The 40,755-nt window shown below is 71.0% G+C and carries 39 protein-coding genes (2 of these 39 cut by a window edge); 24 read left to right on the forward strand and 15 right to left on the reverse strand.

Going from position 1 to position 40,755, the window contains the following annotated elements; genetic code table 11:
* Positions 1-820, reverse strand: the 5' portion of a protein-coding gene (locus C8250_RS24385) for a beta-eliminating lyase-related protein (protein ID WP_138354112.1). 317 nt of this gene lie to the left of the window's left edge; only the first 820 of its 1,137 coding nucleotides appear in the window; the start codon lies at positions 818-820; the stop codon falls past the left edge of the window.
* A gap of 186 nt (positions 821-1,006) precedes the next feature.
* Between C8250_RS24385 and C8250_RS24390 the strand changes: the two genes are divergently transcribed.
* The 10 genes from C8250_RS24390 (at position 1,007) to C8250_RS24435 (ending at position 8,793) form a co-directional block, all read left to right on the forward strand.
* On the forward strand, positions 1,007-1,906 hold the full coding sequence (locus C8250_RS24390; protein ID WP_138354113.1) for a DUF2520 domain-containing protein: 900 nt from the start codon (positions 1,007-1,009) through the stop codon (positions 1,904-1,906).
* Complete coding sequence (panC, locus tag C8250_RS24395) at positions 1,903-2,766, forward strand: pantoate--beta-alanine ligase (RefSeq protein ID WP_138354114.1); 864 nt, start codon at positions 1,903-1,905, stop codon at positions 2,764-2,766. Before C8250_RS24390 ends, panC begins: the two co-directional genes overlap by 4 nt.
* On the forward strand, positions 2,763-4,526 hold the full coding sequence (locus C8250_RS24400) for an L-aspartate oxidase (protein ID WP_138354115.1): 1,764 nt from the start codon (positions 2,763-2,765) through the stop codon (positions 4,524-4,526). The genes panC and C8250_RS24400 overlap by 4 nt, the downstream gene beginning before the upstream one ends.
* A complete protein-coding gene (nadC, locus tag C8250_RS24405; protein WP_138354116.1) occupies positions 4,523-5,560 on the forward strand; it encodes a carboxylating nicotinate-nucleotide diphosphorylase in 1,038 nt (345 codons plus the stop codon). The genes C8250_RS24400 and nadC overlap by 4 nt, the downstream gene beginning before the upstream one ends.
* A 7-nt stretch (positions 5,561-5,567) precedes the next feature.
* A complete protein-coding gene (locus C8250_RS24410) occupies positions 5,568-6,365 on the forward strand; it encodes a type III pantothenate kinase (protein ID WP_138354117.1) in 798 nt (265 codons plus the stop codon).
* A gap of 78 nt (positions 6,366-6,443) precedes the next feature.
* The gene (locus C8250_RS24415) at positions 6,444-7,175 is read left to right on the forward strand and encodes a hypothetical protein (RefSeq protein WP_232485412.1); all 732 of its coding nucleotides are present in this window, start codon (positions 6,444-6,446) and stop codon (positions 7,173-7,175) included.
* 14 nt (positions 7,176-7,189) lie between these two features.
* The gene (locus C8250_RS24420; RefSeq protein ID WP_138354118.1) at positions 7,190-7,369 is read left to right on the forward strand and encodes a hypothetical protein; all 180 of its coding nucleotides are present in this window, start codon (positions 7,190-7,192) and stop codon (positions 7,367-7,369) included.
* Positions 7,370-7,408: 39 nt separating this feature from the next.
* Positions 7,409-7,804: a BlaI/MecI/CopY family transcriptional regulator gene (locus tag C8250_RS24425; protein WP_138354119.1), complete on the forward strand. Its 396-nt coding sequence runs from the start codon at positions 7,409-7,411 to the stop codon at positions 7,802-7,804.
* A 9-nt stretch (positions 7,805-7,813) separates the two neighbouring features.
* A complete protein-coding gene (locus tag C8250_RS24430; RefSeq protein ID WP_138354120.1) occupies positions 7,814-8,332 on the forward strand; it encodes an amino-acid N-acetyltransferase in 519 nt (172 codons plus the stop codon).
* 122 nt (positions 8,333-8,454) lie between these two features.
* Positions 8,455-8,793, forward strand: a complete 339-nt coding sequence (locus tag C8250_RS24435) for an Lsr2 family protein (RefSeq protein ID WP_138354121.1) — start codon at positions 8,455-8,457, stop codon at positions 8,791-8,793.
* Here the strand turns inward: C8250_RS24435 and C8250_RS24440 are convergent.
* Positions 8,724-9,305 (reverse strand): SCO3374 family protein, encoded by a 582-nt coding sequence (locus tag C8250_RS24440; RefSeq protein ID WP_187144969.1) that lies wholly within the window; start codon positions 9,303-9,305, stop codon positions 8,724-8,726. The two genes, C8250_RS24435 and C8250_RS24440, sit on opposite strands and share 70 nt — an antisense overlap.
* Before the next feature lie 429 nt (positions 9,306-9,734).
* Between C8250_RS24440 and C8250_RS24445 the strand changes: the two genes are divergently transcribed.
* The gene (locus C8250_RS24445) at positions 9,735-12,269 is read left to right on the forward strand and encodes an ATP-dependent Clp protease ATP-binding subunit (RefSeq protein ID WP_138354122.1); all 2,535 of its coding nucleotides are present in this window, start codon (positions 9,735-9,737) and stop codon (positions 12,267-12,269) included.
* Positions 12,270-12,355: 86 nt separating this feature from the next.
* Here the strand turns inward: C8250_RS24445 and C8250_RS24450 are convergent, their stop codons facing one another.
* Both C8250_RS24450 and C8250_RS24455 read right to left on the reverse strand, forming a co-directional pair.
* Entirely contained in the window at positions 12,356-15,628 is a 3,273-nt protein-coding gene (locus C8250_RS24450) for an NACHT domain-containing protein (RefSeq protein WP_244809337.1), read from the reverse strand.
* Between the two features lie 5 nt (positions 15,629-15,633).
* Positions 15,634-15,978 (reverse strand): trypco2 family protein, encoded by a 345-nt coding sequence (locus tag C8250_RS24455; protein ID WP_138354123.1) that lies wholly within the window; start codon positions 15,976-15,978, stop codon positions 15,634-15,636.
* Between the two features lie 480 nt (positions 15,979-16,458).
* On the opposite strand from C8250_RS24455, the gene C8250_RS24460 reads away from it, so the two are divergent.
* Positions 16,459-17,163, forward strand: coding sequence for a M23 family metallopeptidase (locus C8250_RS24460; RefSeq protein ID WP_138354124.1), 705 nt, complete (start codon positions 16,459-16,461; stop codon positions 17,161-17,163).
* A 39-nt stretch (positions 17,164-17,202) separates the two neighbouring features.
* On the opposite strand, the gene C8250_RS24465 is transcribed toward C8250_RS24460, so the two are convergent.
* Positions 17,203-17,778 carry a TetR/AcrR family transcriptional regulator gene (locus tag C8250_RS24465; RefSeq protein ID WP_138354125.1) on the reverse strand — a complete coding sequence of 192 codons (576 nt, stop codon included), beginning with the start codon at positions 17,776-17,778 and terminating at the stop codon, positions 17,203-17,205.
* A gap of 178 nt (positions 17,779-17,956) precedes the next feature.
* Here C8250_RS24465 and C8250_RS24470 point away from each other — a divergent pair, with 178 nt between their 5' ends.
* Positions 17,957-19,543 (forward strand): MDR family MFS transporter, encoded by a 1,587-nt coding sequence (locus C8250_RS24470; RefSeq protein ID WP_187144970.1) that lies wholly within the window; start codon positions 17,957-17,959, stop codon positions 19,541-19,543.
* Between the two features lie 74 nt (positions 19,544-19,617).
* On the opposite strand, the gene C8250_RS24475 is transcribed toward C8250_RS24470, so the two are convergent.
* The 5 genes from C8250_RS24475 to C8250_RS24495 form a co-directional block, all read right to left on the reverse strand.
* Positions 19,618-20,856 carry a HAMP domain-containing sensor histidine kinase gene (locus C8250_RS24475; protein WP_138354126.1) on the reverse strand — a complete coding sequence of 413 codons (1,239 nt, stop codon included), beginning with the start codon at positions 20,854-20,856 and terminating at the stop codon, positions 19,618-19,620.
* 6 nt (positions 20,857-20,862) lie between these two features.
* Positions 20,863-21,546: a two-component system response regulator CseB gene (cseB, locus tag C8250_RS24480; protein ID WP_138354127.1), complete on the reverse strand. Its 684-nt coding sequence runs from the start codon at positions 21,544-21,546 to the stop codon at positions 20,863-20,865.
* Complete coding sequence (locus C8250_RS24485) at positions 21,539-22,147, reverse strand: hypothetical protein (protein WP_244809340.1); 609 nt, start codon at positions 22,145-22,147, stop codon at positions 21,539-21,541. Before C8250_RS24485 ends, cseB begins: the two co-directional genes overlap by 8 nt.
* Entirely contained in the window at positions 22,135-22,665 is a 531-nt protein-coding gene (locus C8250_RS24490; protein WP_138354128.1) for a SigE family RNA polymerase sigma factor, read from the reverse strand. Before C8250_RS24490 ends, C8250_RS24485 begins: the two co-directional genes overlap by 13 nt.
* Positions 22,666-22,843: 178 nt before the next feature.
* On the reverse strand, positions 22,844-23,740 hold the full coding sequence (locus C8250_RS24495) for an A/G-specific adenine glycosylase (RefSeq protein WP_138354129.1): 897 nt from the start codon (positions 23,738-23,740) through the stop codon (positions 22,844-22,846).
* Between the two features lie 131 nt (positions 23,741-23,871).
* Between C8250_RS24495 and C8250_RS24500 the strand changes: the two genes are divergently transcribed.
* The gene (locus C8250_RS24500) at positions 23,872-24,693 is read left to right on the forward strand and encodes a hypothetical protein (RefSeq protein WP_138354130.1); all 822 of its coding nucleotides are present in this window, start codon (positions 23,872-23,874) and stop codon (positions 24,691-24,693) included.
* Positions 24,694-24,907: 214 nt separating this feature from the next.
* On the opposite strand, the gene disA is transcribed toward C8250_RS24500, so the two are convergent.
* Positions 24,908-26,032 carry a DNA integrity scanning diadenylate cyclase DisA gene (disA, locus tag C8250_RS24505; protein WP_138354131.1) on the reverse strand — a complete coding sequence of 375 codons (1,125 nt, stop codon included), beginning with the start codon at positions 26,030-26,032 and terminating at the stop codon, positions 24,908-24,910.
* A gap of 101 nt (positions 26,033-26,133) precedes the next feature.
* Positions 26,134-27,519 carry a DNA repair protein RadA gene (gene radA / locus C8250_RS24510; protein ID WP_138354132.1) on the reverse strand — a complete coding sequence of 462 codons (1,386 nt, stop codon included), beginning with the start codon at positions 27,517-27,519 and terminating at the stop codon, positions 26,134-26,136.
* Positions 27,520-27,711: 192 nt separating this feature from the next.
* Between radA and C8250_RS24515 the strand changes: the two genes are divergently transcribed.
* Positions 27,712-29,343: a sigma-70 family RNA polymerase sigma factor gene (locus C8250_RS24515; protein ID WP_138354133.1), complete on the forward strand. Its 1,632-nt coding sequence runs from the start codon at positions 27,712-27,714 to the stop codon at positions 29,341-29,343.
* Between the two features lie 198 nt (positions 29,344-29,541).
* Here the strand turns inward: C8250_RS24515 and C8250_RS24520 are convergent, their stop codons facing one another.
* A complete protein-coding gene (locus C8250_RS24520; RefSeq protein WP_138354156.1) occupies positions 29,542-30,351 on the reverse strand; it encodes a hypothetical protein in 810 nt (269 codons plus the stop codon).
* Between the two features lie 122 nt (positions 30,352-30,473).
* Here C8250_RS24520 and C8250_RS24525 point away from each other — a divergent pair, with 122 nt between their 5' ends.
* The 6 genes from C8250_RS24525 (at position 30,474) to C8250_RS24550 (ending at position 36,644) form a co-directional block, all read left to right on the forward strand.
* Complete coding sequence (locus C8250_RS24525; protein ID WP_138354134.1) at positions 30,474-31,442, forward strand: Ppx/GppA phosphatase family protein; 969 nt, start codon at positions 30,474-30,476, stop codon at positions 31,440-31,442.
* Between the two features lie 109 nt (positions 31,443-31,551).
* Positions 31,552-32,364, forward strand: coding sequence for a sugar phosphate isomerase/epimerase (locus tag C8250_RS24530; protein ID WP_138354157.1), 813 nt, complete (start codon positions 31,552-31,554; stop codon positions 32,362-32,364).
* Positions 32,361-33,050 carry a TetR family transcriptional regulator gene (locus tag C8250_RS24535; protein ID WP_138354135.1) on the forward strand — a complete coding sequence of 230 codons (690 nt, stop codon included), beginning with the start codon at positions 32,361-32,363 and terminating at the stop codon, positions 33,048-33,050. The genes C8250_RS24530 and C8250_RS24535 overlap by 4 nt, the downstream gene beginning before the upstream one ends.
* Before the next feature lie 227 nt (positions 33,051-33,277).
* Entirely contained in the window at positions 33,278-35,119 is a 1,842-nt protein-coding gene (gene ilvD / locus C8250_RS24540; protein ID WP_138354136.1) for a dihydroxy-acid dehydratase, read from the forward strand.
* Positions 35,120-35,269: 150 nt separating this feature from the next.
* Positions 35,270-35,818, forward strand: a complete 549-nt coding sequence (locus tag C8250_RS24545; protein ID WP_138354137.1) for a hypothetical protein — start codon at positions 35,270-35,272, stop codon at positions 35,816-35,818.
* Positions 35,819-35,885: 67 nt separating this feature from the next.
* Complete coding sequence (locus C8250_RS24550; RefSeq protein WP_138354138.1) at positions 35,886-36,644, forward strand: class I SAM-dependent methyltransferase; 759 nt, start codon at positions 35,886-35,888, stop codon at positions 36,642-36,644.
* Positions 36,645-36,717: 73 nt separating this feature from the next.
* On the opposite strand, the gene C8250_RS24555 is transcribed toward C8250_RS24550, so the two are convergent.
* Positions 36,718-37,179 carry a hypothetical protein gene (locus C8250_RS24555; RefSeq protein ID WP_138354139.1) on the reverse strand — a complete coding sequence of 154 codons (462 nt, stop codon included), beginning with the start codon at positions 37,177-37,179 and terminating at the stop codon, positions 36,718-36,720.
* A 174-nt stretch (positions 37,180-37,353) separates the two neighbouring features.
* Here C8250_RS24555 and C8250_RS24560 point away from each other — a divergent pair, with 174 nt between their 5' ends.
* The 3 genes from C8250_RS24560 to proC all read left to right on the forward strand — a co-directional run bounded on the left by C8250_RS24560 (position 37,354) and on the right by proC (position 39,974).
* Positions 37,354-38,154, forward strand: coding sequence for an ABC transporter ATP-binding protein (locus C8250_RS24560; RefSeq protein ID WP_138354140.1), 801 nt, complete (start codon positions 37,354-37,356; stop codon positions 38,152-38,154).
* Positions 38,151-38,990, forward strand: coding sequence for an ABC transporter permease (locus C8250_RS24565; protein ID WP_138354141.1), 840 nt, complete (start codon positions 38,151-38,153; stop codon positions 38,988-38,990). The genes C8250_RS24560 and C8250_RS24565 overlap by 4 nt, the downstream gene beginning before the upstream one ends.
* A 174-nt stretch (positions 38,991-39,164) precedes the next feature.
* On the forward strand, positions 39,165-39,974 hold the full coding sequence (gene proC, locus C8250_RS24570) for a pyrroline-5-carboxylate reductase (protein WP_138354142.1): 810 nt from the start codon (positions 39,165-39,167) through the stop codon (positions 39,972-39,974).
* A gap of 57 nt (positions 39,975-40,031) precedes the next feature.
* On the opposite strand, the gene trpS is transcribed toward proC, so the two are convergent.
* Positions 40,032-40,755 carry the 3' portion of a tryptophan--tRNA ligase gene (trpS, locus tag C8250_RS24575; RefSeq protein WP_138354143.1) on the reverse strand. The gene runs 266 nt beyond the window's last position, so 724 of the gene's 990 nt are visible here — the last part of the coding sequence; its start codon lies off the right edge, out of view; its stop codon occupies positions 40,032-40,034.

The raw sequence follows: 40,755 nt of genomic DNA on the forward strand, positions 1-40,755 counted from the left end.
CGTACGAGGGCAGGCGCGGCAGTTCGGTGTCCAGCCCTGCCAGCGCGGCGAGCACCGTCGGGAACTGCTGGAAGGGCAGCCCGCCGTACCGGTGGCGCCAGGCCTTCGCCTCCGCGATCAGTTCGGCCGGGCCGGCGAGCACCGCGCCCGCGATGCCGTCGAGCGACTTGTAGAACGACACATAGACGCTGTCCGCGAGGTCCGCGATCTCCGCCAGGGAGTGCCCGAAGTGCGGCGGGCACTCCCACAGCCGGGCGCCGTCGAAGTGCACCACGGCGTCCCGGTCGCGGGCGGCGGCCACCGTCGCGGTCAGCTCCTCCCAGGTGGGCAGCTGGAAGCCGGCGTCGCGCAGCGGCAGCTCCAGCATCAGCGTGCCGAACGGTTCGTCGAGGTTCCGGATCTCCTCCGCGGTCGGCATCCGGGGCGCGGTCGTCGGATGGACGGTGCGCAGCCCGCTCACCACCGAGAGGGCGTCGCGCTCATGCACCTCGGGATGGGCCAGCGGGTGCAGGGCGACCGCCGGGTTGCCCGTCCGGCCCGCCCAGCAGCGCAGGGCCACCTGCTGCGCCATCGTGCCGGTCGGGAAGAACGCCGCGGCCGCCATGCCCAGCAGCTCCGCCACCCGCTGCTCCAGCGTGGCGACGACGCCGTCGCCGTACATGTCCAGCGGAAGGTCCAGGTCGTACGCGGCCGCGCTCTCGGCCACCAGACGCTCCAGCCGTTCGCGCATCAGCGGCCGCTTGCCGCCGGACAGCACCCGGTCGCACGCCCGTACAGCCGCCAGTCGCGCTGCCTTCTCGTCGTCGATCGCATTGCCCATGGCACCGATCCTGCCCCACGGGCCCCCCTTCTGCCGAGGGGGATTTCCCGGCTGCCCGGTGTCCGTCCGGTGGACCCCCGGGGAGGCCGGGAAGCATTCGCGTAGCATTGACGAGAACGTCCGGTACCGCTCAGGACTGGAACGGAAGGCCAGCGCAGCGTGAACGCATCGCATACCCCGGGCCCCATGCCCTCCGAAGCGGAGGCGCGCCCCGCCCGTCTCACCGTCGGCGTCGTCGGCGCGGGCCGGGTCGGACCGGCGCTCGCCGCCGCCCTCAAGCTCGCGGGTCACCGGCCGGTGGCCGCGTCAGGGGTCTCCGACCTCTCACGGCGCCGCGCGGCGACCCTGCTGCCCGACGTGCCGCTGGTCGAGCCCAAAGAGGTGCTCGCCCGCGCGGACCTCGTCCTGCTGACGGTCCCCGACGACGCGCTGCCCGGCCTGGTGGCCGGCCTCGCCGAGACCTGCGCCGTACGCCCCGGCCAGCTGATCGTGCACACCTCGGGCCGGTACGGCACGGGCGTCCTCGAACCGGCGCTGCGGGCCGGCGCCCTACCGCTCGCGCTGCACCCCGCGATGACCTTCACCGGGACCGCGGTGGACGTGCAGCGGCTGGCCGGCTGCTCCTTCGGCGTCACCGCCCCCGAGCAGCTGCGGATGGCCGCCGAGGCCCTCGTCATCGAGATGGGCGGCGAGCCCGAGTGGATCGACGAGGCGGCCCGCCCGCTCTACCACGCGGGTCTCGCGATCGGTGCGAACCACCTGGTCACCCTGGTCGCCCAGTCCATGGAGCTGCTGCGCGCGGCGGGCGTCGAGGAGCCGGGCCGGATGCTCGGCCCGCTGCTCGGCGCCGCACTCGACAACGCCCTGCGCGCCGGCGACGGCGCCCTCACCGGCCCGGTCGCGCGCGGCGACGCGGGCACGGTCACCGCCCACCTGGCGGAGCTGCGCAAGCACTCCCCGCAGGCCGTCGCCTCCTATCTGGCGATGGCGCGGGCCACCGCGGACCGCGCGATCGCCAACGGAATGCTCAAGCCGGAATTCGCCGAGGCACTGCTCGAAGTCCTCGCGGACGGGGGACCCCGATGACCACGCACCTGCTGGAGACGGCCGCGGAACTGCGCGCGGCCGCCCGGGACGGCCGCACGCGCGCCGTGGTGATGACGATGGGCGCGCTGCACGAGGGGCACGCGACGCTCGTCCGTACCGTGCGGGAGCACGTGGGGGCGGACGGCGAGGTCGTCGTCACCGTCTTCGTCAATCCGCTGCAGTTCGGCCCCGGCGAGGACCTGGACCGCTATCCGCGCACCCTGGACGCCGATGTGAAGATCGCGGCCGAGGCCGGCGCGGACATCGTCTTCGCGCCCGCGGCCGATGAGGTCTACCCGGGCGGCGCACCGCAGGTGCGGATCACGGCCGGTCCGATGGGGGAGCGCTACGAGGGCGCCTCCCGCCCCGGCCACTTCGACGGCATGCTCACCGTCGTCGCGAAGCTGCTCCACCTCACCGCCCCGGCCGTCGCGTTCTTCGGGCAGAAGGACGCCCAGCAGCTCGCGCTCATCCGCCGGATGGCGACGGACCTCAACTTCCCGGCGGAGATCGTCGGCGTCCCCACGGTCCGCGAGAGCGACGGGCTGGCGCTGTCCAGCCGCAACCGCTACCTCTCGGACGCCGACCGCCCGGCGGCCCTCGCCCTGTCGCGCGCGCTGTTCGCCGGCCGGGACGCGGTCCAGGCGGGCCCCGACGCCGTACGAGCGGCGGCGCGCACCGTACTGGAGCAGACGGGGGACGGCGGCCCGGCCGTCGACTACCTGGCCCTCGTCGACCCCTCGGACTTCACCGAGGCGCCGCCCGGCCACACCGGACCGGCGATCCTCGCCGTCGCCGCGAAGGTCGGCACGACCCGTCTGATCGACAACATCCCCCTGGAATTCGGAGCCGCCCGATGAACGGAACCGGCATACGGTTGCACGCCCCCGCCCCCGGCTGGGCGATCGCCGCCGACGTGATCGTCGTCGGGTCCGGCGTCGCCGGCCTGACGACCGCGCTGCGCTGCGCCGCCGCCGGGGCGAAGGTCGTCGTCGTGACGAAGGCGCAGATGGACAACGGCTCCACGCGCTGGGCCCAGGGCGGCATCGCGGCCGCGCTCGGTGAGGGCGACACCCCGGAACAGCACCTGGACGACACCCTGGTCGCGGGCGCCGGGCTGTGCGACGAGCCCGCCGTGCGGGCGCTGGTCACCGAGGGCCCGGACGCGGTGCGCCGGCTCATCTCCACCGGCGCGCAGTTCGACACGTCCGACGAGACCGGCGAGATCCTGCTGACCCGCGAGGGCGGCCACCACCGCCGCCGGATCGCGCACGCGGGCGGCGACGCGACGGGCGCGGAGATCTCCCGCGCCCTCGTGGAGGCGGTCCGCGACGCCGGTATCGAGACCGTGGAGAACGCGCTCGTCCTGGACCTGCTCACCGACGAGGCGGGCCGCACCGCCGGTGTCACGCTGCACGTCATGGGCGAGGGCCAGCGCGACGGCGTCGGCGCGGTGCACGCCAAGGCCGTGGTGCTCGCGACCGGCGGCATGGGCCAGGTGTTCTCCGCGACGACCAACCCGGCCGTCTCGACCGGCGACGGCGTGGCGCTCGCGCTGCGGGCCGGCGCCGAGGTCAGCGACCTGGAGTTCGTGCAGTTCCACCCGACCGTGCTGTGGCTGGGCCCGGACGCCGAGGGCCAGCAGCCGCTGGTGTCCGAGGCGGTCCGCGGCGAGGGCGCGTACCTGGTCGACGCCGAGGGCATCCGGTTCATGACCGGCCAGCACGAGCTGGCCGAGCTGGCGCCGCGCGACATCGTCGCCAAGGGCATCACGCGGCGGATGCAGGAGACCGGCGCCGAGCACATGTTCCTGGACGCCCGGCACTTCGGCGCGAAGATGTGGGCCGAGCGCTTCCCGACCATCCTCGCCGCCTGCCGTTCGCACGGCATCGACCCCGTCACCGAGCCGATCCCGGTCGCTCCTGCGGCCCACTACGCGAGCGGCGGCGTCCGGACGGACCTGCTGGGCCGGACGACCGTGCCGGGCCTGTACGCGTGCGGTGAGGTCGCCTGCACGGGTGTGCACGGCGCCAACCGGCTCGCCTCCAACTCGCTGCTGGAGGGCCTGGTCTTCTCCGAGCGCATCGCGGCCGACATCATCGCCGACCCGACCGTGCCGGGCGCCCCCGTAGTCCCCGCACCGGCCCGCACCCCGCTGCTCGCCTCCGAGGCCCGCTACGAGATCCAGCGGATCATGACGGCGGGCGCGGGCGTGCTGCGCAGCGCCGCCAGTCTGGCGGGCGCGGCCACCGCGCTGGAGCGGCTCCACACCGCCTCGGTCGAGGATCTGGAGCGCGACGGCAAGACCGCGGAGCCGTGCGTCGAGACGTGGGAGGCGTCCAACCTGAGCCTGGTGGCCCGGGTCCTGGTCGCGGCCGCCCGCCGCCGGGAGGAGACTCGTGGCTGCCACTGGCGCGAGGACCGGCCGGACCGGGACGATGCCCAGTGGCGCCGGCACCTCGTCGTCCGCCTGACGCCGAACGGGACGCTGGCCGTCCACACCACCGACACGGCGGACTTCCCGCCGGTGCGCAATGCAGAGGCACCGCTCGACAGCCTGCCGGTGACCGCAGAAACCCCGCGGGGGACGACCCGCGCAGCCCTCAAGGAGCCCTCGTGAGTACCCCGGACCGTCCTCAGCCCGTCCTTCTTCCGCTGCCGCAGTTCGGCCTGCCCGTCGGCCTGCCCGACGAGGGCTCGGGCGGCTGCGGTGACGCGTGCGGCTGCGGCGGCGAGGAGGAGCTGTACGAGCACGACCCGCTGCAGTGCGGTCTGGACGCCGATCTGGCGCAGCTGCTGGTCGACGCGGGCCTGGACCCCGTCCAGGTCGAGGACATCGCGCACATCGCGATCGAGGAGGACCTCGACCAGGGCGTCGACGTCACCACCGTCGCGACCGTCCCCGAGGACGCCTTCGCCACCGGTGACTTCACCGCCCGCGAGGCCGGCACCGTCGCGGGACTGCGGATCGCCGAGGCGGTCCTGTCGGTCGTCTGCACCGACGAGTTCGAGGTCGAGCGGCACGTCGAGGACGGCGACCGCGTCGAGCCCGGCCAGGTGGTGCTGACGGTCCGCACCCGCACCCGTGACCTGCTGACGGGCGAGCGCAGCGCGCTCAACCTGCTGTGCCGGCTGTCCGGTATCGCGACCGCGACCCGCGCCTGGTCGGACGTGCTGGAGGGCACCAAGGCGGAGGTCCGCGACACCCGCAAGACGACGCCGGGGCTGCGCGCCCTGGAGAAGTACGCGGTGCGCTGCGGCGGCGGCGTCAACCACCGGATGTCGCTGTCGGACGCGGCGCTGGTCAAGGACAACCACGTGATCGCGGCCGGCGGCGTCGCGCAGGCGTTCAAGCTGGTCCGCGACGAGTTCCCCGACCTGGCCATCGAGGTCGAGGTCGACACCATGGACCAGGTGCGCGAGGTCCTCGCGGCGGGCGCCGACCTGATCCTGCTCGACAACTTCACCCCCGAGCAGACCGCCGAGGCCGTCACGCACGTCGCCGGCCGCGCCGTCCTGGAGTCCTCGGGCCGGCTCTCCCTCGACACCGCCCGCGCCTACGCGGAGACCGGCGTCGACTACCTGGCGGTGGGCGCGCTGACGCACTCCTCGCCGATCCTGGACATCGGCCTCGACCTTCGCCCGGGAGTCTGAGACCCGCATGCTCCTCACCATCGACGTCGGCAACACGCACACCGTCCTGGGCCTCTTCGACGCGGAGGAGATCGTCGAGCACTGGCGGATCTCCACCGACTCGCGCCGTACCGCCGACGAGTGGGCGGTCCTGCTGCAGGGCCTGATGGGCATGCACCCGCTGCTGGGCATGGAGCTGGGTGACGGCATCGACGGCATCGCGATCTGCTCGACGGTGCCGGCGGTCCTGCACGAGCTGCGGGAGGTCACCCGGCGTTACTACGGGGACGTCCCGTCGGTCCTCGTCGAGCCGGGCATCAAGACGGGTGTGCCGATCCTGGTGGACCACCCGAAGGAGGTCGGCTCCGACCGGATCGTCAACTCCCTCGCGGCCATGCACCTGTACAACGGCCCGTGCATCGTCGTGGACTTCGGTACGGCGACGACCTTCGACGCGGTCTCCGTGCGCGGTGAGTACATGGGCGGCGCCATCGCCCCGGGCATCGAGATCTCGGTGGACGCCCTCGGGGTGCGCGGCGCGCAGCTGCGCAAGATCGAGCTGGCGCGCCCGCGCAGCGTCATCGGCAAGAACACCATCGAGGCGATGCAGTCCGGCATCCTGTACGGCTTCGCCGGCCAGGTCGACGGTGTCGCGGAGCGGATGGCCCGGGAACTCGCCGACGACCCGGACGACGTCACGGTGATCGCCACCGGCGGTCTCGCGCCGCTCGTCCTCGGCGAGGCGTCGATCATCGATGTGCACGAGCCGTGGCTGACGCTGATCGGGCTGCGCCTGGTCTACGAGCGGAACGTCTCGACGAGTTAGTCCCCCGGTTGGTCGGTGTCCCCAGATCCAGCCATGTCGTTACGGGAATTTTGTCCGTTTAGCACTTAAAGTCGTCTCATGCCCACGCCACACGGGTCCCGGGGCGGCATGGCGTTCAGCGCGGACGAACTGCGTGTGTTCCGGCGCGCCCTCGCAGCGGCCCTCCGACCCGCCACCACGACATCCGTCCCCGACGACCTCCAGGAGTACCTCCGGCTCGCCGAGGCCCTGGACGAAGCGGTCAGCGAGGGCGGGCGGCTCCGGACGTTCCTCCTCGCCGAGCTGGCCCGCTACCGCGAGGCCCTCCCGGGCAGCGCCGCCGGCTATCTCGCACGGCTGCGGGACGCCCTCGACACCGGCTACCTGCCGGGGCCCGACGACCTCGCGGCGCTGCGGCGGCTGCGCAGTCACCCCTGTGGCACGGTCGAGCACCGCCGCCGCACCGTGTTGCTGCGGCGCTGCGAGGACCTGGCCGAAAACGATCTACGAGCCCGCCTGGAGGCCCATATGCCCACGTCGCGCCGACGCTCCACGATCGCCGACCGCGGACGGCTGCTCTCGCTGCCCGGCGGCCGCACGGAATCGCCCGTGCCGGCTCTCCTGTTCGGCTCCGCGGCCGACCGGCCGGACACGTCGGGCAAGCCCGGGGAGAAGCCCGCACGGCCCTCCCAGGTGCCCGCTCCGGCCCCGGCGCCGTCCAGGGGCCCCGCGGCCCCCGACCCGGGCCGCCGGGTCCCCACGCCGGCCGAGGTGTTCCCGCCGGGACACCACCGCGCCACGCCCCCGGACGAGGAAGCCCGCTCGGCCTGACTACGCTGGACGGCATGGACTACGTATCCGCGCTCGTGCCGCCGTTCGTGATGGCGGTCTTCTTCATCGGCCTCGTCGTGACGATCATCAAGAACCAGGGCGGGGCCAACAAGGCCAAGGAGGACGCGGCGGTCGACGCCGCGTTCGCCAAGGCCGAGGCGGTCCAGCAGGCCGGAACCGACGAGGTTCGCTAAATAAGCGGCATTTCCGGCAAATGTCACTAGTATTCGAGAGTGCCCCGTCCATTGGGAGACCTCGAAGACGCAGTGATGACCAGGGTGTGGCAGTGGAATCGCCCGGTCACCGTTCGCGAAGTGCTCGAAGACCTGCAGCAGGACCGTTCCATCGCGTACACGACGGTCATGACCGTAATGGACAACCTGCACCAGAAGGGCTGGCTGCGCCGCGAGGCGGAAGGCCGCGCCTATCTCTATGAGGCGGTATCCACAAGAGCTGCTTACTCGGCCGCACTGATGAACGAGGCATGGGCGGCGAGCGACAACCCGGCCGCGGCCCTCGTGCACTTCTTCGGCATGATGTCGCCGGAACAGCGGGAAGCTCTCAGGGACGCAATGCGCGTAGTCCAGTCCGTGGACCCCTCTGCCCCTCCCGAGCCCGACGAACGATAGCGTCCGGCCATGCCCCTCGTATCAAATGACGTCACCATCCGCCGGGCCAGGACCAGTGATGTGCCGGCTGTCCGCAGCCTGCTGGACTCATATGTCCGTGACCGCATCCTGCTGGACAAGCCCACGGTGACTCTTTATGAGGACATCCAGGAGTTCTGGGTCGCCGAACGCGACGAGGACGCCGCCGTCGTGGCCTGCGGCGCACTTCATGTGATGTGGGAGGACCTGGCAGAGGTCCGCACGCTGGCGGTTCATCCGGGACAGCGTGGGAAGGGCGTCGGACATCAAGTCCTGGCCAAGCTCTTGCAGACCGCGCGCTGGCTCGGAGTCCGCAGGATTTTCTGTCTCACCTTCGAAGTCGACTTCTTCGCGAAGCACGGCTTCGTCGAGATCGGCGAGACGCCGGTGGACGGTGATGTCTTCGGCGAGCTGCTGCGTTCCAATGACGAGGGAGTGGCCGAGTTCCTCGACCTCGAGCGAGTGAAACCGAACACCTTGGGCAACAGCCGCATGCTGCTGCAACTCTGAGGGTCCCGGTATGTCCGGTACGCGCACGGGCATCTTGCTCAGCTTCGCGCAAGGGGTTTGTGTTTTTCCGTAAAAGGCGCTTTGCTTTTACCGTTAATCCGTTTTCGATGAAAGGGAAGCCGGTGGCACAGAAGGTTCAGGTCCTTCTTGTTGACGACCTCGACGGCGGCGAGGCGGATGAGACCGTCACGTTCGCACTCGATGGAGTGACGTACGAGATCGACCTCACCACTGCCAATGCGGACAAGCTGCGCGGGCTGCTCACCCCGTACCTGGACAGCGGTCGCAGGACCGGTGGACGGGTCGGCCGTGGCCGCGGTCCCAAGGTTGTGCGCGGCGGTTCGGCGAGCCAGGACACCGCGAAGATTCGTGCGTGGGCCAAGGACAAGGGCTATGAGGTCAATGACCGCGGCCGTGTTCCCGCGTCCATTCGCGAGGCGTACGAGAAGGAACACGGCTGATTCTCCAGCAGCCGGACCCGGTGGCAGGCCGTCGCGAGAGCGGAGACCAGCGCCACCAGGCCGATGGGTCCCCCCACACCATCGGTACCGGAGCGGCCCGTGAAGCACATCGCGGGCAACGTAGGTTCCACCTCGCAGCCCGGTTGGGGAGGCCGCAGCCAGACCGGCGCCGTCCGGTCGTAGGCGGCCTCCCGGCGTCCCCATTCGGGATGAGCCGGCGCCCGCATCAGATCGCCCGCACCCAGGGCGGTCAGATCGAGCGGGATTCCGCCCCATTCCAGCCATTCCAGCAGCCCGGGCAGTTCCTCCGCCGTACCCGCCGCCACCAGCAGCAGGACCCGCCGTCCGTCCAGCGCGACGGGCCCCAGTTCACCGGGCCGCGGGAAGCGTGTCAGTGCGGCGAAGCCCACCTTGGCGGGAACCTCCAGCGCGTCGAAGCGCGCACCGGTGACCAGGTGCGGAGGCGTCGTACCGGCGATCGGCCAACCCAGCTCGTGCTCGTACCAGCCCATGCAGTATGCAACTCCCGCGGAGCACAAGGGTTACGAGCGGTGGCGCTCCGGATACGCTCCGTGCCCGCCGAAGGTGCCAGGTGTGCGGCCGATGAGCGCAAGGTTGTTCGCCCGTAGCGCACCCGTTGGCCCCGCGCGGCATGGAATGTCGGTGCCGGCGGGTAAGAAAGTCCTAGTGGGACGGGACGACGGCCGCCGCGGATGGGCGCGCGTTCGCCATCGGCGTACTCGATAAAGGTCTATTCACCTGGCCTGCGGGAACATCGTCTCGCACCATCAGGTTGGAGCTGTTGTCGGCTGCGTGGGACTAAAGGGCCCAGGTGGGTGTCTACGGTTGAAGTGAGCTGCCCCGCTGTCGGGACTAGCATGCGGAAGGACAGGGAGGGGACCGCCCCCTAACTGCCCGACCGCTCTGAGGAGCGATTAACGATGTTCGAGAGGTTCACCGACCGCGCGCGGCGGGTTGTCGTCCTGGCTCAGGAAGAAGCCCGGATGCTCAACCACAACTACATCGGCACCGAGCACATCCTCCTGGGCCTGATCCACGAGGGTGAGGGTGTCGCCGCTAAGGCCCTGGAGAGCCTCGGGATTTCGCTCGAGGCGGTCCGCCAGCAGGTGGAGGAGATCATCGGTCAGGGCCAGCAGGCCCCGTCCGGGCACATCCCCTTCACCCCCCGTGCCAAGAAGGTCCTGGAGCTGTCGCTCCGCGAGGCCCTTCAGCTCGGACACAACTACATCGGGACCGAGCACATCCTGCTCGGCCTCATCCGCGAGGGCGAGGGCGTCGCCGCCCAGGTCCTCGTGAAGCTCGGCGCCGACCTGAACCGGGTCCGGCAGCAGGTCATCCAGCTGCTGTCCGGCTACTCCGGCGGCGGCAAGGAGTCGGCGGGCGCCGGCGGCCCGGCCGAGGGCACGCCCTCGACCTCGCTGGTCCTGGACCAGTTCGGCCGCAACCTGACGCAGGCCGCTCGGGAAACCAAGCTCGACCCGGTCATCGGGCGCGAGAAGGAGATCGAGCGGGTCATGCAGGTGCTGTCCCGCCGCACCAAGAACAACCCCGTCCTCATCGGCGAGCCCGGCGTCGGCAAGACCGCCGTCGTCGAGGGCCTCGCCCAGGCGATCGTCAAGGGTGAAGTTCCCGAGACGCTCAAGGACAAGCAGCTCTACACCCTGGACCTCGGCGCCCTCGTCGCCGGTTCCCGGTACCGCGGTGACTTCGAGGAGCGCCTGAAGAAGGTCCTCAAGGAGATCCGCACCCGCGGCGACATCATCCTGTTCATCGACGAGCTCCACACCCTGGTGGGTGCGGGTGCCGCCGAGGGCGCGATCGACGCCGCGAGCATCCTCAAGCCCATGCTGGCGCGAGGTGAGCTGCAGACCATCGGTGCCACGACGCTCGACGAGTACCGCAAGCACCTGGAGAAGGACGCGGCCCTTGAGCGCCGCTTCCAGCCCATCCAGGTCGCCGAGCCGTCGCTGCCCCACACCATCGAGATCCTCAAGGGTCTGCGCGACCGGTACGAGGCACACCACCGTGTGTCGATCACCGACGCCGCCCTGGTCGCCGCCGCCACCCTGGCCGACCGCTACATCTCGGACCGCTTCCTCCCGGACAAGGCGATCGACCTGATCGACGAAGCCGGCTCCCGGATGCGCATTCGCCGGATGACCGCACCGCCGGACCTCCGCGAATTCGACGAGAAGATCGCCGATGTGCGCCGTGAGAAGGAGTCCGCGATCGATTCGCAGGACTTCGAGAAGGCCGCCTCGCTCCGCGACAAGGAGAAGCAGCTCCTCGCCGCCAAGGGCAAGCGCGAGAAGGAGTGGAAGGCCGGCGACATGGACGTCGTCGCCGAGGTGGACGAGGAGCTGATCGCGGAGGTCCTGGCCACGGCCACCGGCATCCCGGTCTTCAAGCTCACCGAGGAGGAGTCCTCGCGCCTGCTGCGCATGGAGGACGAGCTCCACAAGCGCGTCATCGGCCAGAAGGACGCCATCAAGGCGCTCTCCCAGGCGATCCGGCGTACCCGTGCCGGCCTCAAGGACCCGAAGCGTCCCGGTGGCTCGTTCATCTTCGCCGGTCCGTCCGGTGTCGGTAAGACCGAGCTGTCCAAGACGCTCGCCGAGTTCCTCTTCGGCGACGAGGACGCGCTCATCCAGCTCGACATGTCGGAGTTCAGCGAGAAGCACACCGTCTCGCGGCTCTTCGGCTCGCCTCCCGGCTACGTCGGCTACGAAGAGGGCGGCCAGCTCACCGAGAAGGTGCGCCGCAAGCCGTTCTCCGTCGTGCTCTTCGACGAGGTCGAGAAGGCCCACCCCGACATCTTCAACTCCCTGTTGCAGATCCTGGAGGACGGTCGGCTGACCGACTCCCAGGGCCGGGTCGTGGACTTCAAGAACACGGTCATCATCATGACGACCAACCTCGGCACCCGGGACATCTCCAAGGGCTTCAACCTCGGCTTCGCGGCCACGGGTGACGCCAAGACCGGGTACGAGCGGATGAAGGCGAAGGTCGGCGAGGAGCTCAAGCAGCACTTCCGTCCCGAGTTCCTCAACCGTGTCGACGACATCGTGGTCTTCCACCAGCTGACGGAGGAAGACATCATGCAGATCGTCGACCTCATGGTCGCCAAGGTGGACGAGCGCCTCAAGGACCGCGACATGGGCCTGGAGCTCAGCGTCGAGGCCAAGAAGCTGCTCGGCAAGAAGGGCTACGACCCCGTCCTGGGCGCCCGGCCGCTGCGCCGGACGATCCAGCGGGAGATCGAGGACATCCTCTCCGAGAAGATCCTCTTCGGTGAGCTGCGCCCCGGTCACATCGTGGTCGTCGACACCGAGGGCGAGGGTGAGGAGAAGAAGTTCACCTTCCGCGGCGAGGAGAAGGTCACGGTCGCGGACACTCCGCCGATCGAGGCCGCGGGTTCCGGCGGAGCCGCGCCGAACCTGTCCAAGGACGCGTAACGCCTGCTGCTCGGCATTGCACGGCGCCGGCCCCGAAACCTTCTGGTTTCGGGGCCGGCGCCGTTTGCGCGGTCGGCGGGTGCGGATCAGTCACGACGGTGCGGGGTGATGTGCAGCCGGTCCTGCGGGAACAATTCGGCGCCGATGACCCGGGCCGCGTTCTCCACGGTGAGACGGATTCCTTCGACGCCCCGGAGTGCGGTGAGGTCGAGCGTGGTGGTGGCCGGGGCGGTGGCGTAAAGGAACCGCAGATCCACCAGGCCGGGCAGAAGCCGCACCAGAGAGGCCAGATCGACGACGGGTGACGGATCGACGAGCTGGAGCGTCGCGACAGCCGGCATGGTTACCAGAGCCTCGGTGATGTGGTGCCGGACATCCCGGAGCACCAGTTTCCTGAGATCGGGCAGGCCGGCGAGAGCCGATAGACAGGACACCTCGTCGGGACAGTCGATCGACACCCACCCCAAACTGCGCCATTTCTCGATTCCGCGCAGGCTTCGGACGTCTGCGTTCCGAATCAGCCAAAGACGAGTCAGCTGTTCCAGTGCCGGCGCGTCGCGGAAATCGGCCCACTCAACGTGTGTGGCGAGGCCCAGAGAACGCAAGGACTCCAGACTCTCCAGTACCCGGAGATCCAGAGGCCGCGTGAAGTTCCAGAGGTCGAGGTACTCGAGGGAAGTGTTGTCCCTCAGATCCTCGAGGTCGGTGATGCCCGGACAGTTGGCGATACCCAACAGCTCCAGTTCAGGAGCGGCCGAAACCCGGCCGAGGTTGTCCAGAAGCGGATTGTCCTTGATGTTGAGACGTTGTAGGTGGACCGTTCTGGACGGCGGCAATAGCTCTTCAGGAGGCAGCGCTCCCACACACCAGAGGAGCCTGGCGTGGGCCAGCGAAGGCAGGGCCCGGAGTTTGGCCGCGCTGTCGATGGTTACCCATGAGTTGAGAAGCGAGTACTTGAGTACCTGCTCCGCATAGGCGTCGACGGGGAAGTGGTCCCACGCCTCGACAATGCTGAATTGCACCTGCGACCGCTCGTCCTGGGTGAACCTGCTGATGAAGGCCATGGCCGCATCCGTGCCGAGTTTCCCGGCGGTGCGGACCACCGCCGCCGCCTCCTGCACCGAGAGGCCGGCGGGTCCTGGCAGCAGTTCCAGGACGACGGGGCCGACCGCGGCCAGCGCGTCGGCGCCCTCGTCCGAGCGCGGCGGGATGAGGGCCGCCGCCCGCTCCTCCACGGCGGTCCGGACGACCGCGTCCAGTTCCACCGCCTGCTCCAGGCAGGCCATCGCCAGCAGATGGAGCCGTGAGCGGTGGCTTTTGGTGCGGTCGCCCCGGGCGACGAGCTGGTTGAGGAGCCGGGCGCGCTCGTCCGGGCGGGCGTGGGCCACCGCCATCCGCAGGACGTCCTCCCACTGGTCGTCGTGGGCGTTGCGGACGAGGAACGCGAAGTCGCGCTCCTCCACGGCCGCCTTCGCGCCCAGATAGTCCTGGAAGGTGCGGTGGATGAAGTCGACGGTGCCTTCCGCGGGCTCGCGCAGCAGTCCGCTGCGGAGCAGCAGGTGCTGGAAGACCTGCGACGCGTCCCCCATCGCGGCCACCGCGGGCATCGCGGGGAGCGCTGCCGCGATGAGCTCCTCCGCGTCGGTCTGGTCCATCTCGACCTGGCCGTTGCGGATCATCCAGTAGGCCAGCTTCTGGAGGAGCTGGATCTGGGGTTCCTCGGTGAGCCGTACGTCGATGTCGCGTTCCAGGTCGCGGCGGCCCAGCAGCATGGACATCGCGGCGTCGTACAGCTGCTTGCGGCTGTGCGGCAGATAGCCGCGGCGGTCGCGGTGCAGGGCGCAGATCAGTCCGCACATCAGGGGGTTGGTGGCGAGGCGGGCGAGGTCCTGCTGGGTGCGGACGGCGTCGAGCAGGGAGCGCTGGTAGCCGTCGGTCCTGGCGGTCTCCTCGGCGTCGGCGTCCGTCGCGCGGGCGGCGTCGTGCCAGCGGGTGATGAACGCGCCGACGTCGTCACGGCCCATGGGGGAGAGCGCCAGCTCGGCGAAGGCCTCGCCCGCGAGCCACGCGTCCGAGACCGCGGAAGGGCGCGAGGTGACGAGCCACAGGTTGCCGGGGAAGGCGATCAGCAGATCACGCAGCCAGTCGCGGACGCGGTCGCGTTCCCGCTCACCGATCTCGTCCAGCCCGTCGACGAGCAGCAGACCCCGGCCCGCCTGGAGGATCCGCTCGGTCCAGCCGTCCGGCGCGGTCAATGGGACGTTCGCGGAGCGGAGGAAGTCGGCGGGGAGCGGCAGCTCGCCATGGCGGATGAGGGTGCGCAGCGGCAGGACGAACGGGACGCGGTCCCGCAGATGGTGATCCCCGGCGTCCTGGTCCTGCCCGGCGGCGGACACCGCCAGCCACTGCACCAGCGTGGTCTTCCCGGATCCGGCGAGACCGCGCAGCAGGACGCGCTCACGCCCGGCGAAGGTCTGCTCCGCGCGCACCGACCCCCCGCCGCCCGGCAGCGGGCTCCCCGGTGCGCCGCGGTCGGGTTCGGTCACCTCCAGGCTGAGGTAGGCCGCGTCGAGCGGCCAGACGGCCCGGGAGCGGTCGCTGAGGTCGATCCCGAAGATGGTGAGGGTGGAGTGCCGCTTGGCGATGTACGCCGCGTAGCGGGACGTGAACGCCGCGTCCGGGTCGACCGGCCGGGTGATGAACGTGTAGGCGCAGCCGGCGGCATCGAGCGCGCCCATGAAACCCCGGTGTCGCACGAGCTCGGCGACGGGGACGGTGATGAGCCGGCTGTGCGGCCAGCCGCGTGGGTCGCCGCAGACCACGGCCATCAGCAGGGCGCCGCAGAAGACGGCCGCGCCGGACATCCCGGCCCACGCCGACCCGCCGTCCTGTCGTGCGGAGGGCGGGGCGTGGTCGCTGTCCAGGACGTACTGGCGCTTGAGCATCCCGGAGCCGGGTTTGAGGGTGCCGGTCACCTGCTCGCTGTCGAGGGACTTCCCTTCCGGGCCGCCGCGCTGGACGTACGGGAAACCGATCGCCTGGCAGTCACGGATCGGGGAGAGGGAGTCCACCTCGCCCAGCTGGACGAGGCCGGTGGGCGGCACCAGGTCGACGGGGGCCTCGATGAGGGCGACGTCGATCTCGCGCTCGATCTCGTGCGGCTGCCACACGACGCGGCACCGCACGTCGCCCGGGCCGCCGGGTACGGCGATCCGGATGTCCAGGCCGTCACCGATGACGTGGGCGGCGGTCAGCACCAGCCGGGGGCTCAGCAGATAGCCGCTGCCCTGCCGACCGCCCGAGAAGACCGCCGCGATCCGGTTCCGCTGGGGGCCGTCGGCCCCTGGCCCGGCGGCCACGGCGGTCAGCTGCCGGCGTCGGTGAAGTGGCTGCTGTCGCCCTCGTCGTCCATGTGGATGTCGAGATGGCCGCCGGTGGCGGCGTTCTTCGGCTTGAGGGTGAAGGAGACCGTGTGGGTGCGGCCCCGGGAGCGGGTGCCCTCCACCCCGGCGTCCACGACCCAGGCCTTGACGCCGGCCTTGCCGGTCACGTCGCGGCGGATCTCCACGGTGAACTCCATGTGGATGTCGCCGACCTCGAAGCGGACCGCTTTCCCGCTGCCGCGCGCGGCAGCGGTGGCCAGGCCCTCACGGACCGCCTCGACCGCATCCGCCAGCTCGATGTCGTTCAGGTACTCGTCCGCCGCCATCGTGTGCGCCCCCGCCCTGTCGATGGGGCAACGGTAGGGCAGCCGGGGCGGGCGCCGCCATGCTTTCCGGGGAATTGAGTGGCGGGGGTCACAGGACTTTCGGCCCGGGTGAATGACGGAACGTCCCGCGGGAAAGCGATTTGATCTTATTGCGTGGTGACATGGCACACGCGCCATTCCGAGCTTACTAGGCGGAATAGTCGATGCTTCAAGGGCTCGGAAGGCGGTTCCGCACCGGCCGCCGGAACCGCGGGAAAAACACCGTCGGTCCCATGTTCTGGCTGGTCGAGCTAGGTGCGCCGGACTCACTCAGTAGCCGGGGTGAGCTTGGCAAGAGGCGTTTCGTCCTTGCTTTCGCTACGGCCGCAGTTAGTAGCAGCGCGCCTTGTGCGGGCACAGCGAAGCGCGTTACCAATGAATGGCCGGAGCGGCCCACAGTCGCTCCTGCTTCATACCCCCCATTCAGTGAGGTAATCCTGCATGCTTAAGAACTCGACGAAGAACCACGCCCCGAAGTCCGTCATGCGTGGTCGTGCGGCCGTGGTGGCGGGCGGCGTGTGCGTGGCACTCGCGCTGGGCTCTACGGCGGCCATGGCCGCCGACTCGCAGGACGCGGGTCTCTTCGGGACCGCGTCGGCGAACAGCATCGCGGACGTCATGAAGACGCAGGCCGACGTACAGAAGAAGGCCGCCGCGGCGAGCGCGAAGGCCGCTGCCGCGAAGGCCGACGCCAAGAAGCGGGCGGCCGTGAAGTCCGCCGCGGACCGCAGCGCGCGCCAGAACGCCTGGGTGAAGCCCGTGACCAGTTACACGATCGGCGCGTCCTTCGCGCAGGCCGGCTCGCACTGGTCGCACAAGCACTCCGGCCAGGACTTCGTGGTGCCGACCGGCACCCAGGTCAGGGCTGTGCACGGCGGCACCGTCGTCGAGGCCGGCTGGGGCGGCGCCTACGGCAACAACATCGTGATCAAGCACGGGAACGGCACGTACACGCAGTACGGCCACCTGTCGAAGCTCGAGGTCTCGGTCGGCCAGACCGTGAGCACCAGCCAGGAGATCGGCAAGTCCGGCAGCACCGGGAACTCGACCGGCCCGCACCTGCACTTCGAGGCCCGCACCACGCCGGTCTACGGCTCGGGCATGGAGCCGCTGTCGTTCCTGCACCAGCACGGCGTCAACATGTGACGCATGCCGTCAGGTGACCCACAGCGTCATCAGCGGTGATCAGTCCAGGTTCCGGTGAGCCTGGGCGATGAGATCGAGGGCGACCTCGAGGATGGCTTCGCGCTTCTCCTCGGGGTCGCCCTCGATGTTCTGCACGGCGAACATCCCGGCGTGCATCGCGAAGAGCGCGGTGATGCAGCGGACCTGGCTCGCCATCGAGAACTCGGGCTCCTTCAGCAGACCGTTGAGCGCGAGCATCTTGCTCTTGAACTGCTCGCCGATGCTCAGCTCGCGGACCGTGGCCTGGTTCTCCTGGATGAAGCGGAACAGCGCGCTGGCGCCCCACAGGGCGGCGCTGTAGCGGCGCAGCATCTCCTGCTTGTTCTCCAGGGTGCGCGGCTGCGCCTCGGCCCAGGTGATCAGCTCGTCGACCGGCCGGCCGATGTCCTCGACGATGCTGGTGAGGATGTCTTCCTTGGTCTTGAAGTGGTAGTAGAGCGCGGCCTTGGTCACCTCGAGGTGCTCGGCGATCTCGCGCAGCGAGGTCTTCTCGTACCCCTGCTCGGCGAAGAGTTCGAGCGCGACGTCCTGGATGCGGTGGCGGGTGTCACCGCGACGTGCCTGCGAAGTGCCCATGGCTACCGCTCTCCTGCGTCGACCGCCCGAATGGCCGGTATGGCTTTGGTCAAACGTAATCTACTTACTTGACGACCGGCTAGCTGCGGCTTACCTTCGGTATCGTAGCGAACTAGCCGGGCGGCAAGTAAGTACCAAAAGCACAAGCGGGCCGCCCCATCCAGGGGAGGCACCGGTCATGTCCCAGACCGCAGAAACGCCACCCGAAGCGGCTCCTCAGCGCAGTGTGCGTGTGGTTCTGCTCGGGCTCATGATCGCGATGTTGCTCGCGATGCTCGACAACATGATCATCGGTACCGCGATGCCGACGATCGTAGGGGAGCTCGGCGGCCTCAACCACCTCTCCTGGGTGGTCACCGCGTACACGCTCGCGACCGCCGCCTCGACGCCCATCTGGGGAAAGCTCGGCGACATGTACGGTCGCAAGGGCATCTTCATGACGTCGATCGTGCTGTTCCTGGCCGGTTCCGCACTCTCCGGCCTCTCCCAGTCGATGGACCAGCTGATCGCCTTCCGTGCGATCCAGGGCCTCGGCGCCGGCGGTCTGATCGTCGGTGTGATGGCAATCATCGGTGACCTGATACCGCCTCGGGAACGTGGCAAGTACCAGGGCATGATGGCCGGCGTCATGGCGCTCGCGATGATCGGCGGACCGCTCGTCGGCGGCACCATCACCGACAACTGGGGCTGGCGCTGGAGCTTCTACATCAACCTGCCGCTCGGCGCGGTGGCGCTCGCGATGATCTACATCGTGCTGCACCTGCCGAAGAAGCGCGTCCAGGCCCGTATCGACTACCTCGGCGCCGGACTGCTCACCGTCGGCATCACCGCGCTGGTGCTCCTCACGACCTGGGGCGGCACCCAGTACGGCTGGGCCTCGGCGCAGATCATCGGGCTCCTCGTCCTCGGCGTGGTCGCTATCGCGGCCTTCATCTGGGCCGAGACCCGCGCCAAAGAGCCCGTCATGCCGCTGCACATCTTCCGCAACCGCAACTTCTCGCTGATCTCCCTGATCGGCTTCCTGGTCGGTTTCGTGATGTTCGGCGCGATGACGTTCCTGCCGCTCTACCAGCAGACCGTCCAGGGCGCCTCGGCCACCAACTCCGGCCTGCTGCTCCTGCCGATGCTGCTGGCGATGATGGTGGTCTCGCTGATCGCGGGCCGGGTCACCACCCAGAGCGGCCGCTACAAGATCTTCCCGATCATCGGCGGCGCCCTGATCACCGTCGGGCTGTACCTGCTGTCCACCATGGACACCGGGACCACCCGCTTCATGTCCGGCGTCTACATGGCCGTGCTCGGCGCGGGCATGGGCTTCCTGATGCAGATCACCATGCTCGTCGCGCAGAACAGCGTCGAGATGAAGGACATCGGCGTCGGCAGCTCGTCCGCCACGCTCTTCCGCACCATCGGCGGCTCGTTCGGTGTCTCGCTCTTCGGGGCGCTCTTCACCCACCACGTGCAGAACACGATGACGGAGCTCGGCGGCACCGCGGGCAGCAAGGCGATCGGGGCGGGCGCCCAGCTCGACCCCGCGCGCATCGCCCACCTGCCGGCGGAGGTGCGGGACGCCTACCTGCACGCGGTCTCCAACGGCACGCACACCGTCTTCCTGTGGGGCGCGGTGATCAGCATCGTCGGCTTCGTGGCGGCCTGGTTCGTCAAGGAGATCCCGCTGCGCGGTGCTCCGCAGGCCCCCGGCGACGGCGACAAGACCGACAAGGACGAGGCCTCCGAGGCCCTGCACCCGGTCGAGGCGATCTGACCCCCTCGTAGCGCCCGTACGACGACGGCCCCCGGCATCTCCTGCCGGGGGCCGTCGTCGTTGTACGGGCATGTCTACCGGGGCAGCAGCAGCTGCGCGACCGCGCCGCCGCCGTCGGAGGCGGGAGCGTTGCGGAAGGTGAGCCGGGCGCGCAGTACGCGGGCCTGGCCGGTGGCGATGGTGAGGCCGAGGCCGTGGTCGCCGCCGGCCCGGTCGGAGCTGCCGGTGCGGAAGCGGCTGGGGCCCTCGCGCAGCAGATCGTCGGGGAAGCCGGGACCGTGGTCGCGGATCCGCAGGAACGGCCCGTTGATGCTCACCTCGGTCTGCGGCTTGCCGTGCCGGGCGGCGTTGGCCAGCAGATTGCCGAGGATGCGCTCCAGCCGGCGCGGATCGGTGTGCACGACCGCGTCCTCGATCACCGTCACCACGGCATCGGGATCGAGCGCCAGCACCCGCCTGCGGACGAAGTCGCCCAGGGCGACCTCCTGCAGATCGGCCTGCTCCGCGGCCCCGTCCAGCCGCGCCACCTCCAGCACGTCCTCGACCAGGGTGCGCAGCGCCTGCGCCCGGTTCCGCACCAGCTCGGCGGGACGGCCCGGCGGCAGCAGCTCGGCCGCGGTGACCAGCCCGGTCACCGGGGTGCGCAGCTCGTGGGCGATGTCGGCGGTGACCCGGCGCTCGGCCTCCAGCCGGTCCTGCAGGGCGTCGGCCATCGCGTCGACGGCGGCCGCCAGCTCGTCGGTCTCGTCCCGGACCCGGCCGCCGATCGCGTCGCGCACCCGTACCTCGGGGTTGCCGTCCGCCACCTTGCGGGCCGCGACGGCGGCCTTGCGCAGCCGCCGGGACATCTGGCCGCCGATCAGCACTCCGAGCGCGGTGCCGCCCACCACCACCGCGAGCGAGCCGACGACCAAGGCCTGGTCGAGGTCGACGAGGACCGAGTAGCGGTCCTTGAAGGTGGTGCGCAGCGACAGGATGCGGCCGTCGTTGGTCGGTGTCTCGGCCCACACGATCGGCGCGCCGCCACTGTCCTGGACGTACGTCGCCCGTTCGCCCCTGGCCGCGAACTCCTTGAGCGGCTTGGGCAGGGCCGGGTCGTCGAGCTGGGCGGAGAAGACCTTCTTGCCGGTGACCTCGTAGATCCGCAGCGCGGACTGCACCCGCTCGTCCTGTACGTCACGGGAGTTGTCGATCATGCTGACGCGGGCGGCGTTGTGCACCACCAGGCTCAGCGCCACGGCGACGAGCACCGATACGCAGGCGATGGCGGCACTGAGCTTCCAGCGCAGACTGGAGCGGGGGAACAACGGCATGGTCTGTCAGGCCCTGAGCTTGTAACCGAAGCCGCGCACCGTCTCGATCCGGTCCTGGCCGATCTTGACGCGCAGCCGCTGGACGTGGACGTCCACGACCCGGGTGTCGCCACCCCACTCATAGTCCCAGACCCGTTCCAGCAGCCGGTCGCGGGAGAGCACGGCGCCGGGCGCCGCGGAGAACTCCAGCAGCAGCCGCATCTCGGTGGGGGTCAGGGCGAGCCGCTCACCGCCGCGGGTCACCTCGAGGCCCTCGGGGTCGATCTCGATGTCGCCGAAGGACAGCAGGGCAGCCTCCGCCGGTTCGTCACCGGAGGAGGCGTGGCCGAAACGGCGCAGGACCGCCCGGATCCGGGCGACCAGCACCGCCCCGTCGAAGGGCTTCGTCACATAGTCGTCGGCGCCGGCCTCCAGGCCGAGCACGATGTCGATGGAGTCGGCGCGCGCGGACAGCATGATCACCGGCACGGTCGACTCGTCCCGGATCCGCCGGCACAGGCTGACGCCGTCCAGGCCCGGCACCATCACATCGAGCAGCGCGAGATCGGGCTGCTCGGCGCGGAACGCCTCCAGCCCGGCCAGTCCGTCGGCGACCGCCGTCACCTTGAAGCCGTCACGCTCCAGCGCGAGCGTGGTCGCCTCGCGGATGACGTCGTCGTCCTCGACGAACAGGACGTGTGTTTCAGCCATTCGACTTCATTTCCGGCTTGGGGGTGGGGAGCGCGTCCCCGTAGTCGGTGTACGTACGCTCCACCTGGACGAACCTGGTGTCCTTCCAGACGTACGTCAGGGCCTCCTGCCCGGTGGGGCAGCAGACCTGGTCGTCGCCTTTGTACACCTGACGGATGATCTCCAGCTTGCCGTTTTCCGCGCTGCCGTAGACCGGCGGCTGCTCATCGGCGAAGACGTTCCGATACTGCCCGCCGACCATCCGGTACACATAACTCGCGATCCCCATGCCGTCGCCGCAGGTGGCGACGTTCACGATCAGATCGGGTCCTTCTCCGCTGGTCAGATCGCCGGACGAGGTGTCCACCGGGTACTCGTCACCGGCGCAGGGCGCGAGATCCTCGCGCACCTCCTGGCTGACGTTCTGCGTGTCCTTCTTCACCAGCTTCGCCAGCGCCGCCGGGTCACCGGCGATGGACGGCGCCGGGCTGGGCTCCGCCTTCAGCGTCTGGAGCGGTGCGGGGCCCTCACGGCGTGCCCCGGTGCCGGTCCTGCAGCCTGCAAGCGCGGTCAGCAGGCACAGAGCCACTGCCACCGCGGTCAGCGCTGCTAGGCGGCGCACACGCCCTCCATCCGTGAGTAGCCGTAGCGGCCGTGCTCCAGCTCGTGGCGCAACCGGGCCAGTGCCCGGTGCAGGGTGCTCTTCACCGTACCCGTCGACATCCCCAGCGCGCGGGCGGTCTCCTCCGTGGACAGCTGGCCGTAGTGGCGCAGCATCACGACCTGGCGCTGCTTGGGCGCGAGGACCTGCAGCGCGTCGCGGAGCATCTCGCGGTCGGCGCGCTGGTCGGCGCCGTCGTCGACGCTGGCGTCCGGCAGCTCCTGGGTGGGGATCTCGTCGAGCTTGCGGTTCCGCCACCACTCGGTCCGGGTGTTGATCATGACGCGGCGCATGTAGGCGTCCGCGAGCGTCTTGTCGGCGATGCCGTCCCAGCGGGGGTAGGTGCGCACCAGCGCGGTCTGGACGAGGTCCTGGGCGTCGATCGGGTCGGGGACGAGCCGCCGTGCGCTCCGCAGCAGTGCGTCCTGCCGGGTCCTCACGTACTCCTCGAACTCCAGAACCGTGCCGTTCGCCGCCATGGGTCGCCCTCCGTCCCGTGCTGTCCCGCCCTGTCGACTGTTGCGCTGGGGTGCCAACCGTTCCGACGAGGACGACGCTACGGAGGGGATGTTGGGCTTTTGCCACCGTGGGCGCACAGAGGACTCACAGGAAGCCGTCGGTTATGTAACAGCCTCAGGACCAACGTCCCGAAGGGGTTTAAACCGGCAGTCGGTAGACCCCGTCGGCGAGCGGCTCGACGAGACCGTCCGCCACCAGGCCGTCCAGCGCGCGGGCCCGCTGCACCGGCTCGTCCCACACCGCGTCCAGCGCGGACTGCGGCACGGGATCGACCGCGTCCCGCAGCACGGCCAGCAGTTTTCCGCGCACCTGGCGGTCGGTACCCGCGTACGTCTGGCCGCGGCGCGGCGGGCCGGTGTGCTCGGGGGAGCCGGCCAGCCGCCAGGCGCAGCTCGCCGCGATCGGGCAGCGCACGCACTCGGGCCCGCGCGCGGTGCACACCAGCGCGCCCAGCTCCATCGTCGCCGCCGCCCAGCGGGCGGCCGTCCCCTTGTCGTCGGGCAGCAGCGCCAGCGCGGTACGGCGCTCCGCGGCGGTCGTCGCGGTCGGCGGGTACTGGACGCCGGTGACGGCGCGGGCGAAGACCCGGCGGACATTGGTGTCCAGGACGGAGTGCCGCTGCCCGTACGCGAACGAGCCGATGGCGGCCGCGGTGTACTCGCCGACACCGGGCAGCGCCAGCAACTTGGCGTGGTCGCGCGGGACTTCACCGCCGTGGCTCAGCGCTATCGCGGTCGCCGCCGCGTGCAGCCGCAGCGCGCGGCGCGGATAGCCGAGCCGCCCCCAGGCGCGGACGGCCTCACCCGCGGGCTCCGTGGCGAGGTCGGCGGGCCGCGGCCAGCGCGCCAGCCACTGCTCGTACACCGGCAGCACGCGGCTGACCGGGGTCTGCTGCAGCATGAACTCGCTGACCATCACGCCCCACGCACCGGCCTCCGGGCGGCGCCACGGAAGGTCCCGGGCATGCTCGTCGAACCAGTCGATGACGGGTGCGTGCAGATCGTGGTGGGCGGTGGCGCGGGTGTCTGTGCTCATAGCGTCGTCGATCCTCGCACATGCCACTGACAGTGACCGCTCGCGCGGGAAAACGTGATGATCGGGAAAGACCGCGCCCGGTGCGGCGGGTGTTGCGTCGGTGCGCGGCCGATCTCCCCTAGAGTTCGCGTGTGGGCTCTGTGCGCAATCCGATCGGACCTCTTCCGTCGTCCATCTACTGGCGACGGCGGGCTGTTGTGCTCTGCCTGGTCGCACTGCTCGCCGTGCTGGCCGTCTGGGCGGTCAACTCCGGCGGCTCCAGCGGCGGCACCGGCGCGAAGGGACCCGGCGGTCACACCCCCGCGACCTCCATCACGCCCGGCCCCACCCCCAGCGGACCGCACCTCCCCGGCCGCCCGGGCGGCCGGGACACCAGCGGTGGCAGCGGCAGCGGCGGTTCCTCCGACGGCACTTCGTCCGGCGGCTCCTCCGGCTCGCCCTCCGGCGGCACCGACTCCGGTGTCTCCGGCGGCGGTTCGAACGGCGCCTCGTCCGGCGGAGCGGCCTCCGGCGGCTCCAGCGGCCAGCTCCCGGCCGGCTCGACCCTCGCCGACTGCGCCGTCTCCGACGTCCAGTTGACGCTGCGCAGCACGCAGAACTCCTACGCGCCCGGCCAGAAGCCGAAGTTCGAGCTGACCGCGGCCAACTCCGCCGCGACGGCCTGCAAACTCGACTTCGGATCGACGGCGGCCATCGTCACCATCACCAACACCACCGGCAACAAGCACGTCTGGTCCACCGACGACTGCCCGGCCGGCCGCGGCGCCTACCTGCTGCAGGTTCCGGCGCACAGCTCGACGACTTACACGATCGAGTGGAACCGCCAGACCAGCTCCCCCGACTGCGCCACCCCCAAGGGCCAGCAGGCAGCCGTCGGCACGACCTACCTCGTCGAGGCAAGGCTCCAGGGCTTCACGCCGAAGCAGGCGTCATTCGTCCTGAAGGCCGACTAGGGCGTGTTTCGAAAGTAGCGCCGTTCGCCCGGTGGGCCAGGCGGGACTTTCGCAACACGTCCTCGCTCGGCCGAGAAGCCGAAGGGGGCCGGGTCCGCAGGGGCAGGGTCCGAAATGCTGCCGAGCTGTTTGTGGGCCGCCAGGCACGTAAACAGTCGATTTCGGACCCTGCCCCGGAGGGCCCGGCCCCCGACCCGCAAACCGGGACGGAGTCCTAGACGTACCGCTCCAGGATCGACGACTCCGCCAGCCTGGACAGGCCCTCCCGCACCGAACGCGCCCGCGCCTCGCCGACCCCGTCCACCGTCTGCAGGTCGTCGACGCTCGCAGCGAGCAGCTTCTGCAGGCCGCCGAAGTGCTCGACCAGCCGCTCGATGACCGTGTTCGGCAGCCGCGGCACCTTCGCCAGCAGCCGGTAGCCGCGCGGCGAGACCGCGGAGTCCAGCGTCTCGGGGGAGCCGGTGTAGCCCAGGGCACGGGCCACGGTGGTCAGTTCGAGGAGCTCGGCGTGCGGCAGCGCGTCCAGTTCGACGAGCGCCTCCGGCACGGTCCTGTTCCGCTTCGCGGTCGGCTCCGGCACGTAGTCCCTGACGACCAGCTCGCGCTCCGGCTCGACGCCCGCGATCAGCTCGTCCAGCTGCAGGGAGAGCAGCCGGCCGTCGGTGCCCAGCTCGACCACGTACTCGGCGATCTCGGTGGCGATCCGGCGGACCATCTCCAGCCGCTGCGAGACCGCGCTGACGTCCCGGACGGTGACCAGGTCCTCGATCTCCAGCGCGGAGAGCGTGCCCGCCACCTCGTCCAGGCGCAGCTTGTAGCGCTCCAGAGTGGCCAGCGCCTGGTTCGCCCGCGACAGGATCGCGGCGGAGTCCTCCAGGACCCGGCGCTGCCCGTCGACGTACAGCGCGATCAGCCGCATCGACTGGCTGACCGAGACGACCGGGAAGTTGACCTGCTTGCTCACCCGGTCCGCCGTGCGGTGCCGGGTGCCGGTCTCCTCGGTCGGGATGTTGGAGTCGGGGACCAACTGCACACCGGCCCGCAGAATCTTCGTGAGGTCCTTGTCGAGGATCAGCGCGCCGTCGAGCTTGCACAGTTCGCGGAGCCGGGTCGCGGTGAATTCGACGTCGAGGACGAAGCCGCCGGTACAGAGCGACTCGACGGTCTTGTCCATGCCGAGGACGAGCAGACCGCCCGTATTGCCCCGCAGAATGCGTTCGAGTCCGTCACGCAGGCCGGTGCCGGGAGCGACCGCGCTGAGCGAGGCGCGCATCAGGGCATCAGCAGCGGAACTCCCGCCGGACTTGCCGGGAGCTGCTGCCCGGTCGTTGGCTGCCACTGCAATCCTCCGGTCGCTACGGATGCCCAAAGGGCGAGACCAGGGCAAAGTTTACTGACGTTCTCTCCGCAATGGGCCAGCGACCGCTGTTCGGACCGTCTCTAGGCCCGTGAGCCACGCTTCGGGAGCACCCGCAGGGCGTCTCCTATGTCGGCCACCTCGATCACTTTCATGCCCGGCGGGATTTTCCCGGGATCCGGCGGTACCAGGGCATGGGTGAAGCCCAGCCGGGCGGCCTCGGACAGCCTGCGCTGCACCCCCGTGACCCGTCTGACCTCGCCCGCGAGGCCGACCTCGCCGATCGCGACCAGGTTCTTGGGCAGCGGTGTGTCGATCGCCGCGCTGGCCAGCGCGAGCGCCACGGCCAGGTCCGCGGCGGGCTCGGTGAGCTTCACACCGCCCACCGTCGCCGTGTAGATGTCGCGCTTTCCGATCGCCTGAATCCGGCCGCGCTGTTCCAGCACAGCGAGCATCATCGAGACCCGGGACGTCTCCAGACCCGAGGTCGTGCGGCGCGGGGACGGGATCTGGGTGTCGACGGTGAGCCCCTGGACCTCGACCACCAGCGGGCGCTTGCCCTCCAGCGTGACCGTCAGGCACGTACCGGGAACCGGTTCGTCGCGGCGGGTCAGGAAGAGTCCGGAGGGATCGGCCAGTCCCGTGATGCCCTCGTCGTGCAGTTCGAAGCAGCCGACCTCGTCCGTCGCGCCGTACCGGTTCTTGACGCCGCGGATCAGCCGCAGCCGGGCGTGTCGGTCGCCCTCGAAGCTCAGCACCACGTCCACCAGGTGCTCCAGCAGACGGGGGCCCGCGATGGCACCGTCCTTGGTGACATGGCCGACCAGGAGCGTCGACATACCGCGCTCCTTGGAGGCGCGGATCAGCGCGCCCGCGACCTCGCGGACCTGCGCCATGCCGCCGGGCGCGCCGTCGATCTCCGGGGACGCCACCGTCTGCACCGAGTCCAGGATCAGCAGCGACGGTTTGATGTCGTCCAGATGGCCCAGGACCGCCGACAGGTCCGTCTCGGCCGCCAGGTACAGATGGTCGGAGAGCGCGCCGATCCGGTCGGCGCGCAGCCGGACCTGGGACGCCGACTCCTCGGCGGTGATGTAGAGCGTCGGGCCCTGGGCGGTCGCCGCCTTCGCCGCCACGTCCAGCAGCAGCGTCGACTTGCCGACGCCCGGCTCACCCGCGACCAGCACGACCGCGCCGGGCACCAGCCCGCCGCCGAGCACCCGGTCCAGCTCGGGCACACCCGTCGAGCGGGCCGTCGCCTGGCTGACGTCCACCTGGCCGATCGGCTTGGCGGCCGTCGTCACCCGGCCGGCCGCGGTGGTCCTGACGGCGGGCGCGCCGCCGAACTCCTCGACGGTGCCCCAGGCCTGGCACTCCCCGCAGCGGCCGAGCCACTTCACGGTGGTCCAGCCGCACTCGGTGCAGCGGTAGGACGGACGGTCCTTCGTAGCGGTCTTGCGGGGAGGCATGGGGTTCACCGTAGTGGCAGGGTCCGACAACGCGTTCCCGGTGGACCGCGACAGCGCCCGCACTCGCATTCCCCCGGGCACTCGTACGAGTTAACGGGGTGTCCCCTTTTGAGCGGCATCACCACCCATACGGGTTAACGCTCACGAGGACGCCTGAGACTTGTGCTCCCGCCGCCCTACCGTCGCCAGGTGATGAGCAGGCAGGAGACCCACCCCCAGGACGCCGCTACGGGCCCTCGCACCGGTACGCACCGCAAGCACCGGGCGACGGCGCCCCGGACGCGCCCCGAACCGCGTCCGGAACAGCGCAAGGACCGGCGCCCGCACGGCACGTTGCCGATGCAGCCCCCGGCCCACTACGAGCCCTATCTGGACGGGCTGTTCACCTACTGCCTCTCCGTCCTCTGCGAGCACGACGCCGCCGCGGCGGCGCTCGGCGAGGTGCTGGCCCTCGCCGAGCGGCAGCGCGGCCGGCTCCGTGAGGCCGGGCTGCGCCGCCCCTGGCTCTACGCCCTCGCCCGCTGGTCCTGCCGCCGCCGCCTCGCGGCCGGCCGGCCCGATCTGCCCCGCATGTCGGAGGCGGTCGCCGCCGAACGCCGCGGCCAGCTCGCCGCCCTCGCCTGGCCGGAGGCCGCCGGCACCACCCCCGAGCAGCGCGAGGCCCTCGAACTCGCGGTCCGCCACCAGCTCCCGCCGCACGAGGTCGGCCACGTCCTCGGCATCGAGGCGGACGCGGCCCGCGCGCTCCTCGCCCGCGCCGCCTGCGAGGTCGAACGCACCCGCGCCGCGCTCGCCGTCGTCGAGGTCGGCACCTGCGCGGCCGTCGCGCGGCTGGCCGGTGACACCCAGGTGCTGCTCGGCACGGCCCTGCGCCGGGAACTCGTCCGCCATGTCGACGACTGCCCGGAGTGCCGGCTCACCGCCGAGCGCGCCGTCGTCGGCGGCCCCTGGCCCGGCACCGCGACCACCGCGGCGACCGCCGTGCTCACCATGCTCGAAGCGCCACGGTCCGCCGCGTACGCCGCCCTGATGCACTCCATGCGCGACGGCGCCGGCCGCAGCCGCGAGGGCACCCCGCGCTTCGACCGGCGCGGCTTCCCCCTGGACCACAAGGACCGCGCGGCCCGCCGCGCCCAGCTGCGGCACCGCGCCGTCACCACCACGGTCGTCGCCGCCGTCGTCGCCGCCCCGGTACTCGCCCTCTGGGCCGCCTACCGTGGCGCGCCGATCGGCGCCGACCAGCCGGGCGGCGGCATCTCCGCCAGCGAGCCGGATGGTGCCGACGGCATCGACGGCCACCCGTACGAAAAGGCCGGCAGCACGGGCTCCAACGACGCCCACCACCCGGCGACCCCCCGAACAACGGTCAGCGTGGACACCTCCGCCTCACCGTCCACTCCACCCGGCACCCCCACCCCAGGCGCCCCCGGCCACCTCACCGTCACCGCCGGATCCCACAGCGGCACCACCGTCATCACCCTCACCGCCACCGGCGACACCCCGGTCCACTGGACCGCCTCCACCGCCGCCTACTGGCTCCACCTGAGCGCCACGAGCGGCGACCTCCGCCCCGGCGAGTCAGCCACCCTCACCGTCACGGTCGACCACTCCACCGAACCCACAGCCCCCTGGGCCGCCCGCATCCTCCTGAACCCCTCCGGCGCGGTGGTCACCGTCCGAGGCCATGCCACACCCCCCACCCACACCAAGCCCCCCACCCCAACCCCCACCCACACCCCAACCCCCACGCCAACAACCGAGGAGCCCAGCCCCACACCCACCCCAACCCCGAGCGAGTCGTCCTCAGCCCCACCGGCGGCCTGAGCGGCGGGACCACGGGCGGTGTGAGCACGGCGCGGGTGCGGTGACGCGAGGGGGCCGGGGGCCGCAGGGGTGGGTTTCGAAATGCTGCCGAGCTATTTGTGGGCCGCCAGGCCCTAAATAGTCGATTTCGAAACCCACCCCGGAGGACCCGGCCCCCGACCCCACAACGAACCGCCCGCTCAGATCCGCCGGAAGGGTCTACGCCGGGTCCGCCGGATGCGGCGCCATCGGCAACAACGCCGCCAGCCGAGCCTCACAGAGCTCCACCAACCGCCCGTACCCCGCCACACCCATCAACTCCGTCAGCTCCGGCCGGTACGACACATACACCGGATCCCCCGCCCCATGCGCCGACGTAGCACTCGTGCACCACCAATGCAGGTCATGCCCACCCGGCCCCCACCCCCTCCGGTCGTACTCCGCGATCGAGACGACCAGCACCCGCGTCTCGTCCGGCCGGTCCACCCAGTCGTACGTACGCCGGATCGGCAGCTGCCAGCACACGTCCGGCTTGGTCTCCAGCGGCTCCTTGCCCTCCCGCAGCGCGAGGGCGTGCAGCGCGCAGCCCTGCCCGCCGGCGAAACCGGCCCGGTTGCTGAAGATGCAGGCGCCGTCGACGACGCGGGTCTGGCGTTCACCGTCCTCGTTGACCATGGCCCAGGCGCCGGCCTTCTTCGTGCCGAGGTCGTGGAACTGCCACGTCTCGGGGGTGAGCCGGGCGGCGTGGCCGGCGACGCGCTGTTCGTCCTCCTCGTCGGAGAAGTGCGCGCCCAGCGAGCAGCATCCGTCGGCGGCCCGGCCGGCGACGATGCCCTGGCAGCCCTGGCCGAAGATGCACGTCCAGCGGGAGGTGAGCCAGGTGAGGTCGCAACGGAACAGCTGCTCGTCGTCGGCCGGGTCGGGGAACTCGACCCAGGCGCGGGCGAAGTCCGGACCGACCTCGTCGGGCACGGAGGCGGGTACGGACCGCTGCTGGGACTTTTTCGACTGCTTGAGCTTCTTTGCCACGTTCTTCGCCACGCCGCCAGGGTAGATCGCCGGGAGCCCGGACAACGTCTGTGGCGGTCCCCACGCCATCTGTGGCGGCCCCCGCACCATCTGCGGCGCGGATGGGCGCTAGCGTCTGTCCCATGCGACTCGGAGTGCTCGACGTGGGTTCCAACACCGTTCACCTACTGGTGATGGACGCGCACCCGGGCGCGCGCCCGCTGCCCGCCTACTCCCACAAGGCGGAGTTGCGGCTGGCGGAACTGCTCGACGACCGGGGTGCGATCAGCCTGGAGGGCGTCGACCGGCTGGTCGCGACCCTCTCGCAGGCGCTGCGGGTCGCGGAGGACAAGGGCGCCGAGGACGTGCTGGCGTTCGCCACCTCGGCGGTCCGGGAGGCGGCCAACGGTGAGGCGGTGCTCGCGCGGGTCGCCGCCGAGAGCGGTGTGACGCTCACGGTGCTGTCCGGCGAGGACGAGGCCCGGCTGACGTTCCTCGCGGTGCGCCGCTGGTTCGGCTGGTCGGCGGGCCGGCTGCTGGTTCTGGACATCGGCGGCGGTTCCCTCGAAGTCGGCTACGGCATGGACGAGGACCCGGACGCGGCGGTCTCGCTGCCGCTCGGCGCGGGCCGGCTGACCAGCACCTGGCTGCCCGGCGACCCGCCCGCCACCGATGACGTGCGCGCGCTGCGCAAGCACGTGCGGGCCGAGATCGCCCGGACGGTCGCGGAGTTCTCCCGGCTCGGCCGCCCCGACCACGCGGTGGGCACGTCGAAGACGTTCAAGCAGCTCGCACGGATCGCGGGCGCCGCCCGCAGCGCCGACGGCGTGTACACCCAGCGGTCGCTGACCCGCAGGTCACTGGAGGAGTGGGTGCCCCGGCTGACGACCATGCGGCGGGCCGAGCGCGCGCAGCTGCCGGGGGTCTCCGAGGGCCGCGCGGGCCAGCTGCTGGCGGGGGCGCTGGTGGCGGAGGCGGCGATGGACCTCTTCGGGGTCGCGGAGCTGGAGATCTGTCCGTGGGCGCTGCGTGAAGGGGTGATTCTCCGCAAACTCGACCTTATGGGGAATGAGCGCGGTTCGATGTTGACCGTGTCACGTCGGCGCAGATGAGAGTGCCGTTCGGCTGACCCGTCGCCGTACGCTGTCTCCCGTGGCTGAACGAGCGGACCCAAAGGCGTACGCGGACCGGCAGGCGTACGGCGTTCCCGCGCCCGGACATGTGGTCCGGGTGCCGGACGCGAAGGTCGCGCTGTCCACGGCCTCGGTCTATCCGGAGTCCACGGCGACGGCCTTCGAGATCGCCGCCCGGCTCGGTTACGACGGCGTCGAGGTCATGGTGTGGACCGATCCGGTCAGCCAGGACATAGAGGCGCTGCGCCGGCTCTCGGACTATCACCACGTCCCGATCCTCGCCGTGCACGCGCCGTGCCTGCTGATCACCCAGCGGGTGTGGTCCACCGACCCGTGGATCAAGCTCCAGCGGGCACGCGCGGCGGCCGAGACGCTGGGCGCGTCGACCGTCGTCGTGCATCCGCCCTTTCGGTGGCAGCGCAACTACGCGCGCGATTTCGTCCGGGGGATCTGGCGGATGGCGGACGAGACCGATGTCCGCTTCGCCGTCGAGAACATGTACCCGTGGCGGTACCGCGACCGCGAGATGCTCGCGTACGCGCCCGACTGGGACGTCACCAAGGACGACTACCGGCACTTCACGGTGGACCTCTCGCATGCCTCCACGTCCCGCAGCGCGGCCCTGGACATGGTCGACCGGATGGGTGACCGGCTCGCGCACGTCCATCTCGCCGACGGCAACGGCTCGGCCAAGGACGAGCACCTGGTGCCGGGCCGTGGCGGTCAGCCCTGCGCCGAACTGCTGGAACGGCTCGCGCTGAGCGGGTTCACCGGTCATGTGGTCGTCGAGGTCAACACGCGGCGGGCGATGTCCGCCGCCGAACGTGAGGCCGATCTCGCCGAGGCGCTGGCCTTCACCCGGCTCCATCTGGCCACGGCGGCCAGGGTCCCCGGCGCGTGACGGCGCGGGCGAAGGGTGAGCCGCCGGCCGGGCAGGACCACGTCTCCGAAGCCGGATCGCAAGCCGCACCGAAGGGTGGGCCGAAGGGCGAGCCCCGTCGTCGTGGGCGTCCCAGCGGGACGCGCGCCGGGGCGACCGACTCGCGGGACCGCATCCTGGTCGCGGCCCGCGCCGAGTTCTCCGCGCGCGGCTACGACAAGACGTCGGTCCGTTCGATCGCGAAGGCGGCCGAGGTGGACCCGGCGCTGGTGCACCATTATTTCGGCACCAAGGAGCAGGTCTTCGCGGCGGCGATCGAGACGTCCTTCGAGCCCGCGCTGAACGTGCCCGACGTGGTGGGGCAGGGCCCCGACGGCATCGGTGAGCGGCTCTCCCGCTACTTCCTCGGCGTCTGGGAGAACCCGGCGACCCGTGGCCCGCTGCTGGCCGTCGTCCGGTCCGCGCTGACGCACGAGACGGCGGCGGCCGTCCTGCGCGGGTTCCTGCTGCGCATGCTGCTGGAGCGCATCGCGGAGGATCTGCGGGTGCCGGATCCGAAGCTGCGGGCCGAGCTGGCCGCCTCGCAGATGGTCGGGATCGCGATCCTGCGCTACGTGATCAAGGTGGAGCCGCTGGCCTCGGCCGATGTCGAGGACATCGTCGCGCTGGTGGCGCCTACGCTGCAGCGTTACCTGACCGAAGGGTGACGCCGACCGAAGGGTGACGCCGACCGAGGCGTGAGGCCGACCGAGGCGTGACGCCTCCCGAGGCGTGACGCCTCCCGAGGGTGACCCTGGCCGGAGCCTCGGCCCCGCCTGGGAGGTGACCGGGATATGACCCGTTCGTCCCGCATTCCGGACAGGCTGTCCAGAGCGTGGAACCACGGCGTACTGTCGGAAGGATCCGAGGACGAACTTGAGGGAGTGGAGCTACCGTGCCCGATCTGAGGTCACGAACGGTCACCCACGGCAGGAACATGGCGGGGGCCCGCGCTCTGATGCGCGCTTCCGGTGTGGCGAGCGCCGACATCGGCAAGCCGATCATCGCGGTCGCCAACAGCTTCACCGAGTTCGTACCGGGCCACACCCATCTTCAGCCGGTCGGCCGGATCGTCTCCGAGGCGATCCTGGCGGCGGGCGCCGTCCCGCGTGAGTTCAACACCATCGCGGTCGACGACGGCATCGCGATGGGCCACGGCGGCATGCTCTACTCGCTGCCCTCGCGCGACCTGATCGCCGACTCCGTCGAGTACATGGTCGAGGCGCACTGCGCGGACGCGCTGATCTGCATCTCGAACTGCGACAAGATCACGCCCGGCATGCTGATGGCCGCCCTGCGCCTCAACATCCCGGTCGTCTTCGTCTCCGGCGGTCCGATGGAGGCCGGCAAGGCCACCCTCGTCGACGGCACCGTCCGCAAGCTCGACCTCGTCAACGCGATCTCCGACGCGGTCAACGAGAACGTCTCGGACGAGGACATCCTCCGTATCGAGGAGAACGCCTGCCCGACCTGTGGCTCGTGTTCCGGCATGTTCACCGCCAACTCGATGAACTGCCTCGCCGAGGCGATCGGTCTGGCGCTGCCCGGCAACGGTTCGGTGCTGGCCACCCACACCGCCCGCAAGGCGCTCTACCAGGACGCCGGCCGCACGATCGTCGACATCACCAAGCGCTACTACGAGCAGAACGACGAGACCGTCCTGCCGCGCAACATCGCGACCCGCGCCGCCTTCGAGAACGCCGTGGCGCTCGACATCGCCATGGGCGGCTCGACCAACACGATCCTGCACCTGATGGCGGCCGCGCAGGAGGCCGAGGTCGACTTCGACATGGCGGACATCGACGCGCTCTCGCGCCGGCTGCCCTGTCTGTCGAAGGTCGCGCCCAACGGCGACTACTACATGGAGGACGTGCACCGGGCCGGCGGCATCCCCGCCATCCTCGGCGAGCTGTACCGCGCGGGCCTGCTGAACGAGGACGTGCACACCGTGCACTCGCCCTCGCTCGCCGACTGGCTCAAGAGCTGGGACATCCGCGGCGGCTCCGCGTCGCCCGAGGCCGTCGAGCTCTTCCACGCCGCCCCCGGCTGCGTCCGCTCCGCGTCCGCCTTCTCGCAGTCCGAGCGCTGGGACACCCTCGACACGGACGCCGCCAACGGCTGCATCCGCGACGCCGCGCACGCCTACTCCACCGAGGGCGGCCTGGCGATCCTGTACGGCAACCTCGCCGTGGACGGCTGCGTCGTGAAGACCGCCGGTGTCGACGAGTCGATCTGGACCTTCGAGGGCCCCGCCGTCGTGGTGGAGTCCCAGGAGGCCGCCGTCGACGCGATCCTCACCAAGCGCGTCAAGGAGGGCGACGTCGTCGTCATCCGCTACGAGGGCCCCAAGGGCGGCCCCGGCATGCAGGAGATGCTCTACCCGACCTCGTTCCTCAAGGGCCGCGGTCTGGGCAAGGCGTGCGCGCTCATCACCGACGGCCGCTTCTCCGGCGGCACCTCGGGGCTGTCGATCGGCCACTGCTCGCCGGAAGCGGCGTCGGGCGGCACCATCGCCCTCGTCGAGGACGGCGACCTGATCCGTATCGACATCCCGAACCGCGGCGTCAACCTCATCGTCCCCGACGAGGAACTCGCCGCCCGCCGCGAGGCGTTGGGCGGCGTCTACGCCCCCAAGAACCGCGTGCGCAAGGTCTCGCCGGCCCTGCGCGCCTACGCCGCGATGGTGACCAGCGCGGACAAGGGCGCGGTCCGCGACGTCAGCAAGCTCGAAGGCTGAAAGCGGGCCTGAGCAAGGCCCTGAGCGCTTCCGCTGCCCCGACCGGTCGATCATCCCGACCGGGCGGGGCAGCGGTGCGTCCGGGGGCAGTTTTTCCGATACGTCCCTTTGTGGTCCCCGGAGGCCGTGTCGTTCGGCGATAATCGAACCGTGGACGACGACCCCCAGACCCAGCCGACCGACCAGCCGGAACCCGCGGCCTCCGACGGCCCCCAGCCCGAGCCCCTGCGTTTCTTCGGCACGACCTGGGTGCACCACGACGGCGGCTACGCCCTGCGCCGCGCCGGCGTCGCCGTCGGCGCGCTGGCCGCCGCCGCTGCCGGTGCGTTCGTGCTGCGCTTCGGCTTCCAGGGTCTGAGCATCGCGAAGGTCGGCACCTTCGTCGGGCTGCTCGTCGTCGTCGCGTTCGCCGTCTGCAGCGCGCTGGCCTTCCGCAAGACCTGGGAGGGCTTCGTCCGCCGCCCCGAGCCCGGCGCCAGGGGTTCCGACGCGGCAGCGGGCTCCTCACAGGGCATTCTGCTGATCGGTTTCATCGGCACGCTGCTCGCCTACAGTGTCCGCGCCCTCATCGAGGCCCCCGGCGAGAAACTGCACCGCGCCGAATACGAGCGCGCCCGCGAACTGCACACCCGGCGCCGCAGCACCCGCACCGGCAACCCGGCCGCCCGCGCCGCCGCCAAGAAGCGCAAGCGCGGCTAGGTACGGGCAGGCGGCACGTTCGGTTGATCCACCGGCGAGCGGTCCCCGGCCTCGGCAGAATGTTCGTATGACGTCGTCGTCGCACACCGAACTGGCCAGGTCGTTCAACGCGGTCGCGGCCGAGTACGCGGCCGCCCGCCCCAGCTATCCGCCCGCGCTGTTCGACGCCGTGGAGGAACTCTCCGGCCGGTCGCTGACGGATGCCACGGTCATCGACGTGGGCGCGGGCACCGGCATCGGCACTCGTCTGCTGGCAGCGCGCGGAGCGCGCGTCACCGCGGTGGAGCCCGGCGCCGGCATGGCCGCGCAGCTCCGGGCCACGCTGCCGGCCGTTCCGCTCGTCAGGGCCGACGGCAACGCGCTGCCCTTCGCGGACGGCGCCGCCGACTTCGTGACGTACGCCCAGGCGTGGCACTGGACCGAACCGGCCCGCTCGGTCCCCGAGGCGCTGCGCGTGCTGCGCCCGGACGGCGCGCTGGCCATGTGGTGGAACGTTCCCGACCTGAGCCACGGCTGGGTGGCCGACCAGGAAGCGCGACTCGCCGAACGCTGCCCGGGCTACCGGGCGCCCGGCTTCCCGCACACCGCCTCCGGCCTGCTCGCGCCCTTCGCGGTCCGCACCGGGACGCACTCCGTCCGCTGGTCGCGCCGGATCACCGTGGACGACCGGCTCCGGACCCTCGGCACCCACTCGTTCCTCGCCGTGCTGGGTGCGGAAGCGGAGCCGGTCCTGCGCGAGGAGCGGGAGGAGCTGCTCGCGCTGTTCCCCGACGGCGTGCTCGACGAGCCGTACGTCACGGACGTGACGGTGGCCCTCCGGGCCTGAGCCCTCAGGCCGTACGTCACGGTGGCCCTCCGGGCCTGAGCCCTCGCCAGGTCATGGCCCAGGTCGTGTCTTCCTAGCTGCGGCGCGAGGCCGCCACCGCGCCGACCGAACCCACGACAGCGGCCACGATCGCGCCGCGCCACAGGCCGTCCCACAGGCTGCCGAAGAAGCCCTCGCTGCTCAGGATCTGCCGCATCACGAAGTCGGAGACGAAGAGCAGCCCGGCCGGCACCACCGCCACCTGCCAGGGATGCGCGCGCGCCCAGCGGCGAATCCGGCGGTCGGCCTTGGCGCTGGTGCCGAGCACCGCGCCGGCCCCGCCGACGAGGAAGAAGAGCATCAGGGCGACGGACAGCGCACTCACGACCATGCCGAGTCCGAAGTCACCCCCGATGGCATGGAGCGCGAGCGAGACTCCGCCGCCCAGCGCTCCCACGGCCGCGGCGGGCCGCCAGGGCCCGAGCGTCGCCGAGGCCACGGCCAACTGCCGCTTCTCGGACCTGGTCACATCGATGTCGCGGGATGAACGCCTCATACCGCCACAGTCCTGCGGCCGCCTCTTGAACGCCATAGGGGATGACCCTGAGCAGACCCGGACCGACCCGACCCCTGTCCCCATGAGCGCCGGCGCCCGACGAGCGGACGCCGGTGCTCGACGAGCTCCCGCCGGGCGCTTGACGAGGACCCGCCGGCGGAGGATATTCATCACATGATGAATAAATTTGAACCGGCGGTACGGGCCGACGGACTGACCGTCGTCCGCGGCAGCCGTACCGTCCTGAACAGCCTCGGGTTCACCGTCCCGCGCGGTCAGGTCACCGGTCTGCTGGGCCCCAGCGGCTGCGGAAAATCCACCCTCATGCGCGCGATCGTGGGCACCCAGGCGCACGTCACCGGCACTCTCGACGTCCTGGGCCGCGCCGCCGGCCACCCCCGGCTCCGCTCCCGCGTCGGCTACGTCACCCAGGCGCCGTCCGTCTACACCGACCTCACCGCCCGCCAGAACCTCGACTACTACGCGTCCGTCCTCGGCCTGACCCGCGCCGCCCGCCGCGAGCACGTGGACCGCGCCCTCACCGACGTCGACCTCGTCTCCCACGCCGACGCACTCGCCGGAAACCTCTCCGGCGGCCAGCGCGGCCGGGTCTCCCTCGCGGTCGCCCTGCTCGGCGAACCCGAACTCCTCGTCCTCGACGAACCCACCGTCGGCCTCGACCCCGTCCTGCGCCGCGACCTGTGGAACCTCTTCCACCGGCTCGCCGACGAGCGCGGCGCCACCGTCCTGATCTCCTCGCACGTCATGGACGAGGCGGAACGCTGCCATCGCCTGCTCCTCATGCGTGAGGGCGGCATCCTCGCCGACGACACCCCCGACGGGCTGCGCGAGTCCACCGGCTCCGCCACCGTCGAGGAGGCCTTCCTCCACCTCGTGGACGCGGCCAACGCCGGCTCCGACCACCGCACGAACGTCGTCACCCTCCCCGACACCCGCCAGGAGCAGGCCAAATGAACGCGCACCCGTCGCCCGCCGGCACCCTCCCCCGAACTCCGTCCGGGGGGACCCCCAAGGACCCTTCCGAGGCAACGTCCGAGCGGGCTCCCCGCGCCTTCTCTCTCCTGCGCACCCTCGCCACCGCCCGCCGGGTCCTGCGCCAGCTCGGCCACGACCGCCGCACCATCGCCCTGATGCTGGTCGTCCCCTGCCTGCTGCTCGCGGTCCTGAGCTGGGTCTACGACGGCAAGCAGCACACCTTCGACCAGGTCGGAGCATCGCTCCTCGGCATCTTCCCGCTCATCCTGATGTTCCTGGTCACCTCGATCGCGACCCTCCGCGAACGCACCTCCGGCACGCTGGAGCGGCTGCTGTCCATGCCGCTGGGCAAGGCCGACCTGCTCGGCGGCTACGCCCTCGCCTTCGGCGGCGTCGCCGTCGTCCAGGCGTGCCTCGCCACCGGGCTCGCCGTCTGGGGGCTGGGCCTGGACGTCGTCGGCTCGCCCTGGCTGCTCCTCGTCATCGCCCTCGCCGACGCGTTCCTGGGCATCGCCCTCGGCCTCTTCGTCAGCGCGTTCGCGGCCAGCGAGTTCCAGGCCGTCCAGTTCATGCCGGCCGTGCTCCTCCCGCAGCTGCTGATGTGCGGACTCCTCGTCCCGCGCGACACCATGCAGCCGGTGCTCGCCGCCGTCTCCGACGTGCTCCCCATGTCGTACGCGGTCGACGGCATGACGCAGGTCGTCCAGCACACCGGAGTCACCGGCGACTTCGTCCGCGACCTGGCCGTCGTCGCGGCGTGCGCCCTCGTGGCCCTGGCCCTGGGAGCAGCCACCCTCCGCCGCCGCACGGCCTGACGCCGGTCCGCGCGGTCCGACGCCGGGCTGCGCGGTCTGACGCCCGCCGCCCGGCCCGACGCCCGCCGCCCGGCCCGACGCGCCCCGTACCGGCAGTTGGACCGAAAAGCCGCGGGTGGCGCACGTGGTGCGAGGATGGCCGCGAAAGCCCCCGTACCGCTCGAAGGTGACGCCATGACCCAGAAAGTCGCCGTACTCGGCACCGGCAAGATCGGTGAGGCCCTCCTCTCCGGCATGATCCGGGCCGGCTGGTCGCCCGACGACCTGCTCGTCACCGCGCGGCGCCCGGAGCGGGCGGAGGAGCTGCGGACCCGGTACGGCGTCGAGGCCGTCAGCAACGCGGAGGCGGCGAAGGCCGCCGACACCCTCATCCTCGCCGCGAAGCCGCAGGACATGGGTGCCCTCCTCGACGAGCTGGCGCCGCACGTCGCCGCCGACCGCCTCGTCATCAGCGCCGCCGCCGGCATCCCGACCGCGTTCTTCGAGGAGCGGCTGACGGAGGGCCTCGCGGTCGTCCGCGTCATGCCGAACACCCCGGTGCTGGTCGACGAGGGCATGTCCGTCATCTCCGCGGGCAGCCACGCCACCGAGGCGCACCTCGTCCGCACCGAGGACATCTTCAAGCCGGTCGGCAAGACGCTGCGCGTCCCCGAGAAGCATCAGGACGCCGCCACCGCGCTGTCCGGCTCGGGCCCCGCGTACTTCTACTACCTGGTCGAGGCGATGACCGACGCCGGCATCCTCCTCGGCCTGCCGCGCGCCCAGGCGCACGACCTGATCGTCCAGTCGGCGATCGGCGCGGCCGTGATGCTGCGCGACAGCGGCGAGCACCCGGTGAAGCTCCGTGAGGCGGTGACCTCACCGGCCGGCACCACCATCAGCGCTATCCGGGAGCTGGAGAACCACGGGGTGCGGGCCGCGCTGATCGCCGCCCTCGAAGCGGCCCGCGACCGCAGCCGCGAGCTGGCTTCCGGCAACGGCTGAGGGCAGCGGACTCCCAGAGCTTCGAAGGGGCGGGCCACCTGAGCCCGCCCCTTCCTCTCACAGCAGCCCGATCGCCCGGTACGCGGCGTCCACCGTCGGCCGCGCGAGGGTGCGCGCCCGCTCGGCGCCGTCGCGCAGCACCTCAACGAGAAAGCCGGGATCGGCGCAGAGCGCGGCATGGCGTTCCTGCAACGGCCGCAGGAGTTCGACGACCGCCTCCGCCACGTCCTTCTTCACCGAGCCGTACGAGTCGTACCCCGCGGCCAGCTCCGCCGGCTCGCCGCCGGTGCAGGCGGCCAGGATCTCCAGCAGGTTCGCGAGCCCCGGCTGTTCCACCCGGTCGTACTCGACGTCGGACCCGCTGTCCGTCACCGCCCGCATGACCTTCTTGCGGATCACCGCCGGCTCGTCGAGCAGGGAGATGACCCCGGTCGTCGCGCTCGCGGACTTGCTCATCTTGGAAGCCGGCTCCTGCAGATCCATCACCCGCGCGGCCACCGGCGGGACCACGGCACGGGGCACGGTGAACGTGTGCCCGTACCGCTGGTTGAAACGGACCGCCAGATCACGGGACAGCTCGACGTGCTGCGCCTGATCGTCGCCGACCGGCACCTCGTCGGTCCGGTACGCCAGGATGTCCGCCGCCATCAGCACCGGATAGGTGAGCAGGGAGCACCGCACCGACTGTTGTTTCGCGGATTTCTCCTTGTACTGGATCATGCGCCGCAGCTCGCCGTCCGTGGCGGTGCATTCCAGTACGTACGACAGCCGGGTGTGCTCG

Origin of the sequence: Streptomyces sp. So13.3 (genome assembly GCF_005860785.2) — a bacterium.
GTDB lineage: Bacteria > Actinomycetota > Actinomycetes > Streptomycetales > Streptomycetaceae > Actinacidiphila > Actinacidiphila fildesensis.

What these genes read in the sequence shown, in the direction of transcription:
- C8250_RS24565 (WP_138354141.1), top strand. Translation starts at nt 38,151, where the DNA reads ATGAACGCGCACCCGTCGCCCGCCGGCACCCTCCCCCGAACTCCGTCC.
- C8250_RS24465 (WP_138354125.1), bottom strand. Translation starts at nt 17,778, where the DNA reads ATGGGCACTTCGCAGGCACGTCGCGGTGACACCCGCCACCGCATCCAG.
- C8250_RS24445 (WP_138354122.1), top strand. Translation starts at nt 9,735, where the DNA reads ATGTTCGAGAGGTTCACCGACCGCGCGCGGCGGGTTGTCGTCCTGGCT.
- C8250_RS24430 (WP_138354120.1), top strand. Translation starts at nt 7,814, where the DNA reads ATGCCCCTCGTATCAAATGACGTCACCATCCGCCGGGCCAGGACCAGT.
- C8250_RS24440 (WP_187144969.1), bottom strand. Translation starts at nt 9,305, where the DNA reads ATGGGCTGGTACGAGCACGAGCTGGGTTGGCCGATCGCCGGTACGACG.
- C8250_RS24550 (WP_138354138.1), top strand. Translation starts at nt 35,886, where the DNA reads ATGACGTCGTCGTCGCACACCGAACTGGCCAGGTCGTTCAACGCGGTC.
- C8250_RS24490 (WP_138354128.1), bottom strand. Translation starts at nt 22,665, where the DNA reads ATGGCGGCGAACGGCACGGTTCTGGAGTTCGAGGAGTACGTGAGGACC.
- C8250_RS24495 (WP_138354129.1), bottom strand. Translation starts at nt 23,740, where the DNA reads ATGAGCACAGACACCCGCGCCACCGCCCACCACGATCTGCACGCACCC.
- C8250_RS24515 (WP_138354133.1), top strand. Translation starts at nt 27,712, where the DNA reads ATGAGCAGGCAGGAGACCCACCCCCAGGACGCCGCTACGGGCCCTCGC.
- C8250_RS24525 (WP_138354134.1), top strand. Translation starts at nt 30,474, where the DNA reads ATGCGACTCGGAGTGCTCGACGTGGGTTCCAACACCGTTCACCTACTG.
- C8250_RS24470 (WP_187144970.1), top strand. Translation starts at nt 17,957, where the DNA reads ATGTCCCAGACCGCAGAAACGCCACCCGAAGCGGCTCCTCAGCGCAGT.
- panC (WP_138354114.1), top strand. Translation starts at nt 1,903, where the DNA reads ATGACCACGCACCTGCTGGAGACGGCCGCGGAACTGCGCGCGGCCGCC.
- C8250_RS24390 (WP_138354113.1), top strand. Translation starts at nt 1,007, where the DNA reads ATGCCCTCCGAAGCGGAGGCGCGCCCCGCCCGTCTCACCGTCGGCGTC.
- cseB (WP_138354127.1), bottom strand. Translation starts at nt 21,546, where the DNA reads ATGGCTGAAACACACGTCCTGTTCGTCGAGGACGACGACGTCATCCGC.
- C8250_RS24400 (WP_138354115.1), top strand. Translation starts at nt 2,763, where the DNA reads ATGAACGGAACCGGCATACGGTTGCACGCCCCCGCCCCCGGCTGGGCG.
- C8250_RS24415 (WP_232485412.1), top strand. Translation starts at nt 6,444, where the DNA reads ATGCCCACGCCACACGGGTCCCGGGGCGGCATGGCGTTCAGCGCGGAC.
- C8250_RS24560 (WP_138354140.1), top strand. Translation starts at nt 37,354, where the DNA reads ATGATGAATAAATTTGAACCGGCGGTACGGGCCGACGGACTGACCGTC.
- C8250_RS24455 (WP_138354123.1), bottom strand. Translation starts at nt 15,978, where the DNA reads ATGGCGGCGGACGAGTACCTGAACGACATCGAGCTGGCGGATGCGGTC.
- C8250_RS24460 (WP_138354124.1), top strand. Translation starts at nt 16,459, where the DNA reads ATGCTTAAGAACTCGACGAAGAACCACGCCCCGAAGTCCGTCATGCGT.
- proC (WP_138354142.1), top strand. Translation starts at nt 39,165, where the DNA reads ATGACCCAGAAAGTCGCCGTACTCGGCACCGGCAAGATCGGTGAGGCC.
- radA (WP_138354132.1), bottom strand. Translation starts at nt 27,519, where the DNA reads ATGCCTCCCCGCAAGACCGCTACGAAGGACCGTCCGTCCTACCGCTGC.
- C8250_RS24475 (WP_138354126.1), bottom strand. Translation starts at nt 20,856, where the DNA reads ATGCCGTTGTTCCCCCGCTCCAGTCTGCGCTGGAAGCTCAGTGCCGCC.
- C8250_RS24410 (WP_138354117.1), top strand. Translation starts at nt 5,568, where the DNA reads ATGCTCCTCACCATCGACGTCGGCAACACGCACACCGTCCTGGGCCTC.
- C8250_RS24555 (WP_138354139.1), bottom strand. Translation starts at nt 37,179, where the DNA reads ATGAGGCGTTCATCCCGCGACATCGATGTGACCAGGTCCGAGAAGCGG.
- C8250_RS24420 (WP_138354118.1), top strand. Translation starts at nt 7,190, where the DNA reads ATGGACTACGTATCCGCGCTCGTGCCGCCGTTCGTGATGGCGGTCTTC.